This window comes from Micromonospora alfalfae (genome assembly GCF_022230925.1).
GTDB classification, from domain to species: Bacteria; Actinomycetota; Actinomycetes; order Mycobacteriales; family Micromonosporaceae; genus Micromonospora; species Micromonospora alfalfae.
The window spans coordinates 1-55516 of sequence record NZ_JAKKFH010000023.1; the positions used below are offsets into that span (position 1 = coordinate 1).

At 71.5% G+C, this 55516-nt stretch carries 54 protein-coding genes (1 of these 54 cut by a window edge); 26 read left to right on the top strand and 28 right to left on the bottom strand.

From position 1 onward, the window contains the following. Window positions 1-183: 183 nt before the first annotated feature. The 4 genes from MED01_RS18820 to trmB all read right to left on the bottom strand — a co-directional run bounded on the left by MED01_RS18820 (window position 184) and on the right by trmB (window position 5661). Window positions 184-1086 (bottom strand): endonuclease domain-containing protein, encoded by a 903-nt coding sequence (locus MED01_RS18820; RefSeq protein WP_238669876.1) that lies wholly within the window; start codon window positions 1084-1086, stop codon window positions 184-186. Between the two features lie 439 nt (window positions 1087-1525). Next, window positions 1526-2170, bottom strand: coding sequence for a hypothetical protein (locus tag MED01_RS18825; protein ID WP_238669877.1), 645 nt, complete (start codon window positions 2168-2170; stop codon window positions 1526-1528). A gap of 157 nt (window positions 2171-2327) precedes the next feature. Further along, window positions 2328-4841: a DEAD/DEAH box helicase gene (locus MED01_RS18830; RefSeq protein ID WP_238669878.1), complete on the bottom strand. Its 2514-nt coding sequence runs from the start codon at window positions 4839-4841 to the stop codon at window positions 2328-2330. A 112-nt stretch (window positions 4842-4953) separates the two neighbouring features. Next, window positions 4954-5661, bottom strand: a complete 708-nt coding sequence (gene trmB, locus MED01_RS18835; RefSeq protein ID WP_372493677.1) for a tRNA (guanosine(46)-N7)-methyltransferase TrmB — start codon at window positions 5659-5661, stop codon at window positions 4954-4956. A gap of 130 nt (window positions 5662-5791) precedes the next feature. On the opposite strand from trmB, the gene MED01_RS18840 reads away from it, so the two are divergent. Both MED01_RS18840 and MED01_RS18845 read left to right on the top strand, forming a co-directional pair. Further along, complete coding sequence (locus tag MED01_RS18840) at window positions 5792-6430, top strand: hypothetical protein (RefSeq protein ID WP_238669950.1); 639 nt, start codon at window positions 5792-5794, stop codon at window positions 6428-6430. A gap of 295 nt (window positions 6431-6725) precedes the next feature. Then, entirely contained in the window at window positions 6726-7391 is a 666-nt protein-coding gene (locus MED01_RS18845) for a class F sortase (protein WP_238669879.1), read from the top strand. 263 nt (window positions 7392-7654) lie between these two features. On the opposite strand, the gene MED01_RS18850 is transcribed toward MED01_RS18845, so the two are convergent. Beyond that, window positions 7655-8530: an alpha/beta fold hydrolase gene (locus MED01_RS18850; protein WP_238669880.1), complete on the bottom strand. Its 876-nt coding sequence runs from the start codon at window positions 8528-8530 to the stop codon at window positions 7655-7657. Window positions 8531-8895: 365 nt separating this feature from the next. On the opposite strand from MED01_RS18850, the gene MED01_RS18855 reads away from it, so the two are divergent. Beyond that, entirely contained in the window at window positions 8896-9813 is a 918-nt protein-coding gene (locus MED01_RS18855) for a zinc-binding dehydrogenase (RefSeq protein ID WP_238669881.1), read from the top strand. Window positions 9814-9941: 128 nt separating this feature from the next. Here the strand turns inward: MED01_RS18855 and MED01_RS18860 are convergent, their stop codons facing one another. From MED01_RS18860 to MED01_RS18870, 3 genes are read right to left on the bottom strand one after another with little or no spacing between them, the layout of a single operon-like run. Continuing rightward, window positions 9942-10259 carry an antibiotic biosynthesis monooxygenase family protein gene (locus tag MED01_RS18860; protein ID WP_238669882.1) on the bottom strand — a complete coding sequence of 106 codons (318 nt, stop codon included), beginning with the start codon at window positions 10257-10259 and terminating at the stop codon, window positions 9942-9944. 17 nt (window positions 10260-10276) lie between these two features. Further along, on the bottom strand, window positions 10277-11074 hold the full coding sequence (locus tag MED01_RS18865; protein ID WP_238669883.1) for an exodeoxyribonuclease III: 798 nt from the start codon (window positions 11072-11074) through the stop codon (window positions 10277-10279). Window positions 11075-11111: 37 nt separating this feature from the next. Continuing rightward, window positions 11112-12032 carry a proteasome assembly chaperone family protein gene (locus MED01_RS18870; protein ID WP_091401570.1) on the bottom strand — a complete coding sequence of 307 codons (921 nt, stop codon included), beginning with the start codon at window positions 12030-12032 and terminating at the stop codon, window positions 11112-11114. A gap of 420 nt (window positions 12033-12452) precedes the next feature. Between MED01_RS18870 and MED01_RS18875 the strand changes: the two genes are divergently transcribed. The 3 genes from MED01_RS18875 to MED01_RS18885 all read left to right on the top strand — a co-directional run bounded on the left by MED01_RS18875 (window position 12453) and on the right by MED01_RS18885 (window position 14365). After that, window positions 12453-13307: a peptidase M23 gene (locus MED01_RS18875; protein WP_238669884.1), complete on the top strand. Its 855-nt coding sequence runs from the start codon at window positions 12453-12455 to the stop codon at window positions 13305-13307. 106 nt (window positions 13308-13413) lie between these two features. Continuing rightward, entirely contained in the window at window positions 13414-13560 is a 147-nt protein-coding gene (locus MED01_RS18880) for a hypothetical protein (protein ID WP_167457721.1), read from the top strand. Between the two features lie 49 nt (window positions 13561-13609). After that, window positions 13610-14365 (top strand): EcsC family protein, encoded by a 756-nt coding sequence (locus MED01_RS18885; RefSeq protein ID WP_238669885.1) that lies wholly within the window; start codon window positions 13610-13612, stop codon window positions 14363-14365. An 18-nt stretch (window positions 14366-14383) separates the two neighbouring features. On the opposite strand, the gene MED01_RS18890 is transcribed toward MED01_RS18885, so the two are convergent. Together MED01_RS18890 and MED01_RS18895 are read right to left on the bottom strand one after the other, a co-directional pair. Further along, window positions 14384-15235 (bottom strand): GDSL-type esterase/lipase family protein, encoded by an 852-nt coding sequence (locus MED01_RS18890; RefSeq protein ID WP_238669886.1) that lies wholly within the window; start codon window positions 15233-15235, stop codon window positions 14384-14386. 120 nt (window positions 15236-15355) lie between these two features. Beyond that, window positions 15356-15949, bottom strand: coding sequence for an antibiotic biosynthesis monooxygenase (locus MED01_RS18895; protein WP_238669887.1), 594 nt, complete (start codon window positions 15947-15949; stop codon window positions 15356-15358). Window positions 15950-16071: 122 nt separating this feature from the next. Here MED01_RS18895 and MED01_RS18900 point away from each other — a divergent pair, with 122 nt between their 5' ends. From MED01_RS18900 to MED01_RS18920, 5 genes are read left to right on the top strand one after another with little or no spacing between them, the layout of a single operon-like run. Then, window positions 16072-16335 (top strand): DUF6343 family protein, encoded by a 264-nt coding sequence (locus MED01_RS18900; RefSeq protein WP_130400182.1) that lies wholly within the window; start codon window positions 16072-16074, stop codon window positions 16333-16335. 12 nt (window positions 16336-16347) lie between these two features. Beyond that, window positions 16348-17763, top strand: a complete 1416-nt coding sequence (locus MED01_RS18905; RefSeq protein WP_238669888.1) for an NADP-dependent succinic semialdehyde dehydrogenase — start codon at window positions 16348-16350, stop codon at window positions 17761-17763. 52 nt (window positions 17764-17815) lie between these two features. After that, a complete protein-coding gene (locus tag MED01_RS18910) occupies window positions 17816-18781 on the top strand; it encodes a TIGR03885 family FMN-dependent LLM class oxidoreductase (RefSeq protein ID WP_238669889.1) in 966 nt (321 codons plus the stop codon). 37 nt (window positions 18782-18818) lie between these two features. Next, window positions 18819-20390 (top strand): Na+/H+ antiporter, encoded by a 1572-nt coding sequence (locus tag MED01_RS18915; RefSeq protein WP_238669890.1) that lies wholly within the window; start codon window positions 18819-18821, stop codon window positions 20388-20390. Beyond that, on the top strand, window positions 20387-20644 hold the full coding sequence (locus MED01_RS18920) for a UBP-type zinc finger domain-containing protein (RefSeq protein ID WP_238669891.1): 258 nt from the start codon (window positions 20387-20389) through the stop codon (window positions 20642-20644). The genes MED01_RS18915 and MED01_RS18920 overlap by 4 nt, the downstream gene beginning before the upstream one ends. A gap of 3 nt (window positions 20645-20647) precedes the next feature. Here MED01_RS18920 and MED01_RS18925 read toward each other — a convergent pair whose 3' ends face one another. Both MED01_RS18925 and MED01_RS18930 read right to left on the bottom strand, forming a co-directional pair. Then, on the bottom strand, window positions 20648-21901 hold the full coding sequence (locus tag MED01_RS18925) for an MFS transporter (RefSeq protein ID WP_238669892.1): 1254 nt from the start codon (window positions 21899-21901) through the stop codon (window positions 20648-20650). A 207-nt stretch (window positions 21902-22108) separates the two neighbouring features. Then, entirely contained in the window at window positions 22109-23083 is a 975-nt protein-coding gene (locus MED01_RS18930) for a hypothetical protein (protein WP_238669893.1), read from the bottom strand. A gap of 250 nt (window positions 23084-23333) precedes the next feature. Between MED01_RS18930 and MED01_RS18935 the strand changes: the two genes are divergently transcribed. Next, window positions 23334-23990 (top strand): HAD family hydrolase, encoded by a 657-nt coding sequence (locus tag MED01_RS18935; RefSeq protein ID WP_238669894.1) that lies wholly within the window; start codon window positions 23334-23336, stop codon window positions 23988-23990. Between the two features lie 65 nt (window positions 23991-24055). Here the strand turns inward: MED01_RS18935 and MED01_RS18940 are convergent, their stop codons facing one another. Further along, window positions 24056-26665, bottom strand: coding sequence for a glycoside hydrolase family 9 protein (locus MED01_RS18940; RefSeq protein ID WP_238669895.1), 2610 nt, complete (start codon window positions 26663-26665; stop codon window positions 24056-24058). Between the two features lie 274 nt (window positions 26666-26939). On the opposite strand from MED01_RS18940, the gene MED01_RS18945 reads away from it, so the two are divergent. Continuing rightward, on the top strand, window positions 26940-27665 hold the full coding sequence (locus MED01_RS18945) for a PP2C family protein-serine/threonine phosphatase (protein WP_238669896.1): 726 nt from the start codon (window positions 26940-26942) through the stop codon (window positions 27663-27665). 8 nt (window positions 27666-27673) lie between these two features. Here the strand turns inward: MED01_RS18945 and hrpB are convergent, their stop codons facing one another. The 3 genes from hrpB to MED01_RS18960 are packed head-to-tail and all read right to left on the bottom strand — an operon-like array spanning window position 27674 to window position 31309. After that, window positions 27674-30214, bottom strand: a complete 2541-nt coding sequence (gene hrpB / locus MED01_RS18950; protein WP_238669897.1) for an ATP-dependent helicase HrpB — start codon at window positions 30212-30214, stop codon at window positions 27674-27676. Between the two features lie 28 nt (window positions 30215-30242). Beyond that, window positions 30243-30443: a DUF397 domain-containing protein gene (locus MED01_RS18955; protein ID WP_112678514.1), complete on the bottom strand. Its 201-nt coding sequence runs from the start codon at window positions 30441-30443 to the stop codon at window positions 30243-30245. Window positions 30444-30484: 41 nt separating this feature from the next. After that, on the bottom strand, window positions 30485-31309 hold the full coding sequence (locus tag MED01_RS18960) for a helix-turn-helix domain-containing protein (RefSeq protein WP_308193514.1): 825 nt from the start codon (window positions 31307-31309) through the stop codon (window positions 30485-30487). Between the two features lie 183 nt (window positions 31310-31492). On the opposite strand from MED01_RS18960, the gene MED01_RS18965 reads away from it, so the two are divergent. From MED01_RS18965 to MED01_RS18975, 3 genes are read left to right on the top strand one after another with little or no spacing between them, the layout of a single operon-like run. Beyond that, on the top strand, window positions 31493-32119 hold the full coding sequence (locus MED01_RS18965) for a GOLPH3/VPS74 family protein (protein ID WP_238669898.1): 627 nt from the start codon (window positions 31493-31495) through the stop codon (window positions 32117-32119). 48 nt (window positions 32120-32167) lie between these two features. Beyond that, window positions 32168-33679 (top strand): APC family permease, encoded by a 1512-nt coding sequence (locus tag MED01_RS18970; protein WP_238669899.1) that lies wholly within the window; start codon window positions 32168-32170, stop codon window positions 33677-33679. Further along, the gene (locus tag MED01_RS18975) at window positions 33676-34266 is read left to right on the top strand and encodes a GNAT family N-acetyltransferase (RefSeq protein ID WP_238669900.1); all 591 of its coding nucleotides are present in this window, start codon (window positions 33676-33678) and stop codon (window positions 34264-34266) included. The genes MED01_RS18970 and MED01_RS18975 overlap by 4 nt, the downstream gene beginning before the upstream one ends. Before the next feature lie 115 nt (window positions 34267-34381). Here MED01_RS18975 and MED01_RS18980 read toward each other — a convergent pair whose 3' ends face one another. Next, entirely contained in the window at window positions 34382-35206 is an 825-nt protein-coding gene (locus MED01_RS18980) for a SigB/SigF/SigG family RNA polymerase sigma factor (protein WP_238669901.1), read from the bottom strand. A 379-nt stretch (window positions 35207-35585) separates the two neighbouring features. Between MED01_RS18980 and MED01_RS18985 the strand changes: the two genes are divergently transcribed. After that, window positions 35586-36335, top strand: a complete 750-nt coding sequence (locus tag MED01_RS18985; protein ID WP_238669902.1) for a hypothetical protein — start codon at window positions 35586-35588, stop codon at window positions 36333-36335. Here the strand turns inward: MED01_RS18985 and MED01_RS18990 are convergent. Continuing rightward, complete coding sequence (locus tag MED01_RS18990) at window positions 36284-37873, bottom strand: phospholipase D family protein (protein WP_238669903.1); 1590 nt, start codon at window positions 37871-37873, stop codon at window positions 36284-36286. The two genes, MED01_RS18985 and MED01_RS18990, sit on opposite strands and share 52 nt — an antisense overlap. Window positions 37874-38007: 134 nt before the next feature. Here MED01_RS18990 and MED01_RS35810 point away from each other — a divergent pair, with 134 nt between their 5' ends. Continuing rightward, window positions 38008-38136, top strand: a complete 129-nt coding sequence (locus MED01_RS35810) for a hypothetical protein (protein WP_256441970.1) — start codon at window positions 38008-38010, stop codon at window positions 38134-38136. A gap of 68 nt (window positions 38137-38204) precedes the next feature. Here the strand turns inward: MED01_RS35810 and MED01_RS18995 are convergent, their stop codons facing one another. Together MED01_RS18995 and MED01_RS19000 are read right to left on the bottom strand one after the other, a co-directional pair. After that, on the bottom strand, window positions 38205-39191 hold the full coding sequence (locus MED01_RS18995) for a pirin family protein (RefSeq protein WP_238669904.1): 987 nt from the start codon (window positions 39189-39191) through the stop codon (window positions 38205-38207). Between the two features lie 10 nt (window positions 39192-39201). Further along, window positions 39202-39684: a MarR family winged helix-turn-helix transcriptional regulator gene (locus MED01_RS19000; RefSeq protein ID WP_238669905.1), complete on the bottom strand. Its 483-nt coding sequence runs from the start codon at window positions 39682-39684 to the stop codon at window positions 39202-39204. 158 nt (window positions 39685-39842) lie between these two features. On the opposite strand from MED01_RS19000, the gene MED01_RS19005 reads away from it, so the two are divergent. Next, a complete protein-coding gene (locus MED01_RS19005; RefSeq protein ID WP_238669906.1) occupies window positions 39843-40376 on the top strand; it encodes a GNAT family N-acetyltransferase in 534 nt (177 codons plus the stop codon). 61 nt (window positions 40377-40437) lie between these two features. Here the strand turns inward: MED01_RS19005 and MED01_RS19010 are convergent, their stop codons facing one another. Then, entirely contained in the window at window positions 40438-40926 is a 489-nt protein-coding gene (locus tag MED01_RS19010) for an FBP domain-containing protein (protein ID WP_238669907.1), read from the bottom strand. 60 nt (window positions 40927-40986) lie between these two features. Between MED01_RS19010 and MED01_RS19015 the strand changes: the two genes are divergently transcribed. Beyond that, the gene (locus tag MED01_RS19015; protein ID WP_238669908.1) at window positions 40987-41556 is read left to right on the top strand and encodes a TetR/AcrR family transcriptional regulator; all 570 of its coding nucleotides are present in this window, start codon (window positions 40987-40989) and stop codon (window positions 41554-41556) included. A 56-nt stretch (window positions 41557-41612) separates the two neighbouring features. Here the strand turns inward: MED01_RS19015 and MED01_RS19020 are convergent, their stop codons facing one another. After that, complete coding sequence (locus MED01_RS19020; RefSeq protein ID WP_238669909.1) at window positions 41613-42026, bottom strand: VOC family protein; 414 nt, start codon at window positions 42024-42026, stop codon at window positions 41613-41615. Further along, entirely contained in the window at window positions 42023-43030 is a 1008-nt protein-coding gene (locus tag MED01_RS19025) for a hypothetical protein (protein ID WP_238669910.1), read from the bottom strand. Before MED01_RS19025 ends, MED01_RS19020 begins: the two co-directional genes overlap by 4 nt. A gap of 94 nt (window positions 43031-43124) precedes the next feature. Between MED01_RS19025 and MED01_RS19030 the strand changes: the two genes are divergently transcribed. Together MED01_RS19030 and MED01_RS19035 are read left to right on the top strand one after the other, a co-directional pair. Beyond that, on the top strand, window positions 43125-43529 hold the full coding sequence (locus MED01_RS19030) for a winged helix-turn-helix transcriptional regulator (RefSeq protein WP_238669911.1): 405 nt from the start codon (window positions 43125-43127) through the stop codon (window positions 43527-43529). Further along, a complete protein-coding gene (locus MED01_RS19035) occupies window positions 43523-44113 on the top strand; it encodes a DUF1684 domain-containing protein (RefSeq protein WP_372493678.1) in 591 nt (196 codons plus the stop codon). The genes MED01_RS19030 and MED01_RS19035 overlap by 7 nt, the downstream gene beginning before the upstream one ends. 47 nt (window positions 44114-44160) lie before the next feature. Here MED01_RS19035 and MED01_RS19040 read toward each other — a convergent pair whose 3' ends face one another. Beyond that, the gene (locus MED01_RS19040) at window positions 44161-44748 is read right to left on the bottom strand and encodes a YflT domain-containing protein (protein WP_238669912.1); all 588 of its coding nucleotides are present in this window, start codon (window positions 44746-44748) and stop codon (window positions 44161-44163) included. Window positions 44749-44859: 111 nt separating this feature from the next. Between MED01_RS19040 and MED01_RS19045 the strand changes: the two genes are divergently transcribed. The 3 genes from MED01_RS19045 (at window position 44860) to MED01_RS19055 (ending at window position 50354) form a co-directional block, all read left to right on the top strand. After that, on the top strand, window positions 44860-46692 hold the full coding sequence (locus MED01_RS19045; protein WP_238669913.1) for a glycoside hydrolase family 15 protein: 1833 nt from the start codon (window positions 44860-44862) through the stop codon (window positions 46690-46692). A gap of 153 nt (window positions 46693-46845) precedes the next feature. Then, window positions 46846-49722, top strand: coding sequence for a ricin-type beta-trefoil lectin domain protein (locus MED01_RS19050; protein WP_238669914.1), 2877 nt, complete (start codon window positions 46846-46848; stop codon window positions 49720-49722). A 131-nt stretch (window positions 49723-49853) separates the two neighbouring features. Further along, complete coding sequence (locus MED01_RS19055; protein ID WP_238669915.1) at window positions 49854-50354, top strand: metallophosphoesterase family protein; 501 nt, start codon at window positions 49854-49856, stop codon at window positions 50352-50354. Window positions 50355-50467: 113 nt separating this feature from the next. Here MED01_RS19055 and MED01_RS19060 read toward each other — a convergent pair whose 3' ends face one another. Beyond that, window positions 50468-50686 carry a DUF3072 domain-containing protein gene (locus tag MED01_RS19060; RefSeq protein ID WP_091402204.1) on the bottom strand — a complete coding sequence of 73 codons (219 nt, stop codon included), beginning with the start codon at window positions 50684-50686 and terminating at the stop codon, window positions 50468-50470. Between the two features lie 104 nt (window positions 50687-50790). Between MED01_RS19060 and MED01_RS19065 the strand changes: the two genes are divergently transcribed. Further along, complete coding sequence (locus tag MED01_RS19065) at window positions 50791-51729, top strand: NAD(P)/FAD-dependent oxidoreductase (protein WP_238669953.1); 939 nt, start codon at window positions 50791-50793, stop codon at window positions 51727-51729. A 71-nt stretch (window positions 51730-51800) separates the two neighbouring features. Here MED01_RS19065 and MED01_RS19070 read toward each other — a convergent pair whose 3' ends face one another. The 3 genes from MED01_RS19070 to MED01_RS19080 form a co-directional block, all read right to left on the bottom strand. Continuing rightward, window positions 51801-53096 carry a cation:proton antiporter gene (locus MED01_RS19070; RefSeq protein WP_238669916.1) on the bottom strand — a complete coding sequence of 432 codons (1296 nt, stop codon included), beginning with the start codon at window positions 53094-53096 and terminating at the stop codon, window positions 51801-51803. 107 nt (window positions 53097-53203) lie between these two features. Beyond that, window positions 53204-53881: an HAD family hydrolase gene (locus tag MED01_RS19075; protein WP_238669917.1), complete on the bottom strand. Its 678-nt coding sequence runs from the start codon at window positions 53879-53881 to the stop codon at window positions 53204-53206. 25 nt (window positions 53882-53906) lie between these two features. Continuing rightward, window positions 53907-55516, bottom strand: the 3' portion of a protein-coding gene (locus tag MED01_RS19080; protein WP_238669918.1) for an ATP-binding SpoIIE family protein phosphatase. Its footprint extends 529 nt past the window's final position; the window shows 1610 of its 2139 coding nt (coding positions 530-2139); its start codon lies beyond the right edge, outside the window — the gene reads right to left on this strand; the stop codon is at window positions 53907-53909.

A 55516-nucleotide genomic window follows, 5' to 3' on the forward strand; every position in this document is an offset into this window, starting at 1 on the left:
TCATTTTTTTTTGAATGCTCACCGGACCACCGTGACCTCCCCCCTTTCCCCACCCGACGCCCTTCCGACCTGCCGGCACGCACCGCGCACCCCGCGCCCCGGCTCATGATCGTGCTCGATCCAGGAAGTAGTGGCCTCCCCGTCTAGGGAGGCCACTACTTCCATGTTCGAGCACGATCATCGTCAGCGGGGGGAGCGCGAGCGTGCCCGCAGAGCGGCCCGGACCTCGGCGAGAAACCCATCGAAGTCGTCCCGGAGGCGCTTGGCGGTCAGGTGCAGCACGATCCACTCGCCGCCGAGCAGTCGGTTGAGGCGTTGCCGGTCCCGATGGAACTGCTCGGGGTCGTCGTGCCAGAGGCCGTCGTACTCCACCGCGACCTTGAACTGCGGCCAGGCCAAATCCAGGCGGGCCACGAATCGGCCCTGCTCGGCCACTACCCACTGAGTCTCCGGTCTCGGCAGGCCGGCCAGCACCAGCCCGACCCGGGTGCGGGACTCCTGAGGGGACTCAGCTCCCGCGTCGGCGAGGTCGACCGCGCGTAGCAGCGATCGCCAGCCGCGTCGACCGGCCCGGCTCAGCGCGTACTCGCGCAGGTCTGGCACGGTCGTCTGCCGCTTGGCCAGCATGGCGTCGATGACGACCACCGCCTCGATCACATCAAGCCAACGGGCCAGGTCCCAGCAGGTACGCGCCGGGCTGGTCACCGTGACGCCGGCCCGGTCCACGGTGTCGCCGGAGTCGATCTCCCCGTGGTGGACCCGGATGCCGGCGCTCGGGCCGATCCGGCTGGCGGCGGGAACGAGGACGTCGACCGGCTCGCTCGCGTTGGGCTTCCCGCAGCCGTACAGGCCGGCGGCAGCGCGTCCTGCGATGGCCGCACCGGGTGGGACCAGCCAGCGTCCGACGGCGGTGCATCTGATGGTGTGGGTGACCGCGATCTGGGCATCGGCGTAGACGTCGCGGAAGAGCGGTCGCCACGCCGAGCTGCGTAGCTCATTGCGGGTCAGTAGGCCTCGCGAGACGGCGGTCGAGCCACGGAAGACCCGACCCCGTAACTGCGGCGGCCGACGAGGAATTTTCGGCATGGGCCTCAGGCTGGCCGAACCTCCCCGCGTCACGCTGCCCCTGTGGATAACCACAGCCACCACACCGGCGCCGATGCGCGTCGTTATCCCCATGATCGCGCTCGAACATGGATGTAGTGGCCTCCGCTTTTCGGGAGGCCACTACATCCTGGATCGAGCGCGATCTTGCCGGGCGGGCGCGTGGTGCGTGGCGCGTGGGCGTGGGGCGTGGGCGTGGAGCGCATTGGCCGTGGCGCGGAGCGCCTGGGGCGCGGCGCGTGGCGCGTGCGGCATGGGCCTGGCGCGTGGCCCCTGGGGCATGGGCGTGGCGCGTGGAGTGCGTTTGGCGTGGGCGTGGAGGGCGTTGGGGCGTGGGCGTGGGCGTGGGGCGTGGGGCGTGGGGCGTGGGGCGTGGGCGTGGGCGTGGGCGTGGGCGTGGGGCGTGGAGGGTGGGGGCGGGTTAGGCGGCGGTGGACCAGATGGCGCGGAAGGCGGCGGCTTCACCGGAGAGCCATCGTTCGATCTGGTCGGGCTTGGCGTCGGTGGGCATGCGGTGGGCCAGGCCGCGGCGGACGTCGACCAGGACCGGCTCGGCGTGCGGGAGCACAGCGTCCATGTGTCGGGCCATCAGGTGCAGGGTGGCGAGCACCGACTCCTCGCTCGGTGGGGTCTCGTCGAAGTGCAGGCGGACCGCTTCGGCGCGACCGTCGGCGTGGCGTACCCCGAAATGGGGGTTGATCTTGACGGGCAGGTCGCCCAGCATGGCCAGGGCGTCGCGGGTCTGGGCGAGATCGACAGCGGCCGGCTCGCCGAGGGAGTGCAGCCAGGTAGTGGCACCGGGAACGAGCGCCTGGTAGAGCGGGCGCCACCGCGGCTTGACGATGTCGGCCACCCCGGCAAGGTGCGTGCCGCCGGTGTGGAAGGCGATGTCGGCCTTGAGCGCCTTGACGAACTGGCCGTGCGGGTTGAAGCCGGACCGGCTGGCGCGCTGCTTGCGCAGCCCGCCCACGAAGGTCGCCTTGGTGGGGCCGGTGCGGTCGACGTAGCGGGTGAAACCGAGCAGTGTCGCGTAGGGGGTGAGGGGCGTGGAGGCGGGAGCGGTCACGGGCGTCCTCCCGGATCGTAATCCTGCAGGTCAGGAACTCGATTAGTACATACATTCTAATCGACAGGTCTGACATCGCCCAGCCAGAGAAGGGGTGCGGAAGACGCGACAAAAGGGAGTCGTCCGGCGTTCGGACGACTCCCTTCTGAGACGCTTGCTAGAGCTGGCCGACGTCGGTGATCCGCACGACCGCCGCACCGACCTCGTCCGAGGCCACCAGGTCGATCTCGGCGCTGATGCCCCAGTCGTGGTCGCAGTCCGGGTCGTCGAAGATCTGCCGTACGGTCCACCGCTCCCGGCCCTGCTCGATCATGAGCAGCGCCGGACCGCGGGCGTCCGGCCCGACCCCGATCGAGTCGTACGCCTCGAAGTACGGCGCCAGGGCGTCGGCCCACGCGTCGTAGTCCCAGCCGTCCTCGGCGTCCAACTCGGCGAGCAGGTCCCAGCGGCGCAGCGCGGCCAACTCGACGCGGCGGAACAGCGCGTTGCGCACCAGTACCCGGAACGCCCGCGCGTTGCGGGTCACCGCCGGTGGCCGATCGGTCAGGGCGGCGTGCGCCTGGGCGACCTCGGCCACGTCGGACGGGTTGCGCAGCCGCTCCCACTCGTCGATGAGGCTGGAGTCGACCTGGCGGACCAGCTCGCCCAACCACTCGATGAGGTCGATCAGCTCCTCGGTCTTGGCGTCCTCGGGCACTGTCTGGCGCAGCGTCTTGTACGCGTCGGCCAGGTAGCGCAGGACGAGACCCTCCGAGCGGGTCAGCCCGTAGAACTGCACGTACTCGGTGAAGGTCATGGCCCGCTCGTACATGTCGCGGACGACGGCCTTGGGGGAGAGCTGGTGGTCGGCGACCCAGGGGTGACCCTGCCGGTACATCTCGTACGCGGCCTCCAGCAGCTCGGCCAGGGGCTTCGGGTGGGTCACCTCGTCGAGCAGTTCGAGGCGCGCCTCGTACTCGATGCCCTCTGCCTTCATGGCGGCGACCGCCTCGCCGCGCGCCTTGAACTGCTGCGCGGAGAGAATCTGCCGGGGGTCGTCCAGGATCGACTCGATGACGCTCAGCACGTCGAGCGGGTACGACGGGGACTCGGCGTCGAGCAGCTCGATGGTGGCCAGCGCGAGAGGGGAGAGCGGCTGGTTGAGGGCGAAGTCGAGCTGGAGGTCGACGGTGAGCCGGATCCGCCGGCCGGTCTCGTCCGGCTCGGGCAGCTCCTCGACTACCCCGCCGGCACGCAGGGCCCGGTAGATGGCGATCGCCCGGCGGATGTGCCGACGCTGCGCGGCCGGCTCCTCGTGGTTGTCGGTGAGCAGGTGCCGCATCGCGGTGAACGCGTCCCCGGGCCGGCCGATGACGTTGAGCAGCATCGAGTGGCTGACCTGGAAGCTGGAGGTCAGTGGTTCCGGCTCGGCGTCGACGAGTCGGTCGAAGGTGGGCTGGCCCCAGCCGATCGAGCCCTCCGGCGGCTTCTTGCGGACCACCTTGCGCCGCTTCTTCGGGTCGTCACCGGCCTTGGCGAGAGCCTTCTCGTTGTCGATGACGTGCTCCGGGGCCTGCACCACGACCCGGCCGATGGTGTCGTAGCCGGCCCGGCCGGCCCGCCCGGCGATCTGGTGGAACTCCCGGTTCTTCAGCAGCCGGGTACGGACCCCGTCGTACTTGGACAGGCCGGTGAACAGCACAGTGCGGATCGGCACGTTGATGCCGACGCCGAGGGTGTCGGTGCCGCAGATGACCTTGAGCAGGCCGGCCTGGGCGAGGGTCTCCACCAGGCGGCGGTACTTGGGCAGCATGCCGGCGTGGTGCACGCCGATGCCGTGCCGGACCAGTCGGGACAGCGTCTTGCCGAAGCCGGCGGTGAACCGGAAACCACCGATCGCCTCGGCGATCATGTCCTTCTCGGCGCGGGTGCAGACGTTGACGCTGGTCAGCGCCTGGGCGCGTTCCAGCGCGGCGGCCTGGGTGAAGTGCACCACGTACACCGGGGCCTGCTTGGTCTCCAGCAGCTCCTCCAGCGTCTCGTGCAGCGGCGTCATCGCGTACGAGAAGATGAGCGGGACCGGCCGCTCCGCAGTGCGCACGACGGCGGTCGGCCGCCCGGTGCGCCGGGTCAGGTCGTCGACGAAGCGGGTGGTGTCCCCCAGGGTGGCGGACATCAGGATGAACTGGGCCTGCGGCAGCTCGATGATCGGCACCTGCCACGCCCAGCCCCGGTCGGGCTCGGCGTAGAAGTGGAACTCATCCATGATCACCTGGCCGACGTCGGCCTTCGTGCCCTCGCGCAGCGCCAGGTTCGCCAGGATCTCCGCGGTGCAGCAGATGATCGGGGCGTCGGCGTTGACGCTGGCGTCGCCGGTGAGCATGCCGACGTTCTCGGCGCCGAAGACCTCGCAGAGCGCGAAGAACTTCTCCGACACCAATGCCTTGATCGGCGCGGTGTAGAAGGTCGTCCGGCTGTCGGCGAGGGCGGCGAAGTGCGCGGCGATCGCCACCAGGCTCTTACCCGAGCCGGTGGGCGTGTTCATGATCAGGTTGGCGCCGGAGACGATCTCGATGACCGCCTCTTCCTGATGGGGGTAGAGGTCGAGGCCGCGCTCCTTCGCCCAGCCGGCGAACGCGTCGAAGAGGGTGTCGGGGTCGGCGCTTGTCGGCAGCGCGGCGGTGAGCGTCATAGCCTGTCCATGGTGCCTGGATCATGCCCCGGTACGCCAACCCGGCCCGCACCGGACCCCCGTCCGGGCGTCCCGAATGCGTCGCCGCGTTGTGGTTCGGGCGTTTCGCCGGTCACCGTCGGCGGTACAGCAGGTCGGCGACCGGCCGACCGGCCGTGATCGCCCGTCGCTCGAACTTCGTCACCGGGCGGTGCGCCGGCCGCGGCGCGAAGCCGCCGTACGCGTCCACCAGCTCCGGGTCCGCCTCCAGGGTCTCCCGCATCGCCTCGGCGTACTCGGCCCAGTCGGTCGCGCAGTGCAGCATGCCGCCGGACCGCAGCCGGGACCGCAGCAGCGCCACGTGCGCCGGCTGGATGATCCGCCGCTTGTGGTGGCGGGTCTTCGGCCACGGGTCCGGGAAGAAGATGTGTACAGCGTCCAACACGCCCTCGGACAAGCCGCTGACCAGTGACAACGCGTCGCCCTCCGCCACCCGTACGTTGCGCAGGCCACCGCGCTCCACCAGGTCGAGCAGGTTGGCGATTCCCGGCGTGTGCACCTCCACCGCCAGATAATCTCGATCCGGGTCGGCGGCAGCCATCGCAGCGGTGCTGTCGCCCATGCCCGAGCCGATCTCCAGCACCACCGGCGCCCGGCGACCGAACAGGTCGGCCAGGTCGACGGGCAGCACAGGTCCGTCCGGCACGTCCAGGCCGTACACGGGCCAGAGCCTGCTCAGCGCGTCGGTCTGCCGGTCGCTCATCCGACCCCGGCGGGGGTGGAACGTGCGGATCGTCCGGCTCGCGGGCGGGACGGCGGGGTCATGGTCGGTGGCTGTCACAGCGACCCGAGCGTACGCGACGCCGCCGGCGGATCGGATGTGATGTGCGACCGGAAATGAGAGGATCCAACTGGTACGGCAGGTCGGGTGTTCCACCGCCCGACCCGGCCGCACGGCGTCGAGAGGGGGCATCGTGACAGTGACCCGCGGCGTCGTGACCCTGTCGCTGGTGACCGTGCTGGCCGGCCCCCTGTTGACCTCCACGCCCGCCCTCGCCGCGCCTGCCGCAGTCGCTCTTGCGTCCCCGTCTGCCGTCGCCGGTCTTGCCGCGCCCGAGCGGGCCGTCGCCGTCGGGCTTGCGCCGCAGCCCGGAGGGCCGCCCGGCGGAGCGCCCCAACCGACGCCGGCGGTGGACATCTTCGTCGAGGTCAGCCCCAGCACTGTGCAGCCCGGTTACCTGGTCGGCATCCGGGCCAGTTGTCGGGACAACTCGGTGGGCGCCACGGTGGTCTCCGACGCCTTCGGGGCGGTCGGCGTGCAGCCGCAGCGCGGGGTGCTCACGGCCGCGCCGATGGTCCGCGAGCGCACCCGCCCCGGCAACTACCGGGTCAAGCTGGAGTGCCGCGACGGCGAGACCGCCTCGACGATGCTCCAGGTGGTGAAGAAGGTCCCCGTCCAGCCCAGCCGTGGTCCGGCGACCGGCTTCGGGGGGAGCACCGGCGGGATGACCGGCAGGCTGCTGCTGCCCGGCGGCGCGGCACTGATCATCACCGGTCTGATCGTCGCCGTGATGGCGCTGCGCCGCCCCCGAGCCGCCGCGCGTCGCTGAGGCCGCCATGACGATCTTCCGCCCCACGCCGCCGCCGGCCGGTTCACGCCCGCCGTCGCCTGGTCGTCCCGCCTCGCCGCCGGACGCTGCCCGTCACCCGTTCGCCGGCCGTCCCGCCTCGCCGCCGGAAGTTGCCCGCCAGCCGTTCGCCGGCCGCCCCGCCTCGCCGCCCGATGACGTTCGGCTGCCCTTGGACGACGGTTGGCCGGGCGACCGCCCGCCAAGGCCCCACCGCTCGCTGGATCCTGACCGCTCGCCGGAACCAGACCGCTCGCCGGATCCCGACCGCCCGTCGGTGGCCGCGCGTCCGCCGACCGCCGTCGCCCCCCGGCGTAGTCGTCCCTCCGGCCGCAGCCCCTGGTCCGTACCGTTGGCTGTGGTGTTGGTGTTGGTCGGGGTCTTCGCCACCGGGGCCGGGCTGGGTCGTTCGGTGGGCCCGTTCGACCTGGCCCCGACCGGCGGCGACCGTCCGGCTCGCACCGAGTCGGTCGGCTTGTCGGCCAGTCGGCCGGTGCGCCTCTCGGTGCCGGCGATCAAGGTGACCGCGCCGGTGGCGCCCGTCGGGCAGGCGCGGGACGGCTCGATCGCCGTGCCGCCGTTGGAACGGCACAACGAGACCGGCTGGTACGACCAGGGCCCCACGCCCGGTGAGCCTGGCCCTGCGGTGATCGTCGGGCACGTGGACACGAAGACCGGTCCGTCGGTCTTCTACGACCTGGGCAAGCTGCACCCCGGCGACCTGATCGAGGTGGCCCGGGCGGACGAGTCGGTGGTGGTGTTCCGGGTCGACACCGTGGAGCACTTCCCGAAGGACCAGTTGCCCGCCGAGCGGATCTACGGCCACGACGGGCCACCCGGGCTGCGGTTGATCACCTGCGGCGGGCAGTTCATCGGGGGCCGTACCGGCTACGCCGACAACGTCATCGCCTTCGCCACCCTCCAGTCCTCCCGCAAGTCCTGAGGTCGACCCCGGCCTGGCCGGCGGGGCCGTTCCGCTCGTCTGGCCGTCGGTCTGTCCGCTCGGCCGACCCTCGGCCGCTGCCGTTGATCGACTCGGGATCATTGACGTCGCGGTATCGGGCCGGCCGGGACACCCCGGTTTCAGTGAACCCGAGTGGATCAAGTCGGCGGGAGCGCCGGGGCAGCGTCGGCGGCGGGCGCCGGGGGCAGCGTCGGCGGGAGCGCCGGGCAGCGTCGGCGAGGGCCCCGGGGACAGCGTCGGCGTCAGCTCAGGAACGACAGGAGTTGACTGGTGGTCTCGTCGGGGGCTTCCTCCGGAATGAAGTGCCCGACCGGGACCGGCTCGCCGCGTACGTCGTCGGCCCACTCCCGCCAGATCGCCAACGGGTCGTCGTAGAGCTTCGCTACCTGGCCGCGTTGGCTCCAGAGAAACAGCACCGGGCAGGCGATCTTCCGGTTTCCGCGATCCGCCTCGTCCTGCTGGTAGTCCAGCGTCGCTGCGGCGCGGAACTCCTCGCAGATCGCGTGCACAGTGGCGGGGTCGCTGAACTGCTTGACGTACGCCGCCCGGACCTCGGCGGGGAAGGCGTCCTTCACCTCGGGCCAGGTGTCGAGCATGAAGTCGACGAGCACCGTGGGTGCCGCGTCGATGAACTGCTCGGGCACCGGCGCCGGTGCCGCCAGGAAGGACCAGACCCAGTAGGAGAGGCTGAACGTCCGGTCGGCGCGGTTGTACACGTCGCCGATGGGGACCACGTCCATCACGGCCAGTCGGGTGACGGCGTCCGGTTCGTCAAGCGCGAGCCGGTACGCGCAGCGCGCCCCCCGATCGTGGCCGACGAGTCGGAACTGCTCGTGGCCCAGGCTCCGCATCACCGCGATCTGGTCGCGGGCGATGGCGCGCATGCTGTACGGCTCGTGATCCGGAGTGCTCGGCGGCTTGCCGCTGTCACCCCAGCCCCGCAGGTCGGTGGCGACGACTGTGTAGTGCTCGGCGAGCCGTGGCGCGACCTGGTGCCACATGAGGTGCGTCTCGGGGATGCCGTGCAGCAGCAGAACGGGCGGCCCGCTTCCGCCGCGGCGTCCGTGGATCGTCGCGCCGGGCGTCTCGATGTCGAACTCTTCGAAGCCGTCGAACATGACCAGGGTCCCCCGTGCCTTGGGATGCGCCCTGAACGAACGGCGTGGAATGGCTGGCAGGGCGACTGGTGGCCGACTACCGCTCGGTCTGCCTCGACGCTATCAACGGCGACAGCCGGTCCGGCGCGATTCGGCTGCGGTGCTGGCTTGGGCACATCTGTGGGTGTGGCGGCGTGGTTCCGACGTACCGGCGAACTTCGCCATCGATCTCCCGACTTCCGCTTGACTTCAACCAGCATTCAGGTCCTAGCGTCGCGGACACGAGGTATGGAAGCGGGTCCGAAGCACTGGACCGCGGCTGATCGGAGACATACGTGCGGGCGATCCAGGTTTCTGAGTATGGAGGGCCAGAGGTTCTGATCCTGGTGGACCTGCCCGATCCGCACGCGAGGGAGGGGGAGGTCATTGTTCGGGCCGAGGCCGTGGACACGATCTACCTTGAGACTCAGATCCGCGGTGGCTGGGGTGGGATGTTCGGTGTCACCCCGCCGTACGTACCGGGCGGCGCAGCGGCGGGAACGGTGGTCTCCACCGGTCCAGGCGTCTCTGGGTCCTGGCTTGGCCGCCAGGTCGTTGCGGGTGCCGGGACGCGGGGTTCATACGCTGAACTGGTTCGGGCCAGCGTCGACCGGCTGGTGCCGGTCCCCGACGGACTGAGTCGGCGGGAAGCGGCTGCTCTCGCACACGACGGCGTGACCGCCATGGGCATCGTCGACGGTGTCGGCGTCAAGCCGGGCGACCGGGTCCTGATCCTGGGGGCCGCGGGCGGCATGGGAACGCTGCTTGTTCAGCTCGCACACCGTCTCGGTGCGCAGGTCGTGGGAGCGGCCCGTGGCGCGGACAAGCTCACACTGGTACGACGGCTCGGCGCCGACGCTGTCGTCGACTACGCGGGTGACGGATGGACCGACGCGGTACGCGAAGCCCTCGGCGGTCTGTCTGTCGATGTGCTGCTGGACGGTGTCGGGGGAAAACTCGGCAGCGACGCCTTTCACCTGGTGGCCGACGGCGGGCGGGTGTCGGCCCATGGGGCGGCGAGTGGCGAGTTCGCCACGATGGACCTGTCGAGTTCGCGGGCGCGCGGCATCGACCTGCACGGCATCGTGGATGTCCAGTTCGAGGCGCCGGAGATGGTGCGGCTCGCGAGCAGGGCCCTGACCGAGGCGGTGGAGGGGCGGATACGCCCGGTGATCGCACGCGAGTACCCACTGTCCTCCGCGGCTGACGCTCACCGCGCGATGGAGGCGCGCTCGATTCCGGGCAAGGCCCTCCTCATTCCGTGAGGCGGGTTGCGTTACTCCCGGGGTTGATCGACACGGGATCCTTGATGTCGGGGTCCCACTGACGCGGACACCCCGGTTTCAGCGAAACGGAGTGGATCAAGCCGCGTCGGCGCCCTGAGGCGGCGCTCCTAGGGCTGGGGGACGTGCAGCGCCACCTCGAACTCCAGCAGGCTGGCGCCGGTGGAGACCGGTGGGCGGGGCTTGTCGCCGGGGGTGGCGGCGTGGGCGGCGCGTGACGGGCCGGCGGCCCACGCCTGGAATGCTTCTTCGCTCTCCCACTTGGTGTAGACGAAGTAGCGGGTCTCGCCGGCCACCGGGCGGAGGAGTTCGAAGCCGAGGAAACCGGGGGAGTTCTCCACAGCGCCGGCCCGCGCGGCGAACCGCTTCTCCAACTCCGCGCCGCCACCGGGCGGGACGTCGATTGCGTTGATCTTCACGACTGCCATCTGCCCACCCTAGCCACTCAGAACGCCTCGACCGCCGGGACCAGGTCCACGTCGACAACGATCGGCGCGTGGTCGGAGGGGCCCTTGCCCTTGCGGGCCTCCCGGTCCACGTACGCGGCGCGGACCGCGCGGGCGAACGGCGCGGACGCGTACACCAGGTCGATTCTCATGCCCTTGTTCTGGTGGAACATGCCGGCCCGGTAGTCCCAGTAGGTGAAGGGGTGCGGGCCCTTCATCGGGGTCGGCACGACGTCGCTGAGGCCCAGGTCGCGCAGCGCCGCGAGGGCAGCCCGCTCGGCCGGGGTGACGTGCGTGGAGTGGGTGAAGACCGCCGGGTCCCAGACGTCGGCGTCGGTCGGGGCGACGTTGAAGTCGCCGCAGACCGCCAGCGGCAACTCGCTGGCCAGTTCGGTGTCCAGCGCGTCGCGCAGGGCCGCGAACCAGGCCAACTTGTACGCGTAGTGCGGGTCGTCCGGCGTCCGGCCGTTGGGCACGTACACCGACCAGACCCGCACCCCGTCGCAGGTGGCGGAGATGGCCCGCGCCTCGGGCTCGGGGAAGCCGGGTTCACCGGCGAACCCGACCCGGACGTCGCCCAGCCCGACCCGGGACAGGATGGCCACCCCGTTCCACCGGCCGTCGCTGTGGCTGGCCACGGTGTAGCCGAGCGCGCCGACCTCGGTCACCGGGAAGGCGCCGTCAGGGCATTTCGTCTCCTGCAGGCAGACGACGTCCGGCCCGGTGTCGGCCAGCCACTCCAGCAGCCGGGGTAGGCGGGCCTTCACCGAGTTGACGTTCCAGGTCGCCAGGCGCATGCCCCCAGCCTGCCGTATCCGCCGCCGCGACGCCCTGTCAGCTGCCCGGGGTGTCGCCGGGACGGGTCTGTTCGGCCAGGAACCGTTCCAGTTCGGCGCCGAGTTCGTCGGCGGTGGGCAGCGGGCCGGCATCCGGGGCGAGCAGGCTCTTCTCGCCCCGACCTCGGGCGAACGCGTCGTACTGCTCCTCCAGGGCCTGGACCAGGGCCGCGGCGTCCTCGGTCTGCGCTACCTGCCGGTCGATCTCCACCCGGACCACCTCGGCGGCCGAGCGCAGCCCGTCGCCGGGCAGCAGCAGGCCGGTGCTGCGCGACACCGAGGTGAGCAGCACCTCGGCGGCCGCCGGGTATTCGGTCTGCGCCACGTAGTGCGGCACGTGGGCGGCGAAGCCCAGCGCGTCGCGGCCTTGCTCGCCGAGGCGGAACTCCAGCAGGTGACCGACGCTGCCGGGCACCTGGACGCGCTGCAACCAGGGCTCGTAGCCGGCGATCAGCTCGGGGCGGGTGGCGTGCGCTGTCACCCCGGTCGGCCGGGTGTGCGGGACGGCCATCGGGATCGAGTTGAGCCCCACTGTGAGTCGGACGTCCAGCCGGGCGGCGAGCCCGGCCACGGCGGCCACGAAACGTTCCCACTGCAGGTCCGGTTCGGGGCCGGTGAGCAGCAGGAACGGGGTCTCGTCGTCGTCCTGTAGCAGGTGCAGCTCCAGCTTGGGCGCGTCGACGCTCTCCCAGTGGTCCTCGACGAAGGTCATCACCGGTCGTCGCGATCGGTAGTCGAAGAGCTGGTCGACGTCGAACGTGGCGATCGGCCGACCCTCCAGCGAGGTGAGTAGCTGCTCACGCGCCAGTCGGCTGGCGTTCCCGGCGTCCACGAACCCGGTGAGGGCCTGGATCAGGACCGGCTGCCCGAGGTCGGGCAGATCGTCGGTGAGCTGGTAGAGCTCGTGTGGGTCGAGCACCGGTGCGGACCTCCCTGAAATGTGCCTGCGGGGCGCCGTCGCGACGGAGGGCACCCGTTCGGGCAACGTACCCGCCATCCTGGCGCATTCCTGCGTCGGGCGATCCGTTGGCCGGGTGGTGGGCGTGACCGGACTAATCGGCTGTTTACGCCTCCAGGTTGAGCCTCGTGGCCGAACGGCCGAGGGGCGGTTCGGCCCAAAGGCCGAGTTTGTCGATCATGTCAGGCTCGGCGGCGGAATGGTCGGTACTGTCCGGGCTTGTGCCGGTCCGCGTGCGGCGCCAGCTTCATCCGGTACGCGAGGTGCGTTCCCCGGGCGGGTCACCGCGCCCCGTTCGTCCACCAGTACGGCTCCGATCTGTGTCGAGTGCCACGTGATCACCGTGCGTGATCAGGGTTTCCACCTGCCTAGCCTCGGTTGATGCGTGACGACGGCACCCTCGACGACCCGTACGCCCCGAGCAGGCCCACTGCCGATACGGAGGATGGCACCTCAACCGAACGGACAACCGCTGCGAGCCGGCTCCGGGCGTACGCCCGGGACCTGAGCGGTCGACGCCGGGCACAGCTGGCGCTGGCCACCGGTGTGGTGTGCTGCCTCGGTCTGACCGCCGTCGTCCAGGTTCGGAACGACGACGCCGACGCGGCGACCCGTGGATCGCTTTCCAGCTCCGAGTTGGCGCAGCGCGCCGAGCAGCAACGTGCCTCCCGTTCCCTCGACCGCACGGCTGCCCCGAGCCTCTCCGCCGCCCCGTCCGCCACGGCGAGCCCTGCCGACCCGGACACCACCGCGTCGGCCCGCAAGGCCGCTCCGGCTCGCCCGACCGACCCGGCCCCCGTCGCCGGGCTGGACGAGGACCAGATGGAGAACGCCGAGGCGATCGTCCGTACCGGCCGCAAGATGGGTGTGCCGCGCCGGGGTCTGGTGATCGCGGTGGCCACCGCCATGCAGGAGAGCAATCTCTACAACGTGGCCAGCGGCGTGCTGCCCGAGTCGCAGGACTATCCGCACCAGGGCGTCGGCTGGGACCACGACTCGGTCGGGTTGTTCCAGCAGCGTTCCAGCAGCGGTTGGGGCCCGGTGGGGCGGCTGATGGACCCCGAGTTCGCCACCCGGCAGTTCCTCAGCGCGCTGGAGCAGGTGCCCGGCTGGCAGCGGATGCGGCTCACCGACGCCGCCCAGGCGGTACAGGTCTCCGCGTACCCCGAGCACTACCAGCAGCACGAGTGGCGGGCCGCCCGGGTCGTTGACGCCATCGTGCCGGCGGGGCGGTAACCTACCGCCCACTATGGACGGTCAGGGTTGGGGCTGTCGCATCCCGGGTACATGTGTTGCGGGTTCGAGGTACACATGACTACGGGACCATCGACAGGAGGACGCCATGTCACTGATGCAGCGGATCACCACGTTCCTGAGATCGCCGAAGGGGCAGCAGTTGGTCGAGCGGGGTCGTCGAGAGATGGCCAAGCCGGGCAACCAGCAGAAGCTGAAGGGGTTGGCGGCTCGACTGTCCAACCGCCGCCGCTGACCGCTCCATCGGCCGCCCTGTCCACCGTTTCCACCCCTGGGGAGACCTGGTGACCGACACTCCGCCCGTCGGCGGTCAATCCGCCGCCCCTACTCCGCAGCCGTCCGTCGACCTGCCGGCCGGGCCGGTGGACGCCCCCGAGGGTCCGCCGGCCCGGCTCTGGGACCGGATGCGTGACGACCCGCAGTACGCGCCGGAGCACCTTGCCCTGGAGGCGGTGCGCCGCCTCGGGCCGGAAGCCGTGCAGTGGGCCGTCCGTGCCCGGGCCGAGCAGCCCGGGGTTTCCGCCGACGTCCTGGCCGACCAGGCGGCCCGCAAGTTCGTCAACCTGGCCCGACTGTCCGGCGCGGTCTCCGGCGCGGCCGGGCTGCCCGGCGCCGTGATCGACGTGGGCGTGCTGGCCTGGACCCAGGCGCGGATGGTGCTGCACATCGCCGCCGCGTACGACGTCGACGCCCTGCACAGTGACCGCGCCACCGACCTGCTGGTGCTCCAGCGGGTGCACAAGGTCGCCGAGAGCGCCCGGCTGGCGCTCGGCGTGGCCGCCGGCCGGGAACGCGCCGACGCGCTCTTCGGCCTGGGCGGCCAGCGTCCGCTCGGTCGGGTCATGCTGCAACTCGGCATCCGGCTGGCCCAGATGGCCGGCGTCCGGGCCGCGAAACGGATGGTCGCCAAGATCGTCCCCGGTGCGGCCATCGTGCTCGGCACCTGGGCCAACTCGTCGGCCACAAAGGACCTCGCCCAGCGGTCCCGGGCCCTCTACGGCACCCGCGGCAACTCCGTCCCCGAGCCGCGCCAACCCTGACGGACCCGTCCGGGGTCGTCAGCTGGCCAGGCCGGAGGAGCGCCAGGTCACCTCGGCGATGCGGCCCTGGCCGGTGGCGTTGGGGTGGAACCAGTCCAGCGGGTTGAGCAGGTCCAGGGTGAACCGGACCTTGTGCAACGCGCCGCCGTCGTGCCGGCACCGGGATCCGTACGCCCGGCAGGCCGCCTTCAGCTCGGCGTTGTACGCGTCAATCCGGTCCCGGACGGCGGCCCGGCGCGCCCGGTCGGCCGGAGCGGTCGAGGTCGCCTCGGCCAGCAGGGCCGGGCAGATGCCCCGCCGCCACGCGCGGGTCGCCCGGGCGTCGTCGTGCCCGACCTCCCAGAGCCGGTACAGGTCGGGGATGCTCACCACCAGCACCCGGGCCTTCGGCCGGCCGGTCCGTAGGACCCGCAGCCCGCTGTCGACGTTGGCCCGGAACTGCGCCACCGGGGTCATCGCGTCCACCCCGCCCCGACAGACGTCGTTGGCGCCGATCAGCACTGTGACGTAGTCGGCGCGGTCGCGTACCGCAGCCTGGGCCTGACCAACGAGGGCGTCCGCGCGGGCGCCGGGACGGGCGTGGTTGTACGTCCGGTCGCGGATCGCCGGGTTCTGTTCGAGCAGCCGCCGGTAGTGGCTCTGCACCCGCAGCCCGTCCCCGGTCGACCAGGAGTTGCGTTCGCAGGAGGTGAGCACCAGGCAGGAGGCGAAGCCGGTGCTGATCGAGTCGCCGAGGGCGGCGATGCCGCCGGGCCCGCCCGACGGCCTGGCGCTCGTGGTGGGGCGGGGTTCCGCGGAGTTGCCGCCCTCGCAGGCCAGTGCGACAAGCGCCGCGAGACAGGCCAGGGCGGCGACCCAGCGTCGAGGCATGACGTCTCCCGTTCCCGCAGCACAGAGCGACAGCGCGGTAACTCTATGCGCAGGATGCGGTTGGCCGGGAAGTTGCTGTCGGGTATGCGGCAGAGTGCCGACGCGCGAGCCGTCGGGGTGCTATGCGTCCCGCCACGGTGCCCGCTGACCGTGCAGCCACCAGTGCAACGCCCGGGTGATCCGGGGCAGCACCAGGTAGGTCATCAGCGGGGTCAGGCAGAGCGTCATCAGCAGCACCCGGGCCGCCAGCGGCACCGCGTCGAGGAAGCGGCTCGTCAACAGGGTGGCGGTCAGACTCAGGGGGAAGAACGCCAGCCAGATGGTCACCGCCTGCTTCCAGCGGGGCGGCGACGCTGGCAGGGCCGGCTCCACCGGGTCCACCGCATGCTCCAGCGGCCTGTCGAACCAGCCCTCGATCCCGGTACGCCGCTCGACCCGGGTGTGCTCGACGATGCCCTGCGCCGAGCTGAGCCACCAGAGCCGCTGCGGCGACTCCTCCCACCGGTGCAGCGTCTCGGCGTCGGCGAAGCGGTAGAGCATGTGCCACTCCGGCGACCCGGGGCCGCTCTGCACCCAGCCGGCGCCGAGGAACCCGGGGAACGCCTCGGCCAGCGCGGTGCCGGCCCGCATCCAGGCCACCATCTCGCTGGCCCGGTCGGGATCGACGCGGCGGGCGATGGAGACGGTCACCGGCACGGCGAGGGTCATTGACATGCGCCCATCCTGCGATCGACGAGGCCGCAGCGCGAACGGATGTGCCGGAGCACACCGCCGGGTGCGGGGTTGCAGGCGCGCGGTACCGGTTAATCCGGCCGATCGGGGGTAGGTCGGTGGGTATGACGAGATCGCAGCCCCGGCGCGCCCGTGGCACGGTCGGCCACGCGAACAGCGCGTTGAACCTTCGGCTCACCCTCGCCAGTTTCGGGCTGGTGATCATGGTGATCTTCGCGGTGCTGGCGTTCTGGGCCGGCATCGCCTGGCTCGGCGTACTCTGCGCGATCTTCGCGGTGGTCGCCGTGGTCGACCTGGTCGTGATCCAGCGCCGCCGCGCCGCCCGCCGCCGCGAGGAGCCGGGCGTACGACACTCGTTGTTCGAGTGACAGGAGGACGGAATGCCCCACATCGCCACCACCAACCCCGCCACCGGACAGGTGCTCAAGACCTATGAGGCGATGTCCACCGAGCAACTCGACGACGCCATCGAGCGCAGCGACCTCGCGTTCCACCAGCTGCGGGCGACGACGATCGACCAGCGCGCCCAGTGGATGAACGCCGCAGCCGACCTGCTGGACGCCGAGCGCGACGAGATCGCCCGGATCATGACCACGGAGATGGGCAAGACGTACGTCGCGGCGCAGGCCGAGGTGACCAAGTGCGCCAGCGCTGCCCGCTTCTACGCCGACAAGGCCCCCGCGTTCCTCGCCGACGAGCCCGCCGACGCCGACGCCGTGAAGGCCACCCGGGCGTTCATCCGCTACCAGCCGATCGGCGTGGTGCTCGCGGTGATGCCGTGGAACTTCCCGCTCTGGCAGGTGATGCGCTTCGCCGCCCCGGCGCTGATGGCCGGCAACACCGGCCTGCTCAAGCACGCCTCGAACGTGCCGCAGACCGCGCTGCTGCTGGAGGACGTGTTCCGGCGAGCAGGCTTCCCCGAGGGGGCCTTCACCACAGTGCTTGTCGACTCGGAGGCCGTCGACCACATCCTCAGCGACCCCCGGGTTCGCGCCGCGACGCTCACCGGCAGCGAGCCCGCCGGCCGGTCCATCGCGCAGATCGCCGGACGGGAGCTGAAGAAGACCGTCCTCGAACTCGGCGGCAGCGACCCCTTCGTGGTGATGCCCTCGGCCGACGTGGACCGGGCCGCCGAGGTCGCCACCACCGCCCGCTGCCAGAACAACGGCCAGTCCTGCATCGCCGCGAAACGGTTCATCGTGCACACCGACGTGTTCGACGCCTTCGCCGAGAAGTTCGCCGCCAACATGGCCGCGCTGCGCGTCGGCGACCCGATGGACCCGAACACCGACGTCGGGCCGCTGGCCAGCGAGCGTGGCCGCGACGAGGTGCACGCCCAGGTCCGCGACGCTGTCGACAACGGCGCGACAGTGCTGTGCGGCGGCGAGCCGCCGAGCGGCGACGGCTGGTTCTACCCGCCGACAGTTGTCACCGACCTCACCCCGCAGATGCGGATGTGGTCCGAGGAGGTCTTCGGCCCGGTCGCCGGCCTGTTCCGGGTCTCGTCGTACGAGGAGGCGATCGAGGTCGCCAACGGCACCAGCTTCGGACTCGGCTCGAACGCCTGGACCCGGGACCCGGCCGAGCAGGAGCGCTTCGCCACCGACCTGGACGCCGGCAACGTGTTCATCAACGGGATGACCACCTCGTACCCCGAGTTGCCCTTCGGCGGTGTGAAGAACTCCGGGTACGGGCGGGAGCTGTCGGCGCTGGGCATGCGGGAGTTCTGCAACACCAAGACGGTCTGGGTGGGCGAGGGCGCCGCCTCGGCCGGCGCCGGCGCGCACGCCGAGTAGTTCGGGGCGCGGCACGCGTCAGCCGGTGCCGTCGTGGGTAGGAAGTGTGCCCATGACGTCGTTCGGGTTCCACGCCTCGCATGAGCAGATCGGTCCACGCGCCCTGTTGGAGGCGGTGATCCACGCCGAGCGGGCCGGCTTCGACGCCGCCATGTGCTCCGACCACTTCTCCCCGTGGAGCGCCCGGCAGGGAGAGTCCGGCTTCGCCTGGTCCTGGCTGGGCTCGGCGTTGCAGGCCACCGGCATGCCGTTCGGCGTGGTCAACGCGCCCGGTCAGCGGTACCACCCGGCGATCATCGCGCAGGCGATCGGCACCCTCGGAGCGATGTACCCGGGCCGGTTCTGGGCGGCCCTGGGCACCGGCGAAGCCAGCAACGAGCACATCACCGGCGACCCCTGGCCGCGCAAGGACGTGCGCGCCGCCCGGCTGCGCGAGTGCGTGGACGTGATCCGGGCCCTGCTGGCCGGCGAGGAGGTCAGCCACGACGGCCTGGTCCGGGTGGATCGGGCCCGACTGTGGACCCGCCCCGAGCAGCCGCCCGCGCTGGTCGGCGCCGCCGTCAGCGTGGCCACCGCCCGCTGGTGCGGCGAGTGGGCGGACGGGCTGATCACCGTGAACGCCCCGGTGGCGCACCTGCGCGAAATGATCGACGCGTACCGGGACGCGGGCGGACGTGGGCCGCTGCACCTCCAGGTGCACGTCTCCTGGGCGCCGGAGCAGGCTCAGGCCGAGGCGCTCGCGTACGACCAGTGGCGCAGCAACGTCTTCGCCCCGCCGGTCTGCTGGGACCTGGAGACCGTCGAACACTTCGACGTGGTCTCCGCCGACGTGCCGGCACAGCGGGTCGCCGAGGTGGTGAACGTGTCGGCGGACCTGGGTCGGCACGTCGGTTGGCTCGAGGAGTACCTGGAGCTCGGCTTCGACCAGATCGCCCTGCACCACGTCGGGCAGGAGCAGCGCGGCTTCATCGACGCGTTCGGCGCGGAGGTGCTGCCGAAGCTGCGCCCAGGCGGCTGATCGAGGCCGAACGGGCGTACCCCTAGGCTCGTACCCCATGGAAAGCCTGTTTCCGGTAGTCGTCTTCCTGGCGATCGCCACACTGGGTGCCGCGTTGGCGCGCCGGCTCGGCCTGCTCGCGCCGATCGTGCTGGTCGTCCTCGGCCTGGCGCTCTCGTTCGTGCCAGGCTTCCCACAGGTGGAACTCGACCCGGAGTTGGTGCTGGTCGGCATCCTGCCGCCGCTGCTCTACGTGGCGGCGTTGGAGACCTCGGTGCCGGCGTTCAAGAACAACATCCGGCCGATCCTGCTGCTCGCGGTCGGCCTGGTGTTGTTCACCGCCTTCGTGGTCGGGTTGGTGCTGCACCTGCTGTTGCCGCAACTGCCGTTCGCGATCTGCCTTGCCCTGGGCGCGGTGGTGGCCCCACCGGACGCCGTGGCCGCCACTGCCGTCGCCCGTCGGGTCGGACTGCCCCGCCGGGTCGTCACCATCCTTGAGGGCGAGAGCCTGGTCAACGACGCGACCGCGCTGGTGCTGCTGCGGGTCGCGACGATGGCCACCGTCGGCTCGGCCGTCGGCGCCGACAAGATCGCCATCGAGGTGCTGCGGTCCACCGGCGGCGGCATCCTGATCGGGGCGCTCGGGGCGCTGGTGTTCGGTTTCCTGCATCGGCGGATCACCGACCCGCTGCTGGACAACGCGCTGTCGCTGATCATCCCGTTCGCTGTGGTGTTCACCGCCGAACACCTGCACGCCTCCGGTGTCGTCGCCGTTGTCGTCACCGGCCTGGTACTCGGGCACAAGCTGCCCCAACTGCTGTCGGCGGCGTCCCGGTTGCAGATCGGCGCATTCTGGCGGCTGGTCCGATTCCTGCTGGAGGGTCTGGTCTTCCTCCTGGTCGGGTTGCAACTACGGGAGGTGTTGCGCGATCTCGACGAGCCGATCGGATCGCTCATCCTGATCACCTTCGCGGTGCTCGCCACCGTCTTCCTGACCCGGTTCGTCTGGCTCTTCCCGGCCACCTACCTGGCCCGGTTGGTCCCCAGGGTGCGCCGCCGTGACGAGCGGCCGTCACCGAAGTTCCCGATCATCATCGGGTGGGCCGGCATGCGGGGCGTGGTCACCCTGGCCGCCGCGCTGGCCCTGCCGCTGACCCTGGCCGACGACGAGCCGTACCCCAGGGCGTTGTTGATCTGGCTGGCCTTCGCCGTGATCGTTTTCACCCTTGTCGGTCAGGGCGCCACCCTGCCGCTGGTCGCCCGCCGGTTGAAGCTGCCACAGGACGACCCGGTGCAGGACGCGCTCTCCGCGGCCGCCGTGCAGCAGCAGGCCAGCAAGGCCGCCCAGGACCGCCTCGACGAGTTGGCCGCCAGCGCGCCCGACGCGGTGGTGGACCGGCTACGCCGAGCGGTGGAGGACCGCACCAACATGGCGTGGGAACGACTCGGCGGCGACGAGCGGGAGACCCCGTCGCAGGCGTACGGTCGGCTGCGGCAGGAGATGATCGACGCCGAGCGGGATGTGTTCCGGGCGGCCCGAGACTCCGGTCGGATCCCTGAGGAGGTGCTGGTGCGGGCCTACCGTGACCTGGACCTGGAAGAGTCGTTGCTGCGAGAGGTTGAGAAGTGAGCTGTGAGCACCTGACCGAGGCCGGTGCCGCCGAGCCGCGTACCCCCGACGAGTGCGCGGACTGCGTCGCCATCGGCGACACCTACTGGGTGCACCTGCGCACCTGCCTGAGCTGCGGGCAGGTCGGCTGCTGCGACTCGTCGCCGAACCAGCACGCGAGCAAGCACTTCGCGTCCACCGGCCACCCGGTGATCCGCTCGGCGCAGCCGGGAGAGGCCTGGCGCTGGTGCTTCGTCGACGAGGAGATCGGCTGACGGTCAGCCCTGGTGCGGTGACCGGTTGACGCGGTGGGCCAGGGCGCGTCGGGTGAGTGGCGGCACGGCGAGGCCGGTGAGCGCGAGCAACCCGGCCAGCACCAGCCAGCCGACCGGGCCGCCGTCGATGATCAACCAGGTCAGCAGGGCCGGCCCGGCCGCACGGACCAGTCCGGCGAGCAGTCCGTCGACCCCCTGGTAGGCGCCGAGGGCGTCCGGGGTGGCGAGGTCGTAGGCCAGCGCCGCTCCGGCCCCGGCGTGCCACAGGTCGCCCACGGTGTAGATCACCGTCGCGCCCAGCAGCAGGCCGACCGCCACAGTGGTGGGCACGACGGCGGTCGCGGCCCAGAGCAGCATCCCGGCCGCGAGCATCAGCCCGGCCCGGCGCATCGTCGCCGCCGCCGGCACCGCGTGCCGGGCGCTCCCGCTGAGCCGTACGGCGAGCAGCACCGTGAGCAGCGTGTTGACCAGCAGGAGGGCGGAGACCGTCACCAGAGGCGCATCGGTGTGCGCCACCACCCACAGCGGCAGCACCAGCGTCAACGCCACGTGGTGCACGGAGAGCACCGCCGAGGCTCCGGCGACCGCGAGGAACGGCCCGTCGCGTAGCGCCCGGCCGGCTCTCTGCCGCACTGGCCGCAGGGCCGGCGGGTACGCCGGGAGTCGCATGATCAGCGCCGCCGAGACCAGATAGGTGGCGACGTTGCCGAGCACCAGCAGTCGGTACGCCCACCCCGTGTCCGCCAGCAGCGCGAACGCGGCCAGCCCCGCACCGAGCGCCACGCCCAGGTTGGCCACCGCGCGCAGGGTGGCGAAGGCGTGCACCCGGCCCTGCGGGCCGCCCACCGCGGCGACCAGCGCGGCGCGGACGGCAAGGTTGCCGGAGATCAGCAGAGCGTCCAGTGTGGCCACCAGCAGAAAGACCGGGAAAGAGTCGACCAGCAGGTACGCGGCGGCGACGGCGGCCTGTGCCAGTTGCAGGACGGCCCGGAGGCTCCGGGGGTCACGTCGGTCGGCGAGCCCGCCGAGCGGGACGCTGGCAGTGAGCCCGACCAGGCCGGCGAGAGTGAGCCCGAGCCCCACCTCGGTCGGGTTCAGCCCCACGACGCGGGTGAGGAAGAGCGCCGCGCCCGTCACCCACAGCCCGGTGCCGACCGTGTTGGCGAGGGTGGCCAGCGACAGAGTGCGCAGCCGACCGGGCGGCGGAAGCGGCGACAGCGACCGCCAGCGTCCGCCAACCTCTGCCGTGGTGCCCACACCTCGACCGTAGGGTCGACGGATGCTCGCCGACGCCCCGCCGGGTGCGGCATCCGTCACAGCCCGCCTCCGGATCCCCGGCCAGGATCGGTCGCTTCCAGCGACGACGACGAGTGGCCACTCGGAACGATGGACGAGGTGGTCTTCGCGAGTCGTGCGCACGACGGCCTGCGGCTGGGCTGGGTCTCCAGGTTCACTGAGCCGGGCTCAGCGGCTGATGCCGTCGACCAGACGTTCGGTGGCGAGGCAGGAGACGAGGCAGCGCTCCTTCGCGTCACCGCTCAGCCGAGCGGTCCAGTCGGTGAGGCCGCCGTCGCCGATCTCCAGGCTGCCGTCCAGCATCGTGATCCGCAGGGCGCAGCCGGTGTAGTAGCCGCGACCGCGAGAGCGCTCCGGTTCGTCCACGAGTGGCACCACACCCACGTCGAGTGCCGGTCGGACGGTGTCGGTGAGCCGCTCCCGGACGGTCTCGTCGTCGAAGTGGGTGACGTGCAGTTGGGGCGCGGCGGCCGGTGCCAGTTCGGCGAGGACCGTCCGCCAGTAGGTGAGGTGCCGAACCAGCAGCCGGGCCTGCGTGGCACCCGAGCCGGTGTCCCGGGCGCTGGATACCAGGGCGAAGAGCCGGAAGTGCGCCGACGCTTCGCCGCCGAAGTCCTGCGCCCGTAGCACCCGATGGGCAGCGGCCAGGTGCACCTCGCTCTGTCGGCGGCGACGTACGGCCGCCTCGATGGCGAGGGCGTTGGTGGGATCGCTCAGCACCTCGCTGGCGCGCATCGTGGTGACGATCCTGTTCTGGCTGACCGGCGTGACCGCCGAGCAGGTGCCGACCGGTACGACCGGCGACAGCTCCACCCCGGCGACGTCGGCGGGCAGTAGCTGCCACATCCTGGCCTCCACCTGTGCGAGCACACGCGGATCGGCGCGGGCCGGGCGGACGAAGCGGTCCTCGTGCCACCGTCGTACCACAGCGGACGGTCGCGCGGTCGCCGCCCGGTCGCGGGCCACGCTCAACAGCAGACTGCGTAGGTCTGCGCCGGACAGCCCGGACAATGCGCTGCGGGACCCCGCTGGCATCGCCGCCCACACTCGACGCTCCGCGCCGGTCAGGTCCCCGCCTGCCGACCCACCGCCTGCCGACCCACTGCCAGCCAGATCGTCACCAACCAGATCGCCGCCATCCATGGCGTCACCATGGCTCAGTCGGCGCGTCCGATCCATCGGTTTTGCCGCGTGCCGGCGATTCGTTCACGTCATCAGCTCGACAGCGCCAGCCGCGGGCACCTCGTCCGCGCGCCCTCGAACTGTCCTGCGCAGCGACAACACCGCCGCCGGAGTTCCCGTCACCCACCATCAACTGATCATGCAAGCTCGCCGGCCGCGCGTACCCCCGTCTATGCTCCACCGACAGTGCGAGCGTCAACGGGGGACGGGCATGATTGGCACGGTCATCTTTGATGTTGGTGGGACAATTCTCGACGAGTCCCACGAGTTCGCCGCCTGGGCCGACTGGCTCGGCGTGCCCCGGCACACCTTCTCGGCGGTCTTCGGTGCGGTGATCGCCCGGGGTCTGGACTATCAGGAGACGTTCCGGGTCTTCCGGCCCGACTTCGATCTCACGGTCGAGCTGGAGCGTCGGGAGGCTGCCGGCCAGCCGGAGTCGTTCGCCGAGGAGGATCTCTACCCGGACGCCCGGGGGTGCCTGGCGTCCTTGAAGGACCAGGGCCTGTTCGTGGGCCTGGCCGGCAACCAGCCAGCTCACGCCGAGGCGACCCTGCGCGATCTCGACCTTCCGGTGGACGTGATCGGCACGTCGCACGGGTGGGGTGTGGCGAAGCCGTCACCGGCGTTCTTCGAGCGGATCGTCGCCGTCTGCGGTGGTGTCGCGTCGTCGATTCTGTACGTCGGCGACCGGCCCGACAACGACGTGCGCCCGGCCCTGGAGGCGGGCATGAAGACCTGCCTGATCCGACGCGGTCCATGGGGGCACATCCTCGATCCCTCCACAGTGGCCGATCGGTGCCTGTTCCGGATCGACTCGCTGGACGAACTCCCGAGCCTGGTCGCGAAGCACAACGCGGCCGGCGGTTGACCCGCCGACCGCGTGCTCGTGCCGTCCTGGTGGCCGCCTTCCCCTGGCGGCCACCAGGACGGGTCTCAGGTCAGCGAGCAGGCCGCGCCGTTGACGGTGACCAGGCCGGGGCCCGGGTTCGCGCCGCCGCCTGTGGTCGCGTTGAAGCCGAACATCACTGAGCCGCCGGGGGCGATCTTGGCGTTGTGCGACTCGTTGCGCGCGGTCACCGTCGCGCCGGACTGGGTGACCTTCGCCAGCCATGCCTCGCGCACCCGCTGGTCACCGGTGAACGCGAACCGCACGCTCCAGCCGTTGACGGCGGTGGTGCCCGTGTTCTGGATGGTCAGCTGCCCGGTGAACCCGGTGCCGCCCTGCCAGGCGCCGTAGTTGGTGTAGCGAGCCGTGCAGGTGGTGGCCGGCACCGCGCCGGCGTCACCCTGGTCGGCCAGGAACGAGGCGATCCAGGTCAGCGCCGAGTTCCAGTTGATCGCCACCTCGTTCGTCGAGTACGAGTTGATGTCGTCGACGTAGCAGAACATCGGTTCGCAGCCGGCGAGCAGTTGCGCCACGAACGGGTCCTGAAGGGCGGCGTTCGGGCCACCGGCGAGGGAGCCGGCGGGCGGTCGGGGCAGGTTCGGGTCGAGCTGGTGGCCGAAGATCCGGCTGTGCTGATTCTGCGCGGCGTGCTCTCCCCACCCGGTGACGTAGGAGATGTTCAGGGCGTTGCGACCGAGGATGTAGTCCATTGCCTGCACGGCCCCGTCGCGGTAGGCGGGGTTGCGGGTCAGGTCGAACGCGGTGGCCAGCACCACGGCGTTGTTGATGACGTTGCTGTTGCCGCCCCAGAAGTAGCTGTTGGCGTCACCGGGCATCGGCAGCCCGTACGCCTGCCGGCGCAGCTCGGCGAGGTACGTGTCGGCGGCGGCGGTGACCGAGGCGCGGACCCGGGCCAGGTCGGCGGCGGGTAGCCCGTTCGGCACGGTGGCCAGGTCGAGGCGGCCCAGCGCGGCGACGCTTTGCCAGCCGAAGCCCCGGGCGTCGAACACGTTGCCGGTGTGGTGCGGCGAGGCGGTCAGGTCGGCCAGGTAGTTCTGCGCCCCGGTGGTCAGGTACAGCTCGGCGGCCGCCCAGTAGAACTCGTCGGTGACGTTGCTGTCGTCGTACGCGCCGCCGCCGGTGCCGTCGGTCGGGCTGGCGTACACCGCCGGGTGGGCCTTGGCCGCGGCGTAGGCGGTCTTCGCGGCAGTGCCGCAGCGGGTCGCGAACGCCGCGTCGTAGGGGGCGAAGAGCCGGGCGCACTGGGCGGCGGTGGCGGCCATGTTGAGGGTGGCCGCGGTCGACGGCGGGTGCAGCTCGCGCGGCTGCGGGTCGTCCTGCGGGGACAGCGGCAGCCCGGTCCAGTTCTGATCGTGGATCTTGTGGTGGACCATGCCGGCGAGCGGCTTGCCGGCGGGCACCTGCATGCGCAGCAGGAACTCCAGCTCCCAGCGGGCCTCGTCCAGGATGTCCGGCACCCCGTTGTTGCGCTCGGGCACCCGCAGCGTGCTGTCGGCGAGTTCCGCGCCGCCGTTGGCGGTGGCCGCCGTCTTGGTCCGCTCGAAGGTGTTCAGCAGCTGGTAGGTGGCGATGCCGCCGTTGACCACGTACTTGCCGTGGTCTCCGGCGTCGTACCAGCCGCCGCGCACGTCAAGGGAGTAGTCGCAGACACCCGGCTGGCAGGGCACGCTGGTGTCGCCCTGGTTGGGTGCGACGCCGAGGTGGCCGGCGGGGCGGGCGTACTCGTCGCCGATCAGGTCACCGTCGATGGCGATGCCGCTGCGCTGGGCGTAGAAGAACTGCAACGAGTCGGAGCGCAGTTGGTCGTAGAGGGCGCCGGAGATGTCGAACGGGTGGCTGGTCTCGCCGTCGACGGTGAGCGTGAGCCCGGTGCCGGGGGTGCGGTAGCTGGAGAAGTCGACTGTCTGCACGTTCTGCCCGGAGGCGGCGTCGACACCGCGAGCGGTGGTGGTGCCACTGGCCACGACGGCGCCGGCGGCGCTGCGCAGCTGCCAGGGCAGCGCCGTGGTGGCCTCGGTGACGACAGTGGCGTTCTTCGGGCCGCCGGGAAGGTAGCCGACCTGGTTGACGCGCACCCGTGGCCCGGTGTCCGGCACGTACGGCTCGGGCGGCTCGCCGCCGCGCAGCGAGACGTCGTCCAGGCAGATGGTCTGCGCCTGGGCGGCACCGCCGACCTGGAAGATCAGTTGGGCGTTGGGGTTGTCGTCCGGGACGGTGAAGGTCTGCTCGACCCGCTGGAGGGTGCCGGTCGCGGTGGCGTCCACTGCCGCGTACGTGGTGTACGGGGCGCTGCCGAGCTGCAACACGGCCTTGACCGCGGCGCCGGGGGTGGCGGAGACAGCGAAGCCGAGGGTGTATTCGGCGCCGGCGATCAGCGGCACGCCGTCCTGGCCGATGCCGGCGTCCCACGGGTTCGCCAGCCCGCCCGCGACTGTGGTGCAGAGCTGGCCGTCGGTGACCGCCAGCGCGCCGGTGCCGAAGGAGAACCAGGGGCTCACCCCGGCGCTGAAGTCGCCGTTGTCGATCTGCTCGGGGGCGTCCGGTGGTGGGTCGGCGTGGGCCGCGCCGGCGCCCGCGCCGGTGAGGGCCAGAGTGGTCGCCGCAGCCAACAGGAGGCGGCGTCGGGATGGCGTCACGGGGAGTCCTTCCGGGACGGAAAGTGGGACGTTGGTGGTGGCACTGTGATGCGAAGGAACCTGGGAGCGCTCCCAGGTATCGGCTCGATGTTTCCAGTGCCGGTACGCCATGTCAATTGATCTGGTTGGATGGGTTTCAGCATCCGACGAGGGCGCTCAGCCCGGGCGGCGCCCTCCGACGCGCCACCACCCGGACGTGAGATTGGCCGCGCCACGCGCCGTCGTCCTGATCTCCTAGAGACAACTGCGCCCTTCGCCTGGCAGGCTGCCTCCCATGACCCTGAAGCTGCGTTCCGTGGGAACGAGCGACCGTGGGCTGATCCGCAGCGGAAACCAGGACGCCCTGCACGCCGGCACCTGGCTCGTCGCCGTCGCCGACGGCATGGGCGGAATGGCCGCCGGCGACCTGGCCAGCGCCCTCACCATCGACGCGTTCGCCCCGCTGGACGTGGAGACACCCGAGGACGCCCTGGTGGCCGCGCTCGAAGGCGGCATCGCGCTGGCCACCTCCCGGATCCGACAGGCGGTCGCCGAGGATCCCGAGCGCCAGGGCATGGGCACCACGCTGACCGCCCTGCTGTTCGCCCGTACCGGCAGCTGTCTGGCGCTCGCGCACGTCGGCGACTCCCGGGCCTACCTGTTCCGCGAGGGAGTGCTCAAGCAGGTCACCCGGGACGACACGTTCGTCCAGATGCTGGTGGATCAGGGCGTGATCACCCCGGACCAGGCCAGCAGCCACCCGCGCCGGGCCGTTGTGACCCAGGCGTTGCAGGGTGACGAGGTCTCCCCGTCGTACGCGACGATGGTGCCCCGGGCCGGCGACCGGTGGCTGCTGTGCAGCGACGGCCTCTCCAACGTGGTTCGCCCGGACACCCTCACCGAGGTGCTCAGCGGCTATCCGGACCGGGACGCCTGCGCCGCCAAGCTGATCGACCTGGCCCTGCACGCCGGCGCGCCGGACAACGTCACGGTAGTGGTGGCCGACGTCGTCGAGGAGTAGGCCGGCGCTCAGCGCCGACGTGGCGTGGCGTGCCGGGTGGGTGTCGCCGTTCCCGGATCCTCCGGCCACGGGTGCCGGGGATAGCGCCCGCGCAGCTCGGAGCGGACCTGCGGATAGCCGGTACGCCAGAACGACGCCAGGTCGGCGGTGACCGCCACCGGCCGGCCGGCGGGGGAGAGCAGGTGCAGCAGCACCGGCACCCGACCATCGGCGATGCGGGGGGCCGCTGGCCAGCCGAACGTCTCCTGAAGCTTCACGGCGAGCACCGGCGCGGCCGGGTCGCCGTAGTCCAGCCGGATCCGAGAGCCACTCGGCACCTCGATCCGCTCCGGGGCCAGCTCGTCGAGGCGGGCGGCCTGCGCCCAGGGCAGCAGCCGACGCAGCGCCGACGACACGTCCACTCGCGCCAGGTCGGCCCGGCGTCGCGCGGCGGCCAGCTCCGGGCCCAGCCACGTCGGCGCGGTGTCGAGCAACGAGTCGTCGCCGACCTCCGGCCACGGCTCGCCCAGGTGGTGCCGCAGGAACGCGAGCCGCTCGCGCAGCGCCCGAGCCGCTGGCGTCCACTGCAACAGGCCCAGCCCGTCCTGGCGTAGTCCGGTCAGCAGCGCGGCGGCCACCTCCGCCCGGTCCGGCCGGTCCAGCCGCCGCTGGACCAGCTCGATCGCGCCCAGCCGGGTCACCTCCCGGGCCACCACGTCCCCGTCGGACCAGCCGACCTCGCGGCCGGTGCGCAGCAACGGACCGGCCGCCTCCCGGGCCGTCGCCTCGTCCACCGGGGAGGCCCGGCGGATGCGGGCCGACGGCGCGCCGGGGGTGCGGTCCGCGACTGCCACCGCCAGCCAGTCGGACCCGGCCAACCCTGAGCCGGCCGCCAGCTCCGCGGCGGTCCCGCCGGTCATCAGGTACGCCGAACCGCCCGGCCGCCGCACCCGGGCCAACCGTTCCGGGTACGCCAGACCGACGAGCAGCCCGGCGGCGAGATCGTCGCTCAGCCCACCCGAGCCGGTGCGGCCGGTGGCGTCGGCGCGGCCCTTCGGCGGGGCGCCGGCAGGCAGCGCGGCCCGCAGCCGGCGTACCTCGGTGCGCCAGCGGGCGGTCGCGCCCGCGTCCACGCCGGTGCGCAGCCGACGCCAACCGGCGACCAGATCGTCACCGGGGCCGGCCGCGCTCTCCTCGGCGAGCAGGGCGACCACCTCGGCGGCCCGGTCGGCGCCGACCCGGCCGGCACCGTCGAGCAGCGCCCGAGCCAGCCGTGGGTGCGCCCCGGCGGCGGCGATCGACCGCCCCCGTGCCGTGATCCGACCGTCGGCGTCGACAGCGCCCAGGGTCTGCAGGGTGTCCCGGGCCACTGTCATCGCGGCGGCCGGTGGCGCGTCGGGCAACGCGAGCCCGACGCCGTCCGGTCGACCCCAGGCGGCCAGCTCCAACGCGAAGCCGGTCAGGTCGGCGGTGGCGATCTCCGGCTCGGCACGGGCGGGCAGCCGCTCGTGGGTGGCCGCCGACCAGCAGCGGTAGACGTACCCGGGGGCCTCCCGGCCGGCCCGGCCGGCCCGCTGGGTGGCGGCGGCGCGGGAGACCGGCACGGTGACCAGCGCGCCCAGCCCACGGGCCAGGTCGATCCGGGGCACCCGGGACAGCCCGGCGTCCACCACGATCCGCACACCCGGGACGGTCAGACTGGTCTCGGCCAGCGCGGTGGCCAGCACCACCCGCCGCCGGTCCGCGCGACGCAGCGCGGCGTCCTGCTCGGCGCCGCGTTGACGGCCGTGCAGCGGCAGCAGCGCGACCGCGTCCCGCAGGTCGGCCAGCCGGCCGGTGACCGCCGCGATCTCGCCGGCCCCGGGCAGGAAGACGAGCACGTCGCCGTCGTGCTCACGCAGCGCACGCCGGACGGTGGCGGCCACGTGGTCGAGCAGGGCCCGGTCCACCGGTCCGGCCCCGGGCGGGGCGATCGGACGCGCCGGGGGCACCCAGATCCGCTGCACCGGGTGCAACGCCGAGTCGGCCCGTACCACCGGGGCCGGGGCCGGCCCGCCCAGCAGCGCGGCGAACCGGTCGGTGTCCGGGGTCGCCGACATCGCCAGCAGCCACAGGTCCGGCCGGAGGGTGGCGCGCGCCTCCACTGTGAAGGCCAGCACGAGGTCGGCGTCGAGTTGGCGTTCGTGGCACTCGTCGAGCAGCACCGCACCCGTGCCGGGTAGCTCCGGGTCGTGGTGCAGCCGGCGGACCAGCAGGCCGGTGGTGACCACCTCGATCCGGGTCGCCGGACCGACCCGGCGCTCGCCGCGTACCGCGTAGCCGACCCGTTCACCGACCCGCTCACCGAGCAGCTCGGCCATGCGCCGGGCAGCCGCACGGGCCGCCACCCGGCGGGGTTGGGCGATCACCACCCGACCGGTCACCCGGTCGGCCACCGCCAGCGGCGCGAGGGTGGTCTTGCCGGTGCCCGGCGGGGCCACCAGCACACCGGCGCCGGCCGCGTCGAGTGCCGCGACCAGCGCCGGCAGCACCGGACGGACCGGCAGGTCAACTGTTACGTCGGAGAGCACGGCCCAGTCTCGCACCGGGACGGGTGCGTCAGGAGCGACGGACCTCGCCGACGCCGAGCACGAAGGCCCGCCAGGCCGTCGCACCGAAGGCGAGCACCGGGCCGGAGCGGTCCTTGCTGTCCCGGACGGCGACCTGACCGTCGACTGTCGCTACCTCCACGCAGTTGCCGTTGCCGCTGCTGCGCGTGCTGGTGCGCCAGTCCGCTCGGGTCAGGTCGTACGCCGTCATCCGCGGTACCTCTCGTCTGCGTCGGCGTGCCGCAGAGGCGGTCACGCAAAGTTACGAGAAGCATGCTCAAGACGGGTCAACGACGCCGTCGGATCGAGCGCCATCCGGCACAGCTCCTCGTGCAGAAGGCTATACCCGAGCACATGATCGCCTTCCTCCAGAGCCAGCCCCATCGTGAGGTTATCCAGGTAAACCACTGACGCGTCGGCGGCATCGGCGAAGTTGAGGATCACGTACGGGGTGCTCATCGCGGGATGCCCGCCAGCGGTGAAGGGAAGTACCTGGATTGTCACGTTGGGTAGTTGAGCGATCCGGCTCATGTGGACGAGTTGTTCGGCCATCACCGCGGCCCCGCCGACCGGGCGCAGGAGCACCGCCTCGTTGAGGATCACCGACAGATCGACAGGGTCCTCGCGGCGCAGCACCTCCTGCCGACGCAGCCGGGCGGCGATCTTGCGCTCCAGACCGTCCTCGCCGGCGGTGCGTCGGAAGATCTCCCGGGCGTACGCCTCGGTCTGCAGCAGTCCGGGCACCGACTCGGCCTCGTACGTGCGCAGCGCCGCCGCCTCCGCCTCCAGCCCGACGTAGAACTCGAACCACTCGGGGAGCACGTCGCTGTAGTTCTGCCACCAGCCGCGCTGCTGTGCCCCCCTGGCGATCTCGATGAGCGCCTCGGCATCCGAACCGGTCACCTGGTACAGCGCGAGAGCGGCCCGGACGTCGCGCGGTTTGATGCCGATCTGCGCGGTCTCGATCCGGGAGAGGTTGCTCTTCGACATGTCGAGCTGACGGGCTGCCACATCGAGGGTCATGCCCGCGCGTTCCCGAAGTTGGCGGAGTTCCCGGGCGATGCGGCGTCGCCGCACGGTCGGGCTGGCGGCGGGTCGGATGGCGGGAGTGGCGGTCACCGTCCGAGTCTGCCACGACAAGATCCGCAGGTCGCAGATGCACGGAGTGCAACTTTCAAATCTGGGAGTTGCGTTGCAGTAGCTGTCGGTGCATCCTTTCCCGGTCGCGATCACTGTGGACACACCTGTGCGGGAGGACCGTTGCTCATCGCCGACGAGTTCTTCCTGATCGCACACAACGACAGTCGTGGCAAGGCCAAACTGCACCCGGCGGCGACCGGGCTCGGGTTGGCCGGTGGGCTCCTCGGCGAGCTGCTCCTCTATGGACACATCACGGTCACGGCCGGGCAGATCACCGTCATCGACCGGCGTCCCCCGGCCGATGCCCTGGCGCACACGGTGCTGGACCAGTTGGGCGGCGAGTCCCAGCACCGGGAGCTGCGCACCTGGTTGAGCTTCCTGGCGCAGAGCGCCACGGCCTCGGTGGGGGAGCGGTTGGCCCGCGCCGGGGTGCTGCGCCGCCAGGAGAGTCGCCGGCTGCTGCGTACCACCGTCAGCTACCTGCCGATCGACCTCAACGCGGTGGCCTGGCCGGCCACCCGGCTACGGGCCCTGCTGGACCGGCCGGACCCGCCGGGTGTGCCGGACGCCCTGCTGCTCGGCCTGGTAGTGGCCGCGGGGCTGACCCGCGAGGTGCTGTGGAGCGCCGGCCCCCGCGCGCACCACCGGTTGAACGTCCTCATCCCCGCGCTGCCGGCGCCACTCAAGGAACTCGTCGGGCACACCGAGGCCGCCGTCGGCGCCGCCGTGCTGCGCGGCATCCCGTGATCCCCTCCGGTAACCCCCAACCCTCCCCTCGACAATCGGAGTAGTCGTATGCCCCCGACATCGACAGTCGACCGACCCAGCAACGTCTCCGAAGCCCTGGCCCGAGGCCGCCTCGGCATCCCCTCGGTGATCTTCTTCGTCCTCTCCGCCGCCGCGCCGCTGACAGTGGTGGCCGGCGTCGTCACCACCGGCTACGGCGTCATCGGGGTGACCGGCATCCCCCTGGCGTTCCTGCTGATCGCCGCGGTGCTCGCGCTCTTCTCGGTGGGTTACGTGGCGATGTCCCGCCGGGTGGAGAACGCCGGCGCCTTCTACGCCTACGTCTCTCGCGGCCTCGGCCGACCGGCCGGCGTGGGCGCCGCCTGGGTCGCGCTGATCGCGTACAACGCGCTGCAGGTCGGGCTGTACGGCACCATCGGCGTGGCGGCCGAGCCGGTGCTCGACCGGCTCTTCGGCGGGCACCCGCACTGGAGCGTCGTGGCCCTGGTGGCGTGGGCGTTGGTCGGCCTGCTCGGCCTGCTCCGGGTCGACCTCAACGGCATGGTCCTGGCCGCGCTGCTGGTCGCCGAGATCGTGGTGGTCCTCGTCTTCGACCTGGGACAGCTCGGCAACCCGGCCGAGGGTGGGGTCAGCTTCGCCCCGTTCTCACCGGACAACCTCTTCGTGCCGGGTGTCGGCGCGGTGCTGGTGCTCGCCGTCCTCGGCTTCGTCGGCTTCGAGTCGGCGGTGGTCTTCAGCGAGGAGAGCAAGGACCCGAAGCGCACCGTGCCGCTGGCCACCTACCTCTCGGTGGCGATCATCGCCGGGCTGTACGCGTTGTCGTCCTGGACCATGACCGTCGCGGTCGGGCAGGACCAGATCGTCGCCGAGGCCGGCGAGCAGAGCGTCGGGCTCATCTTCAACCTGGCCGCCGCGCACCTCGGCGACACCGCTGTCACCATCGGGCAGGTGCTCTTCCTGACCTCGGTGCTCGCCGCGATGATCTCGTTCCACAACACCACGGCCCGTTACACCTTCGCCCTCGGTCGGGAACGGGTGCTGCCAGCGGTGTTCGGGCAGACCTCGGCTCGTACCGGAGCGCCGCGGGCCGCCTCGGTGGCGCAGAGCGTCCTCGGACTGCTGGTCATCCTGCTGTACGCGATCAACGGCTGGGATCCGGTGGTCCAGCTCTTCTTCTGGGTCGGCACCACCGGCGGCTTCGGTGTCCTGCTGCTGATCGCCACCACCTCGGTGGCGGTGATCGCCTACTTCGCCCGCTCCGCCGGGGGCGAGAACCTCTGGCGACGGGCCATCGCGCCCGGCCTGGCAACCATCGCGCTCTTCGTGATCATCTGGTTGGCCGTGTCGAACTTCGCCAACCTGCTCGGCGTCGCGCCGGACTCGACGCTGCGCTGGGCGCTGCCCGCCGCGTACCCGGTGGCGGCCCTGCTGGGCATCGGCTGGGCCCTGCTGCTGCGCAGCAACCGCCCGGACACGTACGCCCGGATCGGTCTGGGGGCGGCGAGCGCCACGGCCGCCGTCAAGCCGGACGCGCCGGCCGCCGTGGAGGTGACCCGATGAGCGTGGTCATCGAGCAACTCGGGCCGGAGGAGACCACGCTCGTGGCGGGTCGGATCGCCGAGGCGTTCACCGTCCTGGAGGTGACCTACTGGCTGGTGCCCGACCCGAGCAAGCGGGAGGCGGTACTGGCCGGCGACTTCGAGATCCTGGTCGGGCACGCGATGCGGCACGGCATCGTCCACGCCACAGCGGACCGGGCCTCGGTCGCGGTGTGGTTTCCGTCGGTCGGTGAGCCGGCGCCGCCGCCGGCGGACTACGACGCCCGACTGGCCGCCGCCTGCGGTGAGTGGACCGACCGGTTCCAGCACCTCGACGAGCTGTTCGCGGCGCACCACCCGCATCCGGATCACCACCACCTCGCGTTCCTGGCGACCCGGCCCGACCGGCAGGGGCAGGGATTGGGAAGCGCGCTGATGCGCCACCACCACGCCTGGCTGGACGCCAACGGAATGCCGGCGTACCTGGAGGCGAGCAGCCCGCGCAGCCGGGACCTGTACGCGAAGCACGGCTACCTGGCCGGCGAGCCGTTCCGGGTGCCTGACGGCACGCCGTTCTGGCCGATGTGGCGCGAGCCCGTCGGGCACTGAGTCGGTCAGGTCGACGCGAGCAGCACATCCTGTGGTCGCACTGTAACGCTCGCGTGACAGCACGGACAGAGGGAAGGGCCGGGTCCACGGACCCGGCCCTTTCCTCGTCGAACTGTCAGTACGTGCCGTCGAGCTGGCCGCGCAGCTTGGTCAGCGCCCGGGTCAGCAGCCGCGAGACGTGCATCTGCGAGACACCGATCTGGTCGGCGATCTGCGACTGGGTCAGGTTGCCGTAGAAGCGCAGCGTGAGGATCTTCTGCTCGCGCTCGTCGAGGGTGGCCAGCGCCGGGCCGAGGGCCACGCGCAGCTCAGCCAGCTCGAACTCGCTGTCCTCGCCGCCGAGCATGTCGCCCAGCTCGGTGGCGCGCTCGCCGTCGCCGGTCGGGGTGGACAGCGACACCGCGTTGTACGCGCGGGCGCCTTCCAGGCCCTCCAGCACCTCTTCCTCGGTGAGCTTGAGGTGCGCGGCGATGTCGGCGACCGTCGGCGAGCGGCCGAGGGTCTGCAGCAGCGAGCTGTTGGCGTCGGAGATGGCCAGCCGCAGCTCCTGGAGCCGGCGGGGCACCCGGATGTCCCAGGTGCGGTCCCGGAAGTGCCGCTTGAGCTCGCCGATGATGGTGGGGATCGCGTAACCGGCGAAGTCGACACCGCGCTCGGGGTCGAACTTGTCGATGGCCTTGATCAGGCCGATCGCGGCGGTCTGCGCCAGGTCGTCGTTCGGCTCGCCGCGCCCGCTGTAGCGGTGGGCCAGGTGGTTGGCGAGCGGCAGCCAGGCCTCGATCGCCCGGTCCCGCAGGGCGGCGCGCGACGGGTGGTTGGCGGGCAGCGCCGCCATCGCGTTGAGCAGGTCGGCGGCGCTGTCGGTGAGGGCGCGCGGGTCAAGCTTGGTGGTGGCCTTGACGGGGGCGCTCGGCTGCTCGGTGATCGTTGGCGCGGTCATGGGTGGTCCTCCCTGCACCTCGTCCGCTGACAAAAAAGACGTGACGCTTTGGTTTAGCTTCCAATAGGCCGTTCGGGAGTCACCTTAACCTGATCGTCTCCTAGAAATCTAGCCGAAAGGTTGATGTACTTAAGGTGTGTTGAGCAACAAAAAGGGCAAGTGGGGCGGAAGTTCGGGTGGTTGTGAGGATCCTTACCCGTCGTTCCCGCTGCGGGTTCGCTGCCCGGTCGGTCCGGCCGGTCCGGCCGATCGGCCCACGGGTCGCGTCGAGTGGTCAACATGAAATCCGACAAGTCGGCAGGAGTGTCGACTATCCGTCCTTGTCCCGCTGGTGGGACCGGCCGTAGCGTCGCGTGTACACACCCGGTTCGGAGGCACCGTGCTCGATCCAGCCGCTCCCCAGCTTGTCGTGAACAGCCGCACCCTCTACTTCAGCTGGCTGCCGGCGGATCCCGACGCGGTCGCCGCGCTCGTCCCACCCGGGCTCTGCCCCCGCCCCGACCGGCAGGTCTTCCTCAACCAGTACATCGTCGACGACGAGACACAGACCTCCGGCTTCGGCGCGTACTCGCTGACCTACCTCGGCGTCTCGCTGCTGGGCGTCGATGCGCCGGGCGGCCTCAACGCCGGTGGCTGGTGGACCCACTACGTGGCCTCCACCCGGCGGGTCCGCGAGTACGCCCTCGCCCGCGGCGCCCCGGTGCTCGCCGGGCGCACCCGGATCGACGTGAACGGCGAGGACCTGCTCTCCGAGACGGAGATCGACGGCACGCCGTTGATCCGAGCGCGGTGTCGGGTGGGCGAGACCGGGCACGTGATCAGCAGTGGCCACCACCGCTACTTCACCCGGCGCGACGGCCAGTTGCTCAGCTCGGCCTACCCGTTCGTCGCCGAGCCGGTCGCCCCGTTCGAGATCGAGTCGGTGGAGTTCCTCCAGCGCGGCCACCCGATGTACGCGCTGCGCCCGGCCAACCCGCTGACCATCGGCTTCGGCTACTACTCACCGCGCTCGTCGTTCGCCTACCCCGGCGGGTTGAACGTGCACGCGGTCGCCGCTCCTGAGCCGGCCCGATCGCTTCACCAGGTGCCGGCCAGCCTCGCCCGCAGCGGCCTGCCGTCCGGGTCGTAGACCAGCCGGTACATGGGCAGCGCCCAGGCCCTGGTGTACCACGGAAGCCGTTCGGGGCGGTGCGGGCGCAGTCGCCCCGGCGGCCGTTGCCCCACCTGGCCGTCGTCGTACCACCGCTGTAGCGCGTCGGCGGCGGCCGTGACGGCCGCGACGGCGTCCGCCGGGTCCAGCAGGTCGGCGTCGTCAGCGCCGTCCGGGTCGCGGTCCAGGTGCTCGCGCCACAGCCGCAGTCGCAGGTCCCGGGCGAAGCTGCGCGCGCCGTCGCCCCGTCCGGTGGGGTCGGCGGGCTCCCGCTGGTCCAGGGTCTCGTCGAGGACGGCGCAGGACAACTCGCTGTCGTGAGTCCAGGACCGCCGGTTGAAGTTGTCGCTGCCCACGCTGGCCCAGACGTCGTCGACGACACAGACCTTCGCGTGCACGTAGACCGGGTCGCCGGCGTGGTTCTCCACGTCGAACACGTGCACCCGGTCCGGTGCGGCCCGCTCACACAGTGACAGCGCCTGCTCGCGCCCGACCATGTTCGGCGGCAGTGCCAGCTTGCCGTCCACGTCCGGGTGGCGGGGGACGACGGCGATCAGGTGCAGGTCCGGGTTGTCCCGCAGCGCGTGCGCGAACAGGTCCGCGACCTCGGCCGACCAGAGGTACTGGTCCTCCAGGTAGATCAGTTGGCGGGCTCGGCGCACCGCCTTCGTGTAACCCCGGGCCACTGTCCGCTCTCCGTCCGGTGCGAACGAGTAGCGCGGGCGGACGGCGGGGTAGGTGCGCAGCACCTGGATCTGGTGCGGACCGCAGGGCGGCGGATCGGCCGGCTGTTCGGGCAGCGGGTCGGGGCGCAGGTCCGAGCCGCGCAGCCGGTCCCGCAGGTAGGCCACCGGGTTCTCCGAGTCCAGCGGCATCGGGTCGGTCCAGCGTTCCCGGAACACGGTGTCCAACGCACCGACCACCGGACCGCGCACCGCGAGCTGCACGTCGTGCCAGGGCGGGTTGGGTCCGTACCGGGGGGACATCTGCACCGGTTGCGGGTCACCGTGGTGCGCGGCGTCGTCGCGGCGGCTGTGGCACAGGTCGATCCCGCCGGCGAAGGCGACGTCCCGCTCGGGCGCGCCCAGGTGTCGCAGCACCACGAGCTTCTGATGGTGCGAGCCGCCGCGCCGGACGCGTTGGTCAAGCAGCACCTCGCCACCGGCGGCCGAGATCGTCTCGCTGAGGTCGCGGTTCTCCGCCTCGCTGTACGCCAGGACGTCGAGGTGCGAGCGCCAGATCAACCCCTTCACCACCACACCGCGCTGCGCGGCCTGGGCGAAGAGTTGGGCAACTGTCGGACCGTCCGGGCGCAGTCGCTGGTCCGGGTCACCCCGCCAGTCGGTGAAGAACAGGTGGTCGCCAGGGGCCAGGGCCTCGACTTCGTCGACCAGTCGGTCGAAGTACGCGGCACCGTGAATCAACGGCTCGGCGAGGTTTCCCGTCGTCCATACGGGTATGCCAGAGACCGGGTTGGCGCGTTCCTCAGCGGTGAGAAACCAGTCCTGCAACGGCACCGTCCAGCCCCCCTGGAGGTCGGCAACGTCCTCACGGTAGGACCCCCGACGCGGGTCCGCACGCCAGGCCCCCTGACCGGTGACCTGGCCAACGCAGACGGAAGCGACGCGACAACAGCCGAGGAGGCCACACAATGCCCCGCGACACGACGAATCCCGTGACCGAGAACCGCGAGCCGGCGGTGGAGAGCGAACGGGGTGCGCTGGTAGCGGTGTTGGTGATGGTGATTCTGGGCGTCGCCGGGATTTTTGCGGTCTCCTGAGGCGGCGCCGACGCCACCGGGGGTGAACCGGAGGCGTCGGCGCCGAACTCAACTACTGCCGACAGTGGTCAGGGCCGGGCGCCCTGGCCGCCGGTGTGCGGGAGCCGCTCGGTGGGGATCACGCCGAGACGGCCGGCCTGGAAGTCCTCGAACGCCTTGAGCAGCTCGTCCCGGGTGTTCATCACGAACGGGCCGTACTGCGCCACCGGCTCCCTGATCGGCTGACCACCCATGATGTAGAGGTCCAGTGCCGGGGTGTTGCTGTCCTGCACGGTGTCGGCGCTGAACCGCAGCGCGTCACCCGGGCCGTGCACCGCGAGCTGGCCGGTACGCACCGGCCGCCGGTCGGCGCCGACCGTGCCGCGACCGCCCAGCACGTACACCAGGGCGTTGAAGTCGGGCCGCCAGGGCAGGTCGACCTGCGCGCCCGGTTGCACAGTGACGTGCGTGATGGTGATCGGGGTGAAGGTCGAACCCGGGCCGCGGTGCCCGGCGACCTCGCCGGCGATGACCCGGATCAGCGCGCCGCCGTCGGGCGTGGTGAGCAGCGCCGACTCCCGACCCCGGATGTCCTGGTAGCGGGGCGGGTTCATCTTGGCCGAGCGGGGCAGGTTGACCCACAGCTGGGTGCCGTGGAAGAGCCCGCCGCTCATCACCAGGTGCTCCGGCGGCGCCTCGATGTGCAGCAGGCCGCTGCCTGCCGTCATCCACTGGGTGTCACCGTCGGTGATGGTGCCGCCCCCGCCGTTGGAGTCCTGGTGGTCGAAGACGCCGTCGATGATGTAGGTGACGGTCTCGAAGCCGCGGTGCGGGTGCCACGGAGTGCCCTTGGGCTCGCCCGGCGCGTAGTCCACCTCGCCCATCTGGTCGAGGTGGATGAACGGGTCCAGGTCGGTGGTCGACACCCCGGCGAAGGCGCGACGGACCGGGAAGCCCTCACCCTCGAAGCCGCTGGGCGCCGTGGTCACCGTGCGGACCGGGCGGATCGTGGTGGTTTCGTCGAGCTGGGGCAGGCGGGGCAGGACGAGAACGTTGTCGACGGTGATCGCGGGCATGTCGAGGCTCCTAGCGTGAGGCGGGGGTGGTCGAGCTGGCCCGCGATGCCCGCAGGCGCTCGCCGAGCCGGTCGAAGACCCGGGTGAGGCAGGCGACCTCGGCATCGTCGAGGTCGTCCATGAGATGGGTACGCACCGACGCCAGATGGTGGGGTGCGGCTTCCCGCAGGGCGAGCAGCCCGGCGGCGGTGAGCACCGCCTCGCTGCCGCGCCGGTCGTCCGGGCAGGGCTCCTTGCTGACCAGGCCACGACGTTGCATGGAGGAGACCTGGTAGGTGAGGCGGCTGGGCGAAAAGATCAACCGGCTGGCCAGCTCGCCCATCCGTAGCCGCTGCCCGGGTGCCTCGGAGAGCAGGACCAGCACGTGGTAGTCGGGGAAGCTGAGGTCGCTGTCGACCCGTAGATCCTCTTCCAACTGGGTGTAGAGACGCTGGCTGGCCTCGATGTAGGCGCGCCAGGCGGCCTCTCGGGTGCTGTCCAGGCTCTCGGTCATGTCCACGACGGTAGCACTACTTTAAAATTTAAGTAACAGCGTTGAGCGTTGTCTGGGTCACTTTCCCGCGCCCTCGCCAATGAGATCGTGCAGCTTTGAAGGAAACCGGCGTTAATCCGGCGGCGCGTAGGCCGCAGGTTGTGCCAGACTCCGGCCTCGTGGAACACGTGGAACTCTCCGCCGCCGACCTGCTGCTGCGCCCCTGGCGGGATGAGGACGCCCCGGCGGTGCGCGACGCGCTCCGGGACCCGGCGATCGCCCAGTGGAACCCGCAGGGTGGCGACCCGATCGACGACGAGGTCGCGCTGCTCTGGGTGCGTCGCCGGGCCGACTGGTCCACGGGTGGTCATGCCTCGATGGCGGTCACCGCGGCTGCCGACGGCGAACTGCTCGGCTCGGTGTCGCTGCACCGCATCCACGACGGCGACGCGTCCATCGGCTACTGGACGGTTCCCGCGGCGCGGGGGCGTCGGGTGGCGGTCCGCGCCGTCGTCCGGCTCACCGAGTGGGCGTTCGCGGATCTCGGACTGCACCGGGTGGAGCTGTGTCACGCGGTGGCCAACCCGGCGTCCTGCCGGGTCGCCGACCGCGCCGGCTACCCGGCCGAGGGCACGCTGCGCGAGTCGTACCGGTACGGCGACGGCCGCCGCTACGACGAGCACCTGCACGCCCGCCTGGCCACCGACCGCTAGCCGGAGGCGGACCGGGGCCCGCACACGCTCGGGCCCCGGCCGCACGGTTTGTCGCGAACCGTCACTCGGTGACCTTGCGGAGGAACGTCGCGAGAGCGGTCCTGACGCGGTCGATCCGCTCCGGCAGAGGCAGCGGCTCGGGCGCGGGGGGCCCCGCGTGCTTCTTTCCCCGCAGGTACAGCGAGCAGGCCAGGTCGGAGCACAGGTACGTGCCCACGGAGTCGCCCTGCCGTCCGCTCGGACCGGCCTTCGGGGCGGTCATCAACGTGACGCCACCGCCGAGGTGGGTGGTCAGGCAGAACGAGCACATGCTGTGCCGCACGCGCCCCGTCTGGTGGGTCGCGGCGCGCAGCACCACTCCGGCCGGCTTGCCGTCGGTTTCGGCGACCAGGTAGGCCCGCTGCGGCGCGGCGGGATCCCGCCAGCCGAGAAAGTCGAGGTCGTCCCACTGGCGCATTTCAAGATCGTTTGGAACGGTCAGCCGTTTCGCCTCGCCCCGGCTGCAATTGACGAAGGAGGCGCGGATGACGGATTCGGTCAGGACCAACATAGGTAGTAGCCTAGCCACCCTAGGCAAACCATTAACAAAGATAGGTTTGGAGTGTGGTGGATGGCACGCGCAGGGGTGACCGTCGAGCGCCTGACGCTGGCCGCGGCCGAGCTGGCCGACGAGGTGGGCGTGGAGAACGTCACTGTTGCCGCGCTCGCCCGCCAGTTCGGGGTGAAGGACGCCAGCCTGTACTTCCACCTGAAGAACGCACACGAACTGCGGGTCAGGATCGCCCTGCTGGCGCTGGCGGAGCTGGCCGACCGGGTCGCCGCCGCGCTCGCCGGTCGGGCCGGCAAGGACGCCCTGGTGGCGTTCGCCAACGCGTACCGCGACTACGCGCGAGAGCACCCGGGCCGCTACGCGGCAATGCAGATCGACCTCGACCCGGAGACCGCCGCCGCGAGCGCGGGCGTCCGGCACGCCGAGATGACCCGGGCGATTCTGCGCGGCTACCGGCTCTCCGAGCCCGACCAGACCGACGCGGTGCGGATGATGCACAGCACCTTCCACGGGTTCGTGAGCCTGGAGAAGACCGGCGGCTTCCGGCACACCCCGCGCCCCACTGACGACTCCTGGTCGCGCACCCTGGACGCCCTCGACGCCGTCCTCACCAACTGGCCGTCGCGCTGACGGCCGGGTGGGCAGACGTCTGCCCCACCCGGTCGACGCTCAGGTTCGTGCTCGGATCAGGGCATCGCTGGCGCGCTGACGTTCACCAGCCAGTCGGTTCCGTACCTGTCGGTGCACCTGCCGTAGAGCGCACCCCACGGTGATCTCGCGAAGGGCGCCGTCACCGTCCCTCGCTCGGACAGTCGCTCCCAGTAGGTGGTGAGTTCCGCCTGGTCGCCGCCCAGAGTGATCGACGAGCTGCTGCCGGCCCCGTCGTCGCCCGGCGTCCGGTCGGAGGCCATCAGCACGACCCCGGTCGTGCCGCGGAGCGTCGCGTGCGCGATCAGCTCGTCCCGCGCCGTGTCGGTCGACCCTCGGAGGTCGCCGAAGGTGGTGATCTCCAGGTTGCCCCCGAACACCGACTGGTAGAACGACATCGCCTCCCGGGCGTTGCCGGTGAAGCTGAGGTACGGGCTGACCCGGGCGGTCATCGTCCCACCTCGGCGGTGAGCGGGCGGTGCTGTGCGGTCCGCTGCCGGAGCAGGACGAGCCCGAGGCCCGCCAGGAACCAGGTGCCGAGGATGACGAGAGGTGCGACGGTGTGTGCGCCGTCGAAGTAGCCGAAGTTGTTGACCGCGCGCACGGCCGCGCCCGGCGGGAGCTTCCCCGAGATCGCCTGCGCCCATTCCGGTAGCAGGTCGACCCCGATCGTCGCTCCGCTCGTCGCGTTGCCGATGGTCGTGAGGGTGAGGACGGCGAGAGCGATGCCCGCCGGCCCGAGCCAGGCCCCCAGAGCCTTCGTGGTGAAGGCGCTGGCCGCGGAGAGCAGGATGAGCGAGAGCGCGAGTAGCGGGAACGGGGCCGTGAGTGAGCCGTAGACCGGGCCCGCGACGGTCGCCGCGATCACACCGATCAGGACGGCGAATCCACTCATCGCGTAGAGGCGGTGGCGGAGGCGCACCTTCGCGGTGGCCGCGGTGAGCCCCTGAGCGAGGACGAACGACGAGAGGGTGACGCCGAACACCACGTAGAAGGCGGACAGCCCGCGACTGTCGTAGGTCGCCAGCGGCACGATGTCGTTTTCCTGGACGGTCGCCCCCGCCTTTCTGGCGAGGCCGGCCGCGAGCTGACGCGCCGCCCCGCTCTCGCTGAACCCGCTCGCGCCGGCGTAGTCGAGTGTCAGCGTGGTGGGGGAGGTCGCGCCGAGGACGGCGACGGCGTCACCATGTCGCACCATGGCCTCGCCGTCCGCGACGCTCGCGACCTCGGTGACGGCCACGGTGTTGCCGAACCCGGCTTGTGCGGTGGCCGCCAGCTGATGGCTGGCCACGGCGATCGGCAGCTGGCTCGGCTGAGGGCTGCGTTGCAGTCCGACATACACCGCTATGAACGCCGTGCCGATGATCAGCCCGGTGATCACGAGCGTTGTCCAGGCTCGGCGCTGGGTGACGACGGGCGACGTTCCGTCGGTACGTGGATCGGGTGGCGACGTCATGGGTGCTTCCTCGGGTAGTGTGGTTTGAATGTCCAACCAAACGAACCGTAGCACCGACGGTTTGAAAATCAAACCAGGGCGGGACTCTCTCGCTGTGGCGCTCGACGCGGTCAACGACAGGTGGTCGCTGCACATCGTGCGGGCGCTCGCATTCGGCGCATCGCGGTACACCGAGATCCTCAGAGCCGTCGGCGCGCCCAGGGACGTCCTCGCCGCCCGACTGCGGAAACTCGCCGAATCCGGCATCCTCCAGGCCCGTGCCACCGAGAACGGCAAGGTCGCGGGGTACGAACTGACCCAGAAGGGCAAGGACCTCGGGCAGGTCATCCTCGTGCTCAAGCGCTGGGGTGACACCTACAGCGAGGACGACGTGCCGCGAGTCGACTTCATCCACGACGTCTGCGGCCAGGTCTTCGTCGCCGAGGTGCGCTGCCAGGCATGCGGCAGGCCCCTCCGGTCCGGAGAGCTGTCCTTCGATCAGGAGTCACCGGCATGCTGAGCGAACTGGAGTTGGCCGACTGGCGGGAGCGGGTGGCCCGGCTGTACCTGTCCGACGTCGACCTGACCGGCTTCCGCGCCGGCCGCGACGAACTCTTCGCCACCCACCCGCAGAGCCCGATCCCGGTGGCGGAGCGGCCCGGCTTCGCCGGGGTGCGCTACTTCCCGCCCAATCCCGAGGCCGTGGTCGAGGCGCCCCTGCGCTCGGCGAGCGGTGAGCTGCGCATCGACACCGGTGGCCCGGACGGGGTGGTCGCGTACCGGCGGGTCGCGGTGGCCGAGACACCGTGGGGGCCGCTGACCCTGTGGTGGATCGAGGCGTACGGGGGCGGGCTGTTCGTTCCGCTGCGCGACGGCACCTGCGGGCCGGAGAGCTACGGCGGAGGTCGGTACCTCACCGACACGGTGAAGGGCACCTTCGGCCGGGGCGTCGAGCTCCTGCCCGGCGACCGGGTCCGGCTGGACGCCAACTACCTCTACAACCCGAGCTGTGCCTACGATGACCGCTGGGCCTGCCCGCTGGCACCACCGGAGAACCGGGTCGACGTGCCGCTGCGGGCCGGCGAGCTGGCGTACCACCACTGAACGGCCGCCCGCCCCGGGCGCTGCCGGGACGGGCGGTCGGTCGTCGCTCAGCGGGCGTTCGCCGCCGAGCTGGGCATCTGCATCCGACCGAGCAGCTGTCGCGCCTGGTCGGCGAGTTGCGCGTCGACGGTCACCGCGTACTGGCCGGCACGCAGCGAGCTGGCCGAGGTGAAGTCGCGCTGCCCGCCCGTCATGGCGTGCGCGACAGCGCCGAACACGGCACCCCAGATCGCACCGATGACCAGCCCGACCAGGATCACCGCCAGCCAGTTGCCGACGGTGAAGATGCCGAACAACAGGCCGATGAAGAGCCCGAACCAGGCGCCGGTGCCGGCGCCGAGCAGGCCGGCGCGACCGGTGGTCATTCGCCCGAGCACCGTCTCCACCAGGGTGAGGTTGGTGCCGACGATGGCGCTGTGCTCCACCGGGAAGCGGTTGTCGGCCAGGTAGTCGACGACCCGCTGCGCGGTCGGATAGTCCGGGTACGAGCCGATCGTCACTGTCGGCGGGCCGGCCTCCGGCCCGTGGCCGTCCCCGGCCGGTGTCGACAGGCGACCGGCCGGCCCGGTTGGAAGCAGGTCGCCACCCTGTGTGCCGGACCGCCAGGCGGCGGTCGGCCCCGAAGCTGACGTCATGAGCATCCTCCCTCGTCAGCTCGCCGGGTTCCCGTCCAGGCCGACCGGTAACGCGGTCTGGACCGTCGGGCGGGAGGGGAATGGGCGCGGACTGCCCGGGTAGGCACTCAGGTGGAGAGCGGACAGATCAGCGACTACGGTTTCCTCGCCGACGGCCGCACCGCGGCGCTGGTGGACGCCTCGGGCTCGGTGAACTGGTGGTGCCCTGGCCGGTTCGACGCTCCGTCGGTGTTCGGGCGGCTGCTCGACGACGGCGCGGGGCACTGGTCGATCCGGCCGGAGGCCGATTTCACCGTCGAACGGAGCTACCTGGAGGACACCCTGGTGTTGCGGACCGTCTTCCGCACCGCGCAGGGGGAGGTCGCGCTCACCGACGCGCTCGCCTTCGAGCCCGGCTCGCGAGGTCACGACATCGGGATGCACCCACCGCAGGTGCTGGTCCGTAGCGTGCAGGGACTCTCCGGTGCGGTGCCTATGCGGGTGCACTACCGTCCGCGCTTCGAGTACGGGCGCACCATCGCGTACCTGGTCGAGCGTGAGGACATGCTCGAGGCCATCGCCGGGGCCGCGCGGCTCACCTTCCGCAGCAGCGTGCGGTTGGCGTGCGGCGACGATGGCGATGCCGCAGCGACGTTCACCGTCCGCGCCGGCACGACCCACAACTTCAGTCTCGGGTACGCCCCGACCTACGACGCCCCACTGCCCGAGGTGCCGGACGCCGACCAGACGATCGCCGACACCGTCGCCGGCTGGCGGTCCTGGACCGACGAGCATCCCTACCAGGGACTCTACGCCGAGGAGGTGCGGCGCAGCGGACTGGTGGTGCAGGGCATGACGTACCGGCCCAGCGGCGCGGTGGTGGCCTCGGTGACCACCTCGCTGCCCGAGGAGCTCGGCGGGGACCGCAACTACGACTACCGCTACGTCTGGGTGCGCGATTTCAGCCACACCCTGCGGGCGCTGTGGCGGTCGGCGTGCTTCGACGAGGTGCGGCGACAGTTCGCCTGGTTGGGCCGGGCGATGGGCCGCATCGACGACAGGCCGGTGCCCATCATGTACGGGGTGCTGGGGGAGCGGGACCTCACCGAGCATCGGCTGGAGCAGCTCGGCGGTTATCGCGACAGCCCGCCGGTGGTGATCGGCAACGACGCGTGGCGGCAGCGGCAGAACGACATCTACGGCGCGGCCATGGACGCTGCCTGGCTGATGCGCGACCAGCTGGAACCGTTCGACCCGGAGGTCTACCACCTGCTCCGGGTGCTCGCCGATCAGGCCGAGCGGGACTGGAAACAGCCGGACGCGGGGATGTGGGAGGAGCGTGGAATCCAACACCACCACGTGTCCTCGAAGGTGGAGTGCTGGGTAGCGCTGGACCGGGCGGTCCGGTTCGGCGACCAGCTCGGCGGGCCGCAGGACCTGGTCCGCTGGACGGCCGCTCGGGACGAGGTGCGCGCGGCGGTCCTCAAGCGGGGGTGGAGCGACCGGCTCCAGTCGTACACCGGGATTTTTGATTCCGACGAGCTGGACGCGTCGGTGCTGGTGATGCCGCTGGTGGGCTTTCTGCGGGCCGATGACCCGCGGATGCGCTCGACGGTCCGCGCGGTGGAGCGGCGACTGTCGCGCGACGGCCTGCTGCGGCGCTGGGACGGCGACCCGGCGGGCTTCATCATCTGTTCGTTCTGGCTGGTGAGTTGCCTGGCGTTGGCCGGCGAGCGGGATCGGGCGCACGAGTTGTTTCGCGATCTGGCTGGTCGGGTCAACGACCTGGGCCTGTTCGCCGAGCAGATCGACCAGCAGACCGGGGAGCAGCTGGGCAACTTCCCGCAGGCGTTCTCGCACATCGGTCTCATCAATGCCGCCGGTGTGCTCACCGACGTCGAGCAGGACCCGACGTTGCGCGAGTGCGGGATGCCCCCGGCGCACTTCACCCCGACGCGTCGCTGAGGCCGGACTTTTGTGTAAATCTTGACAACTTTCGATCCGACGACGCGAAGTTCTATCGCTTTCCAGTGAAAGACGTTAATGTCCGGGACACCCTGCGGTGCTCCTCCAGTCGGCGGGAGCGGCACCGAGATCCCCCGGACAGCTGGAGGTCTCGTGTCCCGCACACCGCGCCGACGTCTCGTCAGCGCCACCACACTGCTCACCGTCCTGATCGCCCTCTGCCTCGTCCCGCAGGCAGGCGTTCTACCGGCCGCCGCGTCCCCGGCCCAGGCCGTTGCCCTCGCCCCGCCCCCCACCAGCGGTTTCGAGAAGGTCGCCCTCGACGGCGGCCTCTCCATGGGCGAACCGATCGAACTGGCCGTCGCGCCCGACGGCAAGGTCTTCTACATCAACCGGGGCACCAGCAGCGCCGGTGGCCAGGTCCGCCTCTACAACCCGGCGACCAGGTCCACCACTGTGGCCCTGACCCTGGCGCTGGACGCCCGCTTCGAGGACGGCCTGATCGGCATCACACTGCACCCGAGCTTCGCGAGCAACCACTGGGTCTACCTCTTCTACTCGCCGAAGGTCACCCCACTCGTCAACCGGATCAGTCGGTTCACCTTCAACCCGTCCACACTGCAGCTCGACCCGGGCAGCGAGGACCCGCTGATCGAGTGGCCTACCGAACGTGATCTCTGCTGCCACTCGGCCGGCTCGATGAGCTGGGACACCGCCGGCAACCTGTACTTCGCCGTGGGCGACAACACCAACTCCGGCGGCGACTCCGCCGGGATGGCCCCGATCGACGAGCGGACGAACCGCAACGCCCAGTACGACGCCCAGCGCACCTCCGGCAACACCAACGACCTGCGCGGCAAGATCAACCGGATCCATCCGGAGAACGACGGCAGCTACACCGTCCCCGCCGGCAACCTCTTCGCCGCGGGCACCGCCCGAACGCGCCCGGAGATCTACGTGATGGGCGTGCGCAACCCGTACCGGATCTGGGTGGACCGCAAGGCCAACAACACCCTCTACTGGGGTGAGGTCGGCCCCGATGCCGGCACCGACCTCGCCAACCGTGGCCCGGCGGCCTACGACGAGTTCAACCGGGCCAACGGGCCCGGCAACTACGGATGGCCGTACTGCGGTGGCCCCAACGTCGCCTACAACGACTGGGACTTCGCCACCGCCACACCGCGTGGCTGGTTCCCCTGCGGCGGCTCGACCGGCCCGGTCAACAACTCACCCCGCAACACCGGCGTCCAGCAGCTTCCGCCGACGAAACCGGCACTGGTCTGGGAGCAGCACGGCGGCAGTGAGGACTGGCCGGCGCTGGACAACCCGGGTGGGTGCGGGTCGCCCAACCACGTGGAGGTCTACCACTACGACCCGAACCTCGTCTCGGACGCGAAGTGGCCGGCGTACTACGACAACAAGTGGCTGATCTCCGAGTACTGCCGTAACTGGATCAAGGAGGTCCAGTTCGACAACGGCAACCCGTCCACCGGCACGCCGACAGTCATCGAGCCGGTGCTCGCCGGCATGAAACTCGTCCACCCGATCGACTGGCAGTTCGGCCCGGACGGTTCGCTCTACCTGCTGGAGTACGGCAGCGGCTACTTCTCCGGCGCGGTCGACGCCGGTCTCTACAAAATCAACTATGTCCAGGGTGGCCGGTCGCCGGAAGCCAAGGCCACCATCAACCGGGACAACGGCCTGGCCCCGCTCTCGGTGACCTTCTCCAGCGCCGGCAGCTCGGACCCGGACGGCGACCCGCTGACGTACGCGTGGGACTTCACCAACAACGGCAGCACCGACTCGACAGCCGCGAACCCGTCCTTCACGTACTCCGCCAACGGCAGCTACAGCGCCCGGCTCACAGTCAACGACGGCACCGGCCGCAGCGCCACCACACTGGTGGCGGTGGTGGTCGGCAACAACCGTCCGACGGTCACGTTGACCGGCCTGCCCGCCGGCGGGCTCTTCGACTGGGGGCAGGACCTGACGGTCGGCGCCACGGCCAGTGACCCGCAGGACGGCACGCCGGCCTGCTCGACGGTGGTCGTCCGGGCCGCGCTGGGCCACCAGGAGCACGCCCACGAGGAGGGGGAGGGGACCGGCTGCGGCGCGACCTTCAACACCGGCCCGGTGCACGCCGGCCCCGACTCGGTGCTGTTCTTCGTCCTGCGGGGCAGCTACACCGATCGCGGCGCGACCGGCTCGGCCGCACTCACCGGTGAGCAGGAGATCAGCCTCTACCCGAAACAGTGGCAGGCCGAGCACTTCGTCCAGCTCAACGGCCCCAAGGTGATCGACCAGGCGGCGGCCGAGGGTGGCAAGCGGCTGGGTGACGTCCAGAGCGGCGAGAGCGTCCGGCACCACGCGGTGAGCCTCAAGGGAATCACCGGCGTTCGGGCCCGGGTCTCCTCCGGCGGCCCCGGCGGCACCATCTCCTTCCGGTACGACTCACCGACCGGCACCGAGGTCGCCCGGATCGCGGTGCCGAACACCGGCGGCTGGGACAACTACACCGAGCTGAGCACCACCGTGACCAAGCCCGACGACGGCACCCACGACCTGTACCTGGTCGTCACCGGCGGCAGCGGGGCGTTGCTGGACGTGGACAGCTACACCTTCACCGGCCCGGGCGTCGGCACCGGCGGGGCGCGCACCGGTGAGGTCAAGGCCCTCGGCAAGTGCGCGGACATCGCCTCCAGCCAGACCGCGAACGGCACCAGGGTGCAGACCTGGACCTGCAACGGCACCGCCGCCCAGCGCTGGACCCTGCCCGGCGACGGTACGGTGCGAGGGCTCGCCAAGTGCCTGGACGTGAAGGCGAGCGGCACCACCGACGGCACCCTCGTGCAGCTCTACGACTGCAACGGCAGCGGGGCCCAGCAGTGGGCCGCCCAGTCGGACGGCAGCCTGCGCAACCCCCAGTCCGGGCGTTGCCTGGACATTCCCAACTCGGACCTCACCGACGGCCGGCAACTGCGGATCTGGACCTGCAACGGCACCGGGGCGCAACGCTGGACCCTGCCGTGACCGCCCCCTGACCGGCTCGGCACCCGTACCCGAGCGTCGATGACGCACGGGGCCGGGCGGCGGAGGCGGAGCCCGGCCGTCCACCCACGTCCCCCGGGTGGGCGGCCGGGTCTCGGGGGACAATGCCGGGTATGCGGCTGGTGCTCACGGCGGACACCCACGTACCGAAGCGGGCCCGGGACCTACCCGGGCCCCTCTGGGCGGCCATCGAGGCGGCCGACGTGGCGGTGCACGCCGGAGACTGGGTGAACGAGGACCTGCTCGACGCCATGACCGCGCGATCGCGCCGACTGGTCGGTGTGTACGGCAACAACGACGGCCCGGCGCTGCGCGCCCGACTGCCCGAGGTGGCCCGGGTCGAGCTGGACGGCCTGCGGGTCGCTGTGGTGCACGAGACCGGGCCCCGGACCGGCCGGGAGAAGCGGTGCGCGGCCCGCTTTCCCGACGTCGACCTGCTGGTGTTCGGGCATTCGCACATCCCCTGGGACACCGAGGCGCCCGGTGGGCTGCGCCTGCTCAACCCCGGCTCACCCACCGACCGCCGCTCCCAACCCCACGCCACCTACCTAACCGCCGAGGTGCACGCCGCCACCCTCACCAAGGTCCACCTGCACCGCCTACCCCGCCCCTGACCTGGCCCCGCCCCGCCTCTCACCCGCGATCTTGCACTTGCTGTCGACGATTTGCGCCCTGTGTGGCCTTTGTCGCGACAGAAAGTGCAAGATCGCGTGGAGGGGGGTCGGGGTTACTGGCCTCGGCCCGTTTCGGCTTGCAGTTCGTCGATGCGCTTGGACGCCTCGGCCTTGGTCAGGTCGTCCGGGAGGTCGGCGTGGGCCTCCCGGGCCAGCGTGCTCAGGTAGGACTCCTGCGCGGCGGTCGGCGGCTCGTCCCCGGTGACCCACTCGTCCGGGTCCTTGATCGCGGCATTCTGGTCGGCCTGCTCGGTGCGGCGGTCCGTCATCATCATCACCCTTTCTTTCGAACAGGTGTGCCAGTACCCCGATCGTCGGGGGTTCATGCCCCAACGCCGCGACCTACGATCATCTGATGACCGAGGACCTGTCGAGCGTGGTGGTGGTCGGTGCGGGCATCGCCGGGGTGGCCTGTGCTGTCGAGTTGACCCGGGCCGGCGTGCCGGTGCAGGTCCGGGAGCGGGGGCACGTCCGCGGTGGCCGAATGGCCAGCAAACGCTTCCAGGGCCGGCCTGCGGACATCGGCGCCGCCTACTTCACCGCCACCGACCCGGACTTCGCCGCCCTGGTCGAGCAGTGGCGCGCCGCCGGGCTGGTCCGCGAATGGACCGACACCTTCCAGGCGTACGACCGGAGCGGGAACCACGAGGTGCCCGGGCCGATGCGCTTCGCCGCCCCCGGTGGGCTGCGCTCGCTGGTCGAGCACCTGGCCGGCGCGGTGCCGGTGACAGTCGACCGGCTGGTGCTCACAGTGGAACCCGGCCCGGTCGTCGACGGGCAGCCGTGTGCGGCGGTCGCCCTGGCCATGCCGGGCCCGCAGGCCGCCCTCCTGCTCGACCCGGCCCTCACCGACGCCACCCGGGTCGTACAGGCGCAACGCTGGTCGCCGTCGCTGGCCGCGGTGCTGCGCTTCCCGACCCGGCGCTGGCCGGACTTCCGGGGCGCGTTCGTCAATGAGCATCCGGTCCTCAACCTCGTCTGCGACGACGGTGACCGGCGCGGTGACGGCGCGCCGGTGCTTGTCGCGCACACGGTGCCGGAATTCGCGGCCGGGCACCTGGCCCAACCCACCGGGGCCGGCCCGGCGATCGAGCAGGCCGTCCGGGACCTGCTCGGGCTGCCCGAGCAGGCCGTCGACGTGCACGTGCACCGCTGGACGTACGCGAAGCCGACCAGCGGCGCCGGCGGCGCCACCCACCACCTCGACGCCGACGGAATCGGCCTGGCCGGCGACGCGTTCGGCAAGCCCCGGGTGCAGAGCGCCTGGCGCTCCGGCCGCGACCTCGGCCGTGCCCTGGCAGCCCGCCTGGCCTGAGCCGCCCGCTCGGGCGTGCCGGGGTGGCTGAGCCGCGCGCTCAGGTGTGACCGCCTGGCTCAGTCACCCGCTCAGACGTGACCGGCTGCCGCGACGGGCCGAGCGTCGGCGTCCCGCTCGGCCGGGTCGGAGGTCCGCTCTCCCTCCCGGTCCAGCAGCTGCATGACCGGGGTCGCCGTGATGCCGTGCACCACGACGGAGACGAGCACCACCAGCCCGACGGTCGCCCAGAGCAGCTCGGCCTGCGGGAAGTCGGCCTTGGTGGTGGCGTACGCGAGGTAGTAGAACGAGCCGACGCCGCGGATGCCGAACAACGAGATGACCCAGTGCTCGGCCGGTCGTCCGGGAGCGCCGCGCAACGACAACCAGCCGATCAGCGGTCGCACCAGGAACACCAGCGCCAGCCCGACGGCGGCCGCCGGCCAGGTCAGCGGACCCAGCAGGCCACCCACTATCGCGCCGCCGAGCAGCAGCAACAGCACCAGGGTGAGCAGCCGTTCGACCTGCTCGGCGAAGTCGTGCAGCACCGAGTGGAACTCGTGGGTCCGCTCGGCGGCCCGAATGGCCCGGGCGGCCACGAACACCGCCAGGAAGCCGTACCCGCCGACCACCTCCACCAGCCCGTACGCCAGGAACGTGGCGGCCAGCGCCAGGAAACCCTCGGCGTGCCGGGCCAACCGCAGCTCACTGGGAGCGCGGAAGAACAGCTTGCCGAGCAGCCAGCCGATGAGCAGGCCACCGCCGACGCCGACGCTGATCTTCCAGAGCACGTCCACTGTGAACCACTCGGCCAACCAGTCGCTCGGGGCGAGGCTGGTCGAGGCGATGGCGATGGCCGCGTAGACGAACGGGAACGCCAGCCCGTCGTTCAGGCCGGCCTCGGAGGTCAACGCGAAGCGGACCTCGTCCTCGGAATCCTCCACGTCGGTCGGCTCGCCGACCTGCACGTCGGCGGCGAGCACCGGATCGGTGGGGGCCAGCGCGGCGCCCAACAACAGCGCGGCGGCCGGCACCAACCCCGCCCACCACCAGCCGAGCACCGCCACCGCCGCGATGCACAGGGGCATCGCGATCGCCAGCAGCCGCCAGGTGGACGACCACCGCCGCCAACTCAACGGCCGGTCGATCTTCAGCCCGGCGCCCATCAGCGCGACGATCACCCCGATCTCGGTGAGGTGGGTGGTCAGCTCCGGGTGGGCCAGGGGGTCCGGTGACGGCAACCCGACGGGCAGCAGGAACACCAGCATGCCGAGGGCGAGGAAGGCGATGGGCATGGACAGCGGGCGTCGCTCCAGCACCCGCGGCAGGATGCCCGCGAGCAGAGCGCCCAGGCCCACCAGCGCGAACGCCACATCTACCGGCTCCACGGCACCACCCTTCTGCCCGCACCCGCGAGGCGCGGGCAGGTGGTGACAGTCAGTGCCCCGCAAGGGCTCCGGCTATGCGCGTCCGCTCCGGTGGACCCGAGTGATCCTCACCGCGGCCGGGTGAGCGGCGAGTCCGCCAACTCGTGCAACAGCGCGGCCGGGTCGTCGTACACCGACACGGCACCCGCGCCGGCGAGCTCGCCGCGGCTGGTGCCACCGCAGGTCAGGCCCACACACGGAATGCTCAGCTTCCCGGCTGCGGCGACGTCCCACACCGAGTCGCCGACGAAGACCACCCGCTCGGCGGCCAACCCGGACTGCTCCAACGCGGCGACCAGGATGTCCGGTGCCGGCTTGCTCTGCTGGGCGTCCGCGGAGGAGGTGATCGTGTCGATCACGTCATCGGCGGCGAGCGCCCGGCGAAGCGCGCCCACCTCGGGTTCCGAGGCGGAGGTGGCCAGCACGACCCGCAACCCCCGCTCGGCGCAGGCCCGCAGCAGGTCGGCCGCCCGGGGTAGCGGCGTGAGCCGTTCCCAGTACTCGGCGTAGAGGGTGTCGTGCGCGTCGCGCAGCTTCGAGTCGGCGTCGCGGTCCCGCTCCGGGCCGAGGAGATGGTCCAGGAGTTTGTCCGATCCCATCCCGATCGAACGGTGCACCACCGCCATCGGCACCGGCTGGTCGGTCTGGCGTAACGCCTCCCACCAGCTAACGGTGTGCAGGTAGGTGGTGTCGACAAGGGTGCCGTCGACATCGAAGAGGACCCCGGCGGGCCGTTCGGTAGCCATGGGCGTCCTCCTACCCTCGGGCGGCTCAGGGATGCGCGGCCGGTGGCGTGAGGATCTCGAACCAGACCGTGGAGCCCCGGACCGACGGGTCGGTGCCCCAGGCGTCGCTGAGTTCCTCGATCAGGCCGAGGCCACGCCCGCGACTGCTCAACGTGTCGGTACGGGCCCGGGTCACGGTGCCCCGGGTGCCGGAATCCGCGACCGAGACGAGCAGCCGCTCGGCGCTGAGGTCGATCTCCACCCGGGCGGCCGTGCCGGCGTGCAGCAACGCGTTGGTGGTCAGCTCGCTGGTGCAGAGCACCGCCGCCCCGATCACCGGCTCGGGCACCTGCCACTCGGTGAGCTGACCGGTCAGCCAGTGCCGGACCCGGCTGGGCGCGGTCGGCTCGGCGGGCACCTCCATGCTCGCCGAACGACTCGGTTTGAGCGCGTGCTCGACCGCCAGCACTGCCACATCGTCCTCCGTGCCACCGGGGACCGCCGCGGTGGCCACCGCGCAGAGCGCACGGGGGTCGCCGCTGCCGGCCTTGGCGATGGCGTCGCTCAGGGTGGCCAGCCCGGCGCTCAGGCTCTGTCGGCGACGCTCCACCACCCCGTCGCTGAACAGCAGCAGGGTGTCGCCGGGGCGGAACGGGACGGTAGTGGTGCCCGGCCGGCCGCCCAACCCCAGCGGCGGCCCGGGCGGGACGTCGACGTACTCGGCGTGGAACCGACCATCCGGGTCACTGCGGCGGATAAGCGGCGCGGGGTGACCGGCGCTGGACAGGGTCAGCTCCCGCCGCTCGGCGTCGATCACCCCGAACGCCACGGTGACGAACAGCTCGTGGGTGCCGGCCTCCGCGCCGAGGCTGGTCACCAGTCGGTCGAGACCGGCCAGGACCGCGTCGGGCATCGGGTCGGCCAGGGCCAGGGCGCGCAGCGCGGCCCGGACCTGTCCCATCCGCGCGGCGGCCTGCACGTCGTGCCCGGCGACGTCGCCCAGCACCACGCCGAGCGAGCCGTTGGGCAGCAGGAACGCGTCGTAGAAGTCACCGCCGGCCGCGTTGCCGTCCACGCCCGGGTCGTAGCGGGCCGCGATCCGCAACCGGGGCAGGTCCGGCAGGTGCTCCGGCAACATGCTGCGCTGCAACAGTTGGGCGGTGCCGTGTTGGGTCTCGAACCGGCGGGCCCGTTCGGCGGCCTGGCCGATCAGCTCGGCCGAGGCGGCCAGCAGCGCCCGCTCGGCGGGGGACCAGGTGTGCGGAACCTGGTAGCCGACAGCCAGCCCACCGCGAACCACCGAGGTGCCCAGCGGCAGGGCAGCCATCGCGCGGACCTTCTGGTCGTGGCGGTCCACGGCGGTGTCCCGCAGCGGCTGCCCGTCGCGGGTGAAGGACGGGGCGCCGGAGCGGGCCGCCTGCACCACCGGGGCCGACCAGTCCGTCGGCGCGCGCCGCCAGAGCGGGGGAAGCCGCTCGTCGGCCTCGTCCAACAACTCGCCACGGACCCGACGCACCATGCGCCAGCCGCCGCCGCCCTCGTCGACAGCGAACGAGGCCTGGTCGGGGTCGAACGTGGTGATCGCGTACCGCAGCGCCACCCGGGCCACGTCGTCGAGGGTGAGGGTGCCGGCGAGCGCCGCGGCCACCTCGCTGA

What these genes read in the sequence shown, in the direction of transcription:
- MED01_RS18820 (WP_238669876.1), bottom strand. Translation starts at nt 1,086, where the DNA reads ATGCCGAAAATTCCTCGTCGGCCGCCGCAGTTACGGGGTCGGGTCTTC.
- MED01_RS18830 (WP_238669878.1), bottom strand. Translation starts at nt 4,841, where the DNA reads ATGACGCTCACCGCCGCGCTGCCGACAAGCGCCGACCCCGACACCCTC.
- MED01_RS18850 (WP_238669880.1), bottom strand. Translation starts at nt 8,530, where the DNA reads ATGTTCGACGGCTTCGAAGAGTTCGACATCGAGACGCCCGGCGCGACG.
- MED01_RS18860 (WP_238669882.1), bottom strand. Translation starts at nt 10,259, where the DNA reads ATGGCAGTCGTGAAGATCAACGCAATCGACGTCCCGCCCGGTGGCGGC.
- MED01_RS18865 (WP_238669883.1), bottom strand. Translation starts at nt 11,074, where the DNA reads ATGCGCCTGGCGACCTGGAACGTCAACTCGGTGAAGGCCCGCCTACCC.
- MED01_RS18875 (WP_238669884.1), top strand. Translation starts at nt 12,453, where the DNA reads ATGCGTGACGACGGCACCCTCGACGACCCGTACGCCCCGAGCAGGCCC.
- MED01_RS18880 (WP_167457721.1), top strand. Translation starts at nt 13,414, where the DNA reads ATGTCACTGATGCAGCGGATCACCACGTTCCTGAGATCGCCGAAGGGG.
- MED01_RS18890 (WP_238669886.1), bottom strand. Translation starts at nt 15,235, where the DNA reads ATGCCTCGACGCTGGGTCGCCGCCCTGGCCTGTCTCGCGGCGCTTGTC.
- MED01_RS18895 (WP_238669887.1), bottom strand. Translation starts at nt 15,949, where the DNA reads ATGTCAATGACCCTCGCCGTGCCGGTGACCGTCTCCATCGCCCGCCGC.
- MED01_RS18900 (WP_130400182.1), top strand. Translation starts at nt 16,072, where the DNA reads ATGACGAGATCGCAGCCCCGGCGCGCCCGTGGCACGGTCGGCCACGCG.
- MED01_RS18905 (WP_238669888.1), top strand. Translation starts at nt 16,348, where the DNA reads ATGCCCCACATCGCCACCACCAACCCCGCCACCGGACAGGTGCTCAAG.
- MED01_RS18910 (WP_238669889.1), top strand. Translation starts at nt 17,816, where the DNA reads ATGACGTCGTTCGGGTTCCACGCCTCGCATGAGCAGATCGGTCCACGC.
- MED01_RS18915 (WP_238669890.1), top strand. Translation starts at nt 18,819, where the DNA reads ATGGAAAGCCTGTTTCCGGTAGTCGTCTTCCTGGCGATCGCCACACTG.
- MED01_RS18930 (WP_238669893.1), bottom strand. Translation starts at nt 23,083, where the DNA reads ATGGATGGCGGCGATCTGGTTGGTGACGATCTGGCTGGCAGTGGGTCG.
- MED01_RS18935 (WP_238669894.1), top strand. Translation starts at nt 23,334, where the DNA reads ATGATTGGCACGGTCATCTTTGATGTTGGTGGGACAATTCTCGACGAG.
- MED01_RS18945 (WP_238669896.1), top strand. Translation starts at nt 26,940, where the DNA reads ATGACCCTGAAGCTGCGTTCCGTGGGAACGAGCGACCGTGGGCTGATC.
- MED01_RS18955 (WP_112678514.1), bottom strand. Translation starts at nt 30,443, where the DNA reads ATGACGGCGTACGACCTGACCCGAGCGGACTGGCGCACCAGCACGCGC.
- MED01_RS18970 (WP_238669899.1), top strand. Translation starts at nt 32,168, where the DNA reads ATGCCCCCGACATCGACAGTCGACCGACCCAGCAACGTCTCCGAAGCC.
- MED01_RS18975 (WP_238669900.1), top strand. Translation starts at nt 33,676, where the DNA reads ATGAGCGTGGTCATCGAGCAACTCGGGCCGGAGGAGACCACGCTCGTG.
- MED01_RS18980 (WP_238669901.1), bottom strand. Translation starts at nt 35,206, where the DNA reads ATGACCGCGCCAACGATCACCGAGCAGCCGAGCGCCCCCGTCAAGGCC.
- MED01_RS35810 (WP_256441970.1), top strand. Translation starts at nt 38,008, where the DNA reads ATGCCCCGCGACACGACGAATCCCGTGACCGAGAACCGCGAGCCGGCG.
- MED01_RS18995 (WP_238669904.1), bottom strand. Translation starts at nt 39,191, where the DNA reads ATGCCCGCGATCACCGTCGACAACGTTCTCGTCCTGCCCCGCCTGCCC.
- MED01_RS19000 (WP_238669905.1), bottom strand. Translation starts at nt 39,684, where the DNA reads ATGACCGAGAGCCTGGACAGCACCCGAGAGGCCGCCTGGCGCGCCTAC.
- MED01_RS19010 (WP_238669907.1), bottom strand. Translation starts at nt 40,926, where the DNA reads ATGTTGGTCCTGACCGAATCCGTCATCCGCGCCTCCTTCGTCAATTGC.
- MED01_RS19015 (WP_238669908.1), top strand. Translation starts at nt 40,987, where the DNA reads ATGGCACGCGCAGGGGTGACCGTCGAGCGCCTGACGCTGGCCGCGGCC.
- MED01_RS19020 (WP_238669909.1), bottom strand. Translation starts at nt 42,026, where the DNA reads ATGACCGCCCGGGTCAGCCCGTACCTCAGCTTCACCGGCAACGCCCGG.
- MED01_RS19025 (WP_238669910.1), bottom strand. Translation starts at nt 43,030, where the DNA reads ATGACGTCGCCACCCGATCCACGTACCGACGGAACGTCGCCCGTCGTC.
- MED01_RS19035 (WP_372493678.1), top strand. Translation starts at nt 43,523, where the DNA reads ATGCTGAGCGAACTGGAGTTGGCCGACTGGCGGGAGCGGGTGGCCCGG.
- MED01_RS19040 (WP_238669912.1), bottom strand. Translation starts at nt 44,748, where the DNA reads ATGACGTCAGCTTCGGGGCCGACCGCCGCCTGGCGGTCCGGCACACAG.
- MED01_RS19055 (WP_238669915.1), top strand. Translation starts at nt 49,854, where the DNA reads ATGCGGCTGGTGCTCACGGCGGACACCCACGTACCGAAGCGGGCCCGG.
- MED01_RS19060 (WP_091402204.1), bottom strand. Translation starts at nt 50,686, where the DNA reads ATGATGACGGACCGCCGCACCGAGCAGGCCGACCAGAATGCCGCGATC.
- MED01_RS19075 (WP_238669917.1), bottom strand. Translation starts at nt 53,881, where the DNA reads ATGGCTACCGAACGGCCCGCCGGGGTCCTCTTCGATGTCGACGGCACC.